Source organism: Actinokineospora iranica, assembly GCF_900101685.1.
Classification (GTDB): domain Bacteria; phylum Actinomycetota; class Actinomycetes; order Mycobacteriales; family Pseudonocardiaceae; genus Actinokineospora; species Actinokineospora iranica.
This window is the reverse complement of the sequence record NZ_FMZZ01000010.1, coordinates 228,714-285,851: the sequence shown is the minus strand read 5'-3', so window position 1 is coordinate 285,851 and position 57,138 is coordinate 228,714. Positions and strand designations below refer to the sequence as shown.

Below are 57,138 nucleotides of genomic sequence, written 5' to 3'. Positions count from 1 at the left end.
GTCCCGGTCGAGGTGACCGAGACCCCGGAGGCGTTCAACAAGTCCTGGCTGAACGGCCCCACGGTGACCGCCGGGGCGTTCGAGGTCGCCGAGGTCGACACCACCGCCAAGGTCGTCACCCTGCGCCGCAGCGACAGGTGGTGGGGCGCCCGCCCGATGCTGGACCGCGTGATCTTCCGGGCGCTCGCCCCAGCCGCCCGGGCCGACGAGCTCGCCAACGGCGGCATCGACCTGTACCCGATCGGCGGCGACATCGACCTGCTCGCCCGGGCGAAGGCCGTCTCCGGGGTGGAGATCCGGCAGGCGACCGAGCGGCGCGCCGGGCAGCTCAGCTTCAACGGCGGCGACGGCGCGCCGCTGTCCGACGAGAAGCTGCGCGTCGCGATCGCGCAGGCGGTCGACCCGCAGGCGGTGACCGACGTCGTCGTGGGGCCGATCGCCCCCGGGAGCAAGGCGGTGGGCAACCACATCCTCCCGCCGGGCTACGCGGGCTACCGGGACAACTCCGGTGTCCTGCCGCACAACCCGGACGCGGCCCGCGCCGCGCTGGACGCCCAGGGCTGGGTCCTCGACGGCGCGGTCCGGGTGAAGAACGGGCAGCGGCTGAGCCTGCGGTTCGTCGTGCAGGCCACGCCCACCGGGCGGACCGTGGCGGGCGTGGTGGCCGAGCAGCTGGCCAAGGTCGGGGTGGAGGCCAAGGTCGAGGCGGTGCCGGTCGAGCGCTTCCAGGACACCTACCTGCAGCCGGGCAATTTCGACATCATCGCCTTCGAGTGGACCAAGTCGCCCTACCCGGTCTCCCATGACCGGCCGGTGTTCCAGGTTCCGGAGGGCGCCAAGGCTGGCAACAACTTCGGCCGCGTCGTGGTGCCCGGCATCCAGGAGCTCTACGACCGCGCCATCGCCGAGTTCGACCCGGCGAAGCGGGACGAGCTGGCCAACGAGATCGATGTGCTGGCCTGGCGGCACGCCCACCACCTGCCGCTCTACCCCGAGTCGGGGGCGTACGCGGTCCGTTCGAAACTGGCCAACTACGGCGCCCGGGGCTTGGGCGCCTATGGATTCGCCGCGGCCGGGTTCATGAAGTGAGGATGCTGGACGGGGAGCGCCACGTGGCGCTCTCCGCGCCTGCCGGGAGAGCCCGGCTCGCCGCCGGGCTGGCGGGGCGGGTGGCAGGGCGGGTGGCCCTGTGCCTGGCGGCCGTGCTGCTGACCTACACCCTGGCGGCGCTGAGCTTCGACCCCCTCGCCGAGCTGCGCTCCACCCAGCCGCCGACACCGCAGGCAGTGCTCGACGCGCGCGCCGCCGAACTGGGCCTGGACCTGCCGGTGCTGCCGCGGTTTCTGCGCTGGCTGTCCGGGGTCCCCGCGGGCGACTTCGGCGTGACCGTCGACGGGCACGCCGTCGCCGACGAGGTGTGGGAACGCGCGGGCACCAGCCTGCGGCTGTTCCTGCCCGGCAGCGTGCTGGCCGTGCTGCTGGGCGTCGCGGTCGGCATCTGGGGCGCGCTGCGCGCGGGCCGCTGGGCGGACAAGATCTCGATGGCCGCCGCTCTGGTCCTGCTGGCCGTCCCGGTGTTCGTGCTCGGCACCCTGCTGAAGATCCTCTGGCTGCCGGTGAACGAGGCCGCGGGCACGGACCTGCTGCCGTTCAGCGGGGAGAAGACGCCGGGCTCGGACCTGGCGGGCTGGGCCGCGGCGGGCGACCGGCTCCGGCACCTGGTCCTGCCAACGGTCGCCATCGCCCTGCCGCAGATCGCGTTCTACAGCCGGTACCAGCGGGCGGCGATGCTGGAGGTCCTGCACAGCGAGTTCCTGCGCGCGGCGCGGGCCCGCGGGCTGACCCGCGCCCGCGCGGTCCGCCGCCACGGCCTGCGGATGGCCCTGATCCCGATGACCGCGCTGGTGGCGTTCAGTTTCGGCCTGCACCTGGCGGGCGGGGTGTTCACCGAGCGGATCTTCGGCTGGCACGGGCTGGGCGACTGGATGATGTCGGCGATCGAGCACCAGGACGCCATGGTGGTGGCCACCTCGACGCTGCTCATGGCGGTCCTCGTGGTCGTGGTCGGCTGGCTGGCCGACCTGGCGCTGGTGCTGCTCGACCCGAGGACGCGGTCGTGACCGCCGCGGGGACGCCGCGGCGGCGGCCGGGCCGCCGCCCCGGTGTCGTGCTGGGCTCTTGCCTGCTGGTGGCGCTGGCCCTGGCCGCGTTCGCGGGCCCGCTGTTCCTGCCGTACACCCACACGCAGCAGGATCTCGCCACCGTGTTGTCCGCGCCGTCGCCCGCGCACCCGCTGGGCACCGCGCGGCTCGGGGAGGACGTCTTGGCCCTGTGCCTGCGCGGGCTGCAGAAGTCGCTGGTGATCGGTCTGCTGGCCGCGGTGCTCACCACCGTCGTCTCGGCCGTCGTCGGCACGGTCGCGGGCTACCTCGGCGGCATGGTCGACCGGGTGCTCATGGCGGTGGTCGACGTCCTGCTGGTGCTGCCGCCGATCCTGGTCGTGGCCGTGGTCTCGCCCGCGCTGCGCGACCAGTCGTGGCTGGTGCTGGTGCTGCTCATCGCCGGGTTCCAGTGGATGCTGACCGCGCGGGTCGTGCGGGCGCGGGCCAGGAGCCTGCGCTCGTCGGGATACGTCGTGGCCGCCGAGAACATGGGCGCGTCCAGCGCCCGCGTCGTGACCCGGCACCTGCTGCCGCAGATGGCGCCGCTCCTGGTCGTCGACTGCACGCTGAACGTGGCCTCGGCCGTGCTGGCCGAGGCCGGGCTGAGCTACTTCGGCTTCGGGGTGCAGGCGCCCGACGTCTCGCTCGGGACGCTGGTGTCCGCTGGCACCGGCTCGGCTCTGACCTTCCCGTGGGTCTTCCTGGCCCCGGTCGGCTTCCTCGCGGCGACCGTGCTCGCGGCGGCGGTGCTCGGCGAGGGGCTCCGCGACGACGAGGGGGCACGATGAGTCCAGTGCTGGAGATCCGCGACCTGACGGTCGCCTTCCGTGGCCGAAGCGGCCCGGTGACAGCGGTGGACGGGTTGTCGCTGACCGTCTCCCCAGGCGAGGCGCTGGCGCTGGTCGGCGAATCCGGCTCGGGCAAGTCCGCGACCGCGCTCGCGGTCATGGGACTGCTGCCGGAGACCGCCCGGGTGCGCGGCTCGGTGCTGCTGGCGGGCCGGGAGCTGCTCGGCCGGTCCGACCGGGAGCTGTCCCGCGTCCGCGGCCGCCAGGTGGCGATGGTCCACCAGGACCCGCTCGGCGCGCTCACCCCGGTGGTCCCGGTGGGCGCCCAGGTCGCCGAGGCGGTCTCGGCGCACCACCCCGGCATCGGCCGCCGGGCCGCGGCCGAGCGCGCCGTCGCGCTGCTCGACGCCGTCGGCATCGCGTCCGCGCGCACCCGGGCGGCGGCGCTGCCGCACGAGTTCTCCGGTGGGATGCGCCAGCGGGTCGCCATCGCCATGGCGATGGCCAACGACCCCGACCTGATCATCGCCGACGAGCCGACCAGCGCGCTGGACGTCACCATCCAGGCGCAGATCCTCGACCTGCTCGACGACGTGCGCGCCCGCACCGGAGCCGCGCTGCTGCTGATCACCCACGACCTCGGCGTGGTGGCCCGCTCGTGCGACCGGGTCGCGGTCCTGCGGAAGGGAAGCCTGGTCGAAGAGGGCGGCGTGGCGCCGCTTTTCCAGCGCCCCGGCAGCGACGACCTGCGCGGCCTGCTCTCCGCGCGGACCACGGCGGCCGGGCCCGAGCGGCCCGCGGGCGAGCCCGTCCTGCGGATCACCGGTCTGCGCAGGCAGTTCAGCCCGCGGCGCGGCGCCGTCGTCCGCGCGGTCGACGGGGTCGACCTCGACGTGCGCGCGGGACAGGCGCTGGCGCTGATCGGCGAGTCCGGCTGCGGCAAGACGACCGTGCTCCGGGAGATCGTCGGTCTCCGCGCGCCGCAGACGGGCACGGTCGAGCTGTTCGACCGCGACGTGTCCGGCCTGCGCCGCCGGGAGCGGACCGCCCTGCGCGAGCGGGTGCAGATGGTGATGCAGGACCCGACGTCGTCGTTGAACCCGACCATGGCGGTCGCCGACATCATCGCCGAACCGTTGCGCGTGCACGGCTGGCCGCGCCCGGAGATCCGGGCGCGCACACGGGAACTGCTCGAACTCGTCGGCCTCTCCCCCGAGCACGCCGAGCGCCGACCCGGACAGCTGTCCGGGGGCCAGCGCCAGCGGGTGGCCATCGCCAGGGCGCTGGCGCCCCGGCCGCGGCTGGTGCTGCTGGACGAGCCGGTGTCCGCGCTGGACACGTCGCTGCGGGCGGAGATCATGGACCTGCTCACCGGCCTGCGCGCGCGGTTCGACCTCGCGTTCCTCATGGTGTCGCACGACATCCCCCTCACCCGGCGCGCCGTGGAGCGGGTGGCGGTGATGTACCTGGGGACGATCGTCGAAGCCGGGACCGCGGCCGACGTCCTCGACCACCCGGCCCACCCGTACACCCGGGCCCTGGTCGCCGCGACGCCGGTGCTCGACGTCCAGGCCGCACGTGCCCGGCGCGCGGCCGTGCTCAGCGGCGAACTGCCCGATCCGACCGGATTTCCGAGTGGTTGCGCGTTCCGGCCCCGGTGTCCGCTCTACGCCGAGCTGTCCGGGGTCGACCGCGCGGTCTGCGCCGAGGAGCCGCCGAAGCCGAGGCAAGTCGGGGCACGACAGGTCGCGTGCCACCACGTGGACCCGCCGTGACCGCGGCGGCGCCCGGTTCGGCACGGGGTGTGCCGGACCGGGCGCCGCCGAGTCAGTCCAGTCGATCCAGTCACTCAAGTCGAACCAGTCGATCCGTCCGAACCGGTCAGTCCAGGGCCACGCCGGTGATCCGGTACTCGGCCGCGATCTTGGACACCGCCGCCGCGACAGCGGCCGTGCTCGCGCCGCGGAAGCGGAAGCGCCCGCCGACGTGCTCGTAGTAGGCGTCGGCCGCGGGCAGGACCTGGCCCGGAGCCAACACCGCCTCCGCGTACAGCTCCGGCACCGTGCCCAGCATCGGGGTGGACCGCTCGACGCGGCAGGGCCGCCGCGCGGGGGCGGGCACGATCAGCCACCCGCCGATCGGCGCGCCCGGCCCCTCGGTCGCGCCCGGCGGGGGCGGCTCCCCCATGGCGACGCGGAACGCGGCCTCGTTCAGGTCGTACCCGTGCACCTCGCGCCACAGGAACGGGACCTCCGCCCCGCCCGCGCGCGCCCCGACCTCCAGGAACCGGAACCGCCCGCCGTCGGCGAACATCTCCAGGTGGAACACCGTCGGCCCGGTGGTGAGAGCGCCCAGCACCCGCCGGGCGAACTCCCCTGCCCGCGCGTGGAAGTCGGGGTCGTCGACCTCGACCGAGCCCAGCGGGACGCCGGAGCGGAACTCCAGGCAGGTACGCAGATAGCGCGACACCTTCCAGCACGCGACGTCCGAGCCGTCGAAGACCCCGTCGACGTGGTGGACGGCGCCCTGGCTGAAGACCTGCGCCAGCGCCTCGGACACCGCCGTGGGGATGTCCTCCCGTCCACGCAGCACGGCCACGCCCGCGCTGGAACTGCCCTCGCGGGGTTTGAGCACGACCGGCCACCCGTGCGCATCGGCGAAGGCCACGACGTCGTCCGGGCTGTCAGCCGGGGCGAACGCGGGGACGTCGACCCCGCCGCCCGCCACGGCCCGGCACATGGCGAGCTTGTCCCGGAACGGGGTCGTCTCGGCGACGGTCGGGCCGGGGCATCCCCACCGCCGCCGCAGCCGGGCCGCGACGCCCAGATCGTCCTCCTTGAGCGCGACGATCCACTGTGGACGACCGTGCCGCGCGGCCAGGCCGCGCACCGCGTGGTCCACCGCGGCGAAGTCGTCGGTGGCGGGCACCACGACGACTTCGCGCGCGGCGGACGGCACGGACTCGGCCCCGACGTCGGTGCTGACATAGGTCACCGCGTGCGCCGCGTGGTCGAGGTAGCGGGCGTAGTCGGCGTACCGGGCCCGCCAGCGGTGCAGCACGACGACGTGCGGGGCCGCGGTCATGCGCGGATCTTGTAGAAGCCCGCGCCGTCGAGGTAGTTGACCGCGCGGAAGTCGTCGGCCACCACCTGGGCCACAGGGTGCGCGAGCCCGATCATCAGCGGCTCGGTCGAGTCGTCCACCGTGCGCGGCAGGCGCTCGCCCGGCCGCACCCCGATGTGCTCCTTGTGGAAGCTGGGCAGCGCCCGCACCTGGTCGAGCAGCGGGTACTCCTCCAGCACCCCTGCCACCGGGGACGTCAGGTACGCGGTGACGACGTGCTGCCTGACCTGGTGCGGCCGCCGGTGCCGCTCGGCGAAGCGCTCGGGCCGCAGATAAGCGTCGACCGTCCACTCCAACTGCGACTCACCGCCCGCCAGTGCGGCGTAGTAGGCCGCGCCGCCGCCGCAGAGCCGCACGCCCGCCTCCACCAGGCAGGGACCGTCCGGAGTGGACATGATCTCCAGGTGCGCCGGGCCGTGCCGCACGCCGAGGGCGTCGAGCACCGCGAATCCGTACTCCACCACGTCGGGGACGTCGTCGACCGGGGTGGAGAACACGCCCGCGTGCCGGTCCACGACCCCGTTGACGGTCATCTTGGCGTACCGCCAGATGTCGGTGGCCCGGTGACGGCCGTGCGAGCTGACCGTGTTGACCGCGTACTCGGTGCCCACCAGGTACTCCTGCGCGACGACGGCCTCGTTGCGCTGGGCGAAGATGTTGGTGCTGCCCAGGATCGACCGGTAGGCGGCGACGGACTCGTCCGGGGTCGCGCAGAACGTCACCCCGTCGTTGCCCGCGCTGCGCACCGGCTTGACCACCACCCGGCCGCCGATCTCGGCGTGCCAGGCCCGCAGCTTCTCCTCGTCGGTCACCATCAGCTGCCGGGTGGCCCGCAGTCCCGCCGCGCGCACGGTCTCGTTCTGCAGGAACTTGTCCCGCCGGGCCGGGCTGAGCGCGGTGCCGTTGGAGGGCAGCCCGAGCGCCTCACTGAGCTGGTCGGCCAGTTCGACGCCGGTCTCGCCGCCGGTGATGACGAGGTCGGGGCCGTAGGCGGCCACCGCGGCGCGGGTGGCGGCGAAGTCTCCGGTGTGCACGACGTTGCCCGCGAACATCCCCAGGTCCGGATGCGCGCGGTACACCGGGGGCGCGGCCACCGTGCTCTGCACCCGGACGACGGTGGCGCCCGCGTCGAGGAACGCCTGTGCCAGCGGCACGGTGGGCGCGTAGACGTCCACCATCACAACCGTCTCGCTCAACTTCCCATCCCTTCGCAACGGCTCACCACGGCGAGCACCCGGTCGATCTCCTCAGGCGTGTTGTAGACATGGACGCTCACCCGGACCGCGCGGTCCCGCGCGTCGCGGCCCGCCTGGCAGTGGCTGTCGGCGCGGACCATGATCCCCTCGTCGGCGAGGACGAACCCCAGGTCGTCGGACCGGACCCGGGTGTGCCGGAAGGTCACGATTCCCTCCCGGCGCTGCACGGGAGAGTCCGCGGCGAGGCTGTCCTGGCAGCCCAGGACCCGCACCCCGGGCATCCGGCTGAGCCCGTCGGTCAGCCGGACGCACAACGCGGTCGTCCACGCCTGGATGTCGGCCAGGCCCGCGCGGTCGAGCCAGTCGAACGCGGCGGCCATGCTGACGACGCCCGCGGTGTTCGGCGTGCCCGCCCAGCCGCCCAGGGTGAACCGGGGGCCGCGGCTGTTGCGCGCCCACACCGCGCCAACGCCGGGCAGGGCCAGCATCTTGTGCCCGGAGAAGACCACGAAGTCGACGTCCAGGTCGGCCACCGACACCGGCCGGTGCCCGACGCTCTGCGCGGCGTCCAGGCAGATCGGCACGTCCGGGCCGACGACCTCGCGCACCCGGTGCACGTTCATGTCCGCGCCGAACACATGGTGCACGTGGGTGACGGCGACGAACCGGGTGCGGCTGGTCACCACGGACGGCAGGGCGCGGTGGTCGTAGTCGCCGGAGGCCGGGTCCACCGGCATCGGCACGACGGCGATCCGCACCCCGCGCGCGGCCAAGCGGTCCCGCAGGTCGAGCCACGGCCGCAGGTTCGCCTGGTGGTCGCCGAACGGCGCGATGATCTCGTCGCCGTCGGCGAGCCGGTCCGCCAGCCACTCCTCGGCGACCGCGCGCAGCCCCTGGCTGGCGCCGCTGACGAACTCCACCGACGAGTCGGTCCCGTCGTCGCCCATGGCGCAGCGCACCCGGTCGCGGGCGGCATCGATCCGCGCGGTGGTGCTCGTCGCCCACGGGTAGGAACCCCGGCCGACGTTGGCGTTGTCGGTGGTGAGGAAGCCGGTCACGGCGTCGAGCACCGCGGCGGGCTTCTGCGTGGTCGCCGCGCTGTCCAGATACGCCAGGCCCGGGTTCTTCGCGATGATGGGGAACTCCGCGCGCAGTCCCCGCTGCCAGTCCGCGAGGCGGTCCAGCACGCTGATGTCGGTCATCGTCGGCACCGCGGTCAGTCCCGGACCAGCGGGGCGCCCGCGTCCCGCCAGGCGACGACGCCGCCGCGCAGGCTGCGCGCGTCCCGGTGCCCCAGCTTGGCCAGCAGCGCCGCGTACCGGGCGGACTTCTCCCCCACCGGGCACACCAGCAGGACCGGTCTGCTCGAACCGAAGGGCAGCCCGCCGCGCACCAGCTCGTCGAAGATCTCGTCCACGATGTTGACCGAGTCGGCGATGTGCAGCGCGGAGTAGGCGAAGGAGCCGCGCAGGTCGACCACCAGCGGCCGGTCCCGCTCGATCCACTCGCGCGCCGCGGCGACGTCGACCGACACGGCGGCGGCGGCCTCGGCGTCGGTCAGCGTGTCCACCGAGTCGGCCCGCGGCGGCTGGCGCAGCAGCTCCGGCCTGCGCTGGCGGACGTAGCTCATGTAGCTCTCCACCCGGTCGCACACGATGAAGACCGCCGTGCGGCGCTCGGTGAGCGTCTCGTCGATCTCCTTGAGGTGGCGCACCGCGCCGAAGTACGCCGCTCCCCCGGTGGGACCGCCGAGCATCCCGCAGCGGCGGTTGAGGGTGAGCATCCCGTCGATGGCCTCCTGCGCGGTGACCGACTCGATGGTGTCGTAGTTGGCCGGGTCGAACAGGCCGACCTCGTTGACCTCATCGATGTTGCGGATACCCGGGATGAAGTCGGACTTGTGCGCCACCAGGCCGACGACCGAGACGGCGGGGTTGTGCTCGCGCAGCACGCCTGCCACCCCGGTGGACGAGCCAGCGGTGCCGACGCAGGCGATGAAGATGTCCGGGCCGCGGCCGCCGAGGTCCTTGACGATCTCCGGGGCCGTGCCGCCGCGGTGGGCGTCGAGGTTGCGCGGGTTGAAGTACTGGTCGGTGTGCAGGTACCCGCTGCCCTCCTCGGTCAGCATCCGGTACATGCGGGTCAGCGGGTCCTCGGTGTCGGTCGGGTCGAGGCACTCGGTCTGGCCGGGCAGTTCCTCGATCTCCGCGCCGAGCAGCAGGAGCAGGTCCTTGATCTCGGGGACCTTCATGCGGTTGGTCACGCTCTTGAACGGGAGCCCGTGCATCGCGGCGATGACGGCCAGCGCCTTGGCGGTGTTCCCGCTGGAAAGCTCCACAATGGAGTCACCGCGCTCGACGGCCTGGGATAAGCCTTCCCTGGCCATGTTCCAGGCCGGGCGGTCCTTGACCGAGCCGAACGGGTTGAGCATCTCCAGCTTGGCGTAGAGGTCGATGTTGCGCAGCCCGTGGACATCCGGGGCCACGCGGACCAGCGGCGTCTCCCCGATGACGTCGAGAATGCTGTCGTACTTCACTAGCGGTCACCTTTCACAGGCCAGTACTGATCGTCGAGACACCACTTCCACGCGCCCCCGGCGCGGAACACGGCGACTTTGCGGGCGATGGGCTGCATCAGGGCGTGGTCGGCCGCGAAGTCCATGAAGTACCCGGCGGTGTTGGCGAACGCCAGCAGGTCGCCGGGAACGGGCACGCGCGGCAGGGCCACCTTCCGGCGGGTGATCAAGTCGTCTTCGAGGCAGAGGTTTCCCGACAGGTACACCCCGACCGGCCCGACCGGCCCGACCGGCGCGGGCCGCGCCGGGAGCAACACCGGGTCGGCCAGCACCGCGTGGTCCTCCATGCTGATGTCGCGCGAGTTCGCCGCCAGCCGGACCAGGGTGTCGCCCGCGTGGGTCGCGCGGACCTCCGCGACCCGCGCCAGGGTCAGGCCGCACTGGTCGACCAGCGCCCGCCCGGGCTCGACATGCAGGTCGTAGAGGCTCTCCAGCAGCAGCGTCGCGAGCGGCCTGCCCAGCGACGGGGCTTCGCGGTCGAGCAGCGCGTCGAGGTAGTCCGCGCCAGCCACCGGCCGGTGGCTGGGGTAGACGCCCAGCGCGCCGCGCAGCGTGCCCGCCTCGGCACGGAGGCCGTAGCCGTGGTTCTGCCAGGTCATCGGCGACCGGGCGCCGAGCACGGCGTTGCTCAACTCGGTGGTGTACCGCTCCCACTCGCCTTGGTCAACCAGGTAGTTCACGCCGAACCCGCCGCCGATGTCGACGGCCGTGGGCGCGAACCCGCGCGCGGCGGCCTCGCGCATGGCGAGAAGACAGCCCTCCAGCGCCGCGGCCTTTTCCGGCAGGCCATTGGTGTCCAGGTGGTACGCCATCCCGTGCAGGTCGAGTTCGTCGCGGTGCGCGTCGAGCAGGTCGAGCACCGCGCCCAGTTCCCGCGCGTGCACCCCGAACCGGCTCAACCTGCTCAGCACCCGCACACCGGGCGAGTCGAACGCGGAGAGCCGCACCATGACCCGCACGGCGGGCAGCCGGTGCCGCGCCACGATCGAGGCCAACTCTGCCAACTCCTCCCGGGAGTCGGCGTTCACCACGGCGCCGACCCGAGCGGCCAACCACAGGAAGTCGGCGTCCTTCGGCCCGGTCGCCATGATCCGGTCACCGGAGAACCCGGCCGCCAGCACATGCCGCAACTCGCCGAGCGAGGCGACGTCGACGCCCGCGTCGCCCGCGGCCAACTCCCGGACCAGCGCACTGGACCGATTGGCCTTGTGCGCGAAGAAAACGCCTCCGCCGAGGTGGTGTTTGCCGAGAACAGCCCGGTATCGCGCCACGTTCTCGGCGATCTGCCGCGGCGCCACCAGGTTCAACGGCGACCCCAGCGCCTCGACCATGCCGAACAGGGTGTCCGGCGCGTCGAGAACCTCCCGCAACAACCCGTCCACCAGCGGTGTCAGGAATAAGTCCGTTTCCACTCAATCCCCATCCAGATCTCGTTCACGCGCGCCCCCAGCGCGCTCCTGCCTCCCGCGGCACGCGCGGACGACCGGCAGCCAAACGGACTAATGAAAATGATTACCATTACGGACATCATGACCGGTCCGCCCGCCAACCGCAAGGCTTGCGGGCAAACGGCCCCACATTGCCGCCACGGCATGGAATACGGACGGACGACAGGTCCTCTGCGCCACACATGCGGACAACGCGATCAATGGAATCGCCGGACAAACCGGCCCGCCTGCCCGAGGCCGCGGACAGGCGATGGGCAATCCATGGTGCGACCGGACGAGTCGACCACCTGGCCGTCGACACCAGTGGCGTCAACACCCTTGCGCGCAGGCCGCCCTCCGCGAAGCGAGCGAAGGCTACCGCGGGCGGGATCCGGTCCAGCAAGATGAGAACATGACAATCGTTCCCAATTTATCCCGTTGATCGCACGTGTATGCCTACCGACCCGCCACCACTGACCGACCACGACACCCACGTCCTGCGCGCCCTGACAGCGACGACCCGTTTCCTGACAGTCGTCCGACTGCACGAGATCCTGCTCACCCAGGGCCACCACATGCCGCTTCGCTCGGTCTACCGGTGCCTCAACCGTCTCATCCGCGCCGACCTGGTCGACCGGATGCCCACCCGAGCCGGGACCGCCGTCTACCGTCGCCGCGCGGACCGTCGCGACCGCCACCACCTGGTGTGCGCGAATTGCGGCCATACCGCCGAGATCGCCGATGACGACATCGCCGCGTGGGTCAGCGACGCCGCGCGGGCGCACGGCTTCACCGACGCCACCACCGGTGTCACCCTCTCGGGCACGTGCGCCTCGTGTGCGGCCACATACCGCGACGACGAGGCGTGAACACGATGACGGCGGCCCCGCGGGACCGCCGTCATCGTCACGAACGGACCCTTCCGCTCAGTGCTCGTCGTAGTGGTCGCCGTGGACGGCGTGGCGGTGGCCGTCGTGGACATAGTCCACATGGTCGCCATGCGGCACGCCGACGTGCCCGCAGTCCGCGCCGTGCCGGTGGTCGTGCCGCTCGTGCGCGGCGTGCTCGGCGGGCTCGCACTCGTCGAAGTGGCCGTCGTGAGCGCGGTGCAGGTGGCCGTCGTGGACGTAGTCCACATGGTCCCCATGCGGCACCGCGACGTGCCCGCACCCTTCTCCGTGCGCGTGGTCATGGCCGGTGTGCTCGGCGTGCGCCAGGGTCATACCCATCTCCTGCGATCGTGTCGAACTGGTCGGAACCCAATATATTAGATTATAGGCATTGGTGCATATCAGCTGTTCAGTGCTGCGCTGACAACTCCGTCAGGCGCGGGTTCCCTAACATCCCCACGAAGACCGCCAAGCGGGCGGCGGCCGCCGACCGCCGTGAACCACCGACCAAGGACTCGTGATCCATGGAAACCGACATCTCCGGCGCGACCGGCTACACCGTCAACGCCCAGTACTACGACCTGATCTTCCCCGCCGAGCACCGGGACGCGCTGCGCGCGGGACTCGGCGTGGTGCTGGCAGGCGCCGCGCGGGTGGTGGAGATCGGCTCCGGAACCGGCTTGTTCACCGAAACCCTGCTCGCGAACCTGCCCGCGGGCGGGGAAGTGTTCGCCGTCGAACCGGCTCCGGTCATGCGCGCCGCGCTCACCACCCGGTTGGCCGCGCTGGGCGACCCGCCGGTGACGGTGCTCCCGGACAGCGGCCTCACCGCCGATGTCGACGGGCCGCTGGACGCGGTGGTCCTGCTGCACGTGCTCACCCACTTCTCTCCCGCCGACCGGCAGACCCTGTGGCGGCACTGGGTTCCCCGACTGCGGCACGGCGGGCTCGTCGTCGTCGACGTCCAGGCTCCGCAGGAACCGGTCGCGGTGCCCGCGACCGTGATTCCCGGTCGCGCGCTGGGCCGCCGCCGCTACGACACGGTCGCCGAGGCGGTGGTCGACGGCGACCGCCTGGTGTGGACGATGACCTACCGGGTGCACGAGGGCGACCGACTGGTCTCCGCGGAGTCGGTGTCCTTTCCCTCGTTCGTCGCCTCGGACGAGCAGTTGCGCGCCGAACTGCGCGAGGCGGGCTGCGAACCGGTGGCGGACGTGCCCGCGGGCATGTCGGCCTGGCGTCGGCGCTAGAGACACCGGCGAAGCCGGGCGGCGAGACGGAAGCGGCCCGCGGACAGGAGTGAGAACATCACGAACCCTACCTTGGCGTCCTCGGAAATTTTCCCCCGTGCGACTGCCCCGAAAACGGCGAATGGAACACGGCCGAATGGTGGTACCCGCACCCGGCGATCCATGCGCTTCGACGCGAAAGTGCGCGAGGATTCATTTCCCGTACACCTCGATCGTCGCGCTACCGAAGCACGACCGCCAAGTAAAACGAATTCATATTCTCCCGCTCACGCGCCGGTAACGAACGATTCATTTTATACCGTGTTTGTCGGCAAGTTCTCACCTCTACAGTTCCCGCCTGCTGCCCCCTGTAGCCGAAGGGACAATCCATGGAACGTCGTAGTTTTCTTCGAGCGGCCGTCGTCAGCGCCGGTTCGGTCGCCCTCGGGTTCAGTGTCACCCGGCAGGCGCTGGCCTATCCCGCCCAGACCGGCACCAGCCCCTACGGAGCCCTGCAGGCCGCCGACGCCAACGGGATCATGTTGCCGCAGGGCTTCACCAGTCGGGTGATCGCCCGGTCCACCCAGGCGGTGGCGAACACCGGCTACACCTGGCACAGCGCCCCGGACGGCGGCGTGTGCTTCGCCGACGGCACCGGCTGGATCTACGTCTCCAACGCCGAGATGGGCTCGGGCGGCGGCGGGGTCAGCGCGATCAAGTTCGACAGCAACTCCAACATCACCTCCGCTTACCGGATTCTGTCCGGCACCAACCGCAATTGCGCGGGCGGGCCGACCCCGTGGAACACCTGGATCTCCTGCGAGGAAGTCGACACCGGCTACTGCTGGGAGACCGACCCGTACGGGGTCAACGCCGCCATGCGTCGGGCCGCGATGGGCCGGTTCAACCACGAGGCCGCCGCGTGCGACCCCGTCCGCAAGGTCGTCTACCTGACCGAGGACAAGTCCGACGGCGGTTTCTACCGGTTCGTCCCCACCACCTGGGGCGACCTGTCCTCGGGCACTCTGCAGGTGCTCAAGACCGACCTGACCTGGGCCACCGTCCCCGACCCGGACGGCTCCCCCACCACCACCCGCAAGCAGGTCTCCGGCATGAAGGTGTTCAACGGCGGCGAAGGCGCCTTCTACCGCAACGACATCTGCTACTTCACCACCAAGGGCGACAACAAGGTGTGGGCCTACAACGCCGCGGCCAACACCCTCGACGTCGTCTACGACGACAACCTCACCAGCAACCCGCCGCTGACCGGGGTCGACAACATCACCGGCGCCTCGGTGGGCGACCTCTACGTCGCCGAGGACGGCGGCAACATGGAGATCTGCGTCATCACCCCAGACGACATCATCGCCCCGTTCCTGCGGGTCACCAACCAGTCGTCCTCGGAACTCTGCGGCGTCGCATTCAACCCCGCCGGGAACCGGATGTACTTCTCATCCCAGCGCGGCACCTCCGGCAGCAGCAGCGGCGGCATCACCTACGAGGTCACCGGCCCGTTCCGCACCAGCCTGTAATCGCCTTTCTCCGGCGGGGAGGCGGGCGCCCGCCTCCCCGCCCTGCCCGCTGGTCGACACCCGCCACAATTCCATCGGTTGGCGTACCTTGACAAATCCTGCCCGCATTTCCCGAAAGCAATTCGCCGCCGTGGGCGTTGTGCTGTCGACCGCCACGATGACGCTGGTCGCGCTCGCGCCCGCCGATGCGGCGGCCGACACCTGCGGCTACACCGGAACCCGGGTCCGCCAGATCCAGGGGGCCGCGCACCGCCAAGGGCGGCGACGACCCGCTGTTCGGCCGCTACCAGCCGCCGGACTCACCGACCACGACCCCCAAGTCGCCCGGCTGAACATCCCGTAGCCCGGGCCGAAAGCGCCGAGCCCGCCGACGGGCTCGGCGCGGCAGGCAGGCCTGGCAGTGGCCTGCCTGCCGCATCGGGTCGTGAGGTGTCAGCGGATTCGTTTGCGGCCGTTGTAGATGCCGGTGGCCAGGCTGACGCCGCCCGCGGCGAGAGCGATCTGGATGACGACCTCGATCCAGTCGATGCCGCGGGTGTCGCCGACGCCCAGGGCGTTGGCGAGGAACGTGCCGAGAACGGCGGCGACCACGCCGATGACGATGGTCAGCCAGATCGGGATGTTCTGCTTGCCGGGCAGCACAAGTCGGCCCAGCGCGCCGATGATCAAACCGACGATCAGGGCGCTGATGATTCCGGAGACGGTCACGGTCACTCCTTGGGTCAGATGAGCCGCAGGCAGCCGGTCGACGCCGGGATCATTCCTCGAAGGCCATGTCCTCGCCGCCGCCGTCGTCCTCGAAGACCTCTCCCATGACCTCGCCGAGGATCATGCCGCCGACCACGCCCGCAGCGGCGCCCGCGACGACCCCGCCCATGCCGGGACCGCGGCGCCCGTGGTGGTGCTGGTCGTATCCCTGGTGGCCGTACCCGGGCTGGCCGTAACCGGGCTGGCCGTAACCAGGCTGGCCATATCCCGGCTGGCCGTACCCGGCCCCGCCGCCGAACGCGGGGTTGGCCTGGCCGCGCTCGGCGACCTGGGTCAGCCACTGGCCGATCAGCCCGGCCCAGTCGGCCTGCTCGGCGTCGACGTGGGACAGGTGGAAGTGCCCGAACGAGTCACCGCCCGCGCGGAACATGCCGCCGCGCTTGTCGGCCTCCAGCACCACGTACAGCTCGTGCGGATTGGCGACGAAGGTCAGCTCGACCTGGTTGATCCGGCCCGCGAACTGGCCGGGCGGGAAGAACTCGATCTCCTGGTAGAAGCCGAGTTCCTGGCGCACGCCTGCCAGGCGGCCGACCTCGACGTCGGCCGCGCGGAACTGGAAGCCGAGCTGCCCGAACGCGTCGAGCACCTTGTCCTGCGAGGGCAGCGGGTGCACCAGGACCGGGTCGAGGTCGCCCTTGTCCGGGGCGCCCGCGATGACCAACTCGGTGCGCACGCCCACGGTCATGCCGGGCAGCGCGGTGTTTCCGACCGCGGTGATCGGGGTCTCCCACGGGATCGGCAGCTGGAACGGCACGGCCACCAGTTGGCCCGCCGGGACGCGCAAGCCCTGCTGAACCACCATGCGGTGGAACTCGCCGACTCCCGCGCTCTCGTGGCCGCCGTGCTCGACCTCGACGCGGGTCACCAGCGACAGCACGACCTGGCCGATCTCGGCGTCCGCGCTGCCGCCTTGGACGCGCACCTGACCGGTGATCACCTGGCCGGGCGTGGCGTGCGGCGAGTCCAGCACGGTGTCGACGGACGGGCCGCCGACGCCGAAGGCGCTGAGCATCCGTTTGAACATGGACCGTGTCCTCCTGTGGTGGGTGGTGTGCTTCGAGGTCAGCTCGCGCCGACCGGGTGGCGTGGGGTGGTGTCGGTCTCGTCCTCGAACTCGCCGATCAGCTCTTCGAGCAGGTCTTCCAGCGCGGCGATGCCGACCACGCGCGCCCCGCCGTCGGTGTCGGGACCGGCGACGAGGGCGAGTTGCGCGCGATCGGCGCGCATCGCGGTGACCGCCGCGGCCACCGGCATGGTGGCGGGCAAGGTCAGCGGGGTGCTCATCAGCTCCCGCGCGGCCGGGTCGGCTCCGGTGGCGGTGGCGCGCATGGCGTCGCGGATGTGCACCAGGCCCACGAACCCGCCCCGCCGGTCGGTGACCGGGAACCTGGACCGTCCACTGTGGAGGCTGTGGCGCTCGATGGCGCGGGCGGTCGTGCGCTCGGTGACGGTGTCGGTGGTGTCGATGGGCACCATCACCTGGGCGACGGTGGTGTTCTGCAGTTGCAGCATCCGGGTCAGCAGCCGCTGCTGGCCTTCGCCGATCAGGCCGTGCTCGCCGGACTGGCGGACCAGCATCCGCAGGTCGTCGGGCCGGTGCGCCTGGGCGAGCTCGTCCTGCGGCCGCACCTTGAACAGGCGCAGAATCCCGTTCGTGACGCCGTTGAGTCCACTGAGGACCCAGCGGACCGCGTGCGCGAACGCGCGGAACGGCAGCGCCAGCAGCAGCGCGGAACGCTCGGGATGGGTGATCGCCCAGGACTTCGGCGCCATCTCGCCGACCACCATGTGCAGGAACACCACCAGCACGAGACTGACCGCGAACGCGAACGCGTACGACACCCCCGAGGGCAGACCGGTCGCGCGCAGCAGCGGATCGATCAGATCGGCCACCGCGGGCTTGGCCAGCGCGCCCAATCCGAGCGTGCACAGCGTGATCCCGAGCTGGGCGCCCGCGAGCATCAGCGACAGCTCGCGGACCCCGGCCACCGCGGCGCGGGCGGCGCGGCTGGTCTCGGCGGCCTGTTCCAGCCGGTGGCGCTTCGCGGCGATCAGCGCGAACTCGGCGGCGACGAAGAACGCGTTGGCAGCCAACAACACCAGGGAGACGAGCAAGGACCAGGTGGTGCTCATCGGGCCGCCTCCCGGTCCGCGGTGCGGGAACTGAGCACGACGCTGCCGGGCACGTTGCGCGCGACCGCGACGACACGGACCGAGACGCCGTCGAGGAAGACCTCGTCGCCCACCCGGGCGATGCGGCCGAGCCTGTGCAGCACCAGACCGGACACGGTGTCGTAGCTGTCGTCCGCGGGCAGCGCCACCCCGGTGGCGGCATCGATCTCGTCCACGCGCATCCGGCCGGGCACCCGCCAGACGCCGTCGACGATCGGTTCGATGGTGTCCTCGACCAGGTCGTCCTCGTCGTGGATCTCCCCGACCAGCTCCTCTGCCAGGTCCTCCAGCGACACCACCCCGGCGAAGCCGCCGAACTCGTCCACCACGCAGGCCAGCTGTCTGCGCTCGGCGCGCAGGCGTTCCAGCACCGCGGGCAGCGGCAGTGTCGCGGGCACCACCAGCGCGGGCGAGGCGATCCGCCCGATCGGCGTGCTCGCGCGCTGCTCGGGCGCCACGGTCAGCACCTCGGCCAACCCGACCACGCCGCGCAGGTCGTCCAGGTCGTCACCGGTCACCGGGAAGCGCGAGTGGCCGGTGCCCAGCAGTTCCACCACGCGGGCGGCGGGCTCGTCCGCGCGCACGCCGCGCACCGCCACGCGCGGGGTCATCGCCTGCTCGGCGACGAGTTCGCGGAACCCCAGCCCACGTTCGAGCAGGCGCGTCAACTCGGCGTCCAGATGCCCCTGGTCGCTCGCGTCAGCGATGATCTGCCGCAGATCATCCGGGGTGGCGCCCTGCGGCAACTCCTCCACCGGCTCGATGTTCATCGCGCGCAGCAGCCGGTTGGCCGCGGCGTCGAACAACCGGATCACCGGACCGGCCACCTTCAGATAGACCAGGGTCGATCCGCTCAGCGCCTTGGCCAGCCGTTCGGCCCTGGCGATGGCCAGGTTCTTGGGCAGCAGCTCACCGAGCACCATCTGCACCACGGTGGCGAACAGCAGCGCCACCGCCATCGACAGCGAGACCGCCACCGTCGTCGGCAAACCTGTCGACCCCAGCAGTTCCGCCAGGCCGGAGCCGAGCAGCGGCTCGGCGACATAGCCGGCCAGCAGGGCGGTCACGGTGATCCCGAACTGGGCGCCCGACAGCATGAACGACAACCGCTGCGTCACCCCGTAGGCCCGGTCGGCGGCCTTGTCGCCCGCCTCGGCCAGCTGCCGCAACCGGCCCCGGTCCACCGCCATGTAGGCGAACTCCTGGGCAACGAAGTACCCGGTGGCGACGGTCAGCAGCACGATCGCCAGCAGGCCGGAAAGAATCAACATGCCGCACCCGCGGCAGTGGGAAGAGTGGTCGGCCGGGCCCCACCCGGCCGACTACTACAGCCGTCTATGTCGGCATCAGCAGGCATACTTCACAGTAGCACGTTGCACTGTAGGGTTCACGGGAAGTCACGAAGGGAGGATCTCGATGAGCGAGGCACTGCTCAAGATCGGCGAACTGGCCGCCCGCGCCGGAGTCAGCGCCCGCACTGTCGACTACTACACCAGTCTCGGCCTGCTCGCCCCCGCGCGGCGCACCGCGGGCAACTACCGTCTCTACCAGCCCACCGACGTCGACCGCATCCACCTCGTCCAACGCCTCGAAGGCCATGGCGTGCCGCTGGAGGAGATCGCCGCCGCGCTCAATACCCGCCAGGCCGACGTCAGCGAGATCCTGGACCGCATCGACACCGACCTGCGGGCCCTGCAGGCCGCGGCCGAAGCAGCGCCCCCGGATGTCCACGGGCTGTTGGCGGCGATCGCCCACCGCGTCCACTCCCTGATCACCATCGCCCTGCAGATCCCGCCCGATCTGCCGATGCTCTGATCCGCTACCACGTCTCGGTTCGGCGCAAGCGCACCGAGGTGATCGCGTGGTGCTCGACCGCGAGCACCTCCAGCGTCCACCCGGACACGCGGACGACGTCACCGGGCCGCTCCGGAATGCGGCCGAGCTTGACCAGCAGCAAGCCCGCGACGGTGGCGTAACTCCCGTCCGGCGCGTCGAGCAGTTCGACCCCGAGATCGACCAGGTCGTGGACCGGGAAGGTGCCGGGCAGCACCAGCGACCCATCCGCGGCCCGCTTCACCCCCAGGACATCCCGATCGGTCTCGTCGTAGATCTCACCGACGATCTCCTCCAGCAGGTCCTCCAGCGTCACGATGCCCGCGACCGCGCCGTGCTCGTCCATCACCAGCGCGAACTGCTCGTGCTCGGCCTTGAACCGCCGCAGCGCGTCGGACACCCGCAGCGAGTCCGGGAACACCACCGCCGGACGGACCACATCGAGCAACCGCGCGCCCTCGTCCAGCAGGTCGCGCAGGTTCACCACCCCGACGACGTCATCGAGATGACCGGAGCGCACCACCGGCGCCCGCGAATGGCCCGACCCCGCCAGCGCGGTCCGCGCCCGCGCCGCATCGAGGTCGGCGGCGAGGATGAACACCGCCCGGCGCGGCACAAGCACCTCCCGCAGCCGCCGCTCGTGGATCTCCAGCGCGCCACTGATGATCATGCGCTGCTCCGGGTTCAACCCCCGCTGACTGGCTACCAGCTCCCGCAATTCCTCCGGTGTGAGCTGCTCGGACTCAGCCTGCGGGTCGCCGCCGAACAGGCGCACCACCAGGTTCGTCGACGCGCTCAACACCCACACCGCGGGCCGGGAAACCGCCGAGAGCACATCCAGCGGCCGAGCGACGAGCAACGCCCACCGCAGCGCGTACTGCATCGCCAACCGCTTGGGCGCCAGCTCACCGAACACCAGCGTGACGAACGTCAGCGCCACCGTCACCAAACCGATGGCCACCGCGTTCGCCGCGCCACCCAGGAACCCCAGCATGGGCACCAGCGGCTCGGCCAGCGACACCGCGGCCGTCGCCGAAGCCAAAAACCCCGCCAGGGTGATACCGATCTGGATCGTGGCCAGGAACCGGTTCGGGTCCCGCGCCAGCCGCGCCAGCGTGCGCGCACCCACCCGGCTGTCGCGCTCCAGCGCCCGCAACTGCCCCTCCCGCAGCGAGATCAGCGCCATCTCACTGCCCGCGAACACCGCGTTCAGCAGCACCAGCACACCGACCAACACGAGGGTGAAACCGTAGCCGCCCACGCCCACTCCAACCACACCGAACGGGCCACACGATAACCGTCCGACCAGCCACCCACACTCGGAGCGACCCCTCACTCCGACGCCCAGCGGCCCAACCAACGACAGAAACGACAAGGGGTGGGGCTTGCGAGCCCCACCCCGTCACCGCTCGCGCGCCCGACGACTCACTTGGCCGACTTGTCGAGCTCCACCAGGGCCGCGGCGAGCAGGAAGTACTTGTTGGTCCCGAGGTCACGCACCGTCGTGACCCCGAACGCGTCCAGCCAACTTCTCCGCGTCGCCATCGCTGACCCCCGCCAGCGCGGCGACCGGCGCGTCGAGAACCTCGCCCACGGTCAAGTCCTCATACGCCTTGTCGAGCTGCTTGGCCAGGTCCACGGAAACAGCCACAGATGACTCCCTACCCGAGTTGTCGATCATGCCGCGGCCAGCTTGGCGACCCCGACACCCGAGCCACCGCACGCAAGCTGAACGGGATGGTCACTGCCCCTCGCGCACGCCGGGTACGGCGTCGTCGATCTCACCTCCGGCGAGTCGGCGAAGGGGATCGCCACCTTCATCGACAAGGTGCTCACGACCCCGCTCCCGGACGCACTCCTCCTCGGTCAGGGCCTCCTTGCGGGCCTTGCGCCAGGCACGGCCGTAGGCGGACCCGGATATCAGGCCAGTCTCCCGGTGCTCGAACCGCCGCGATCGCGGCGGCTTGGCGGACTGCCGCTTCCGGGTTCACTCCCCCAAGAAGTCGTCGCTCCAGCAGCTCTGGTGATCAACTCCGTGACCCGGCTGTAGCGGCGCTCAGCTCGCGGAACGGCAGCGTCGACACTCAGGTCCGGGGTGGGTGCCGCCATGCGCCGGGCACGAAGGTCACCACGTCGCGGTGCGCGCCAACGCGGGGTGCTCCGGGGTTCAGGTCGCGTTCGACGTAGCCGCGGCTCCAGGCGATGCGGCGGGCGGTCTCGGTGTCGAAGGACCAGTACCAGGGCTGGAAGTGCACGATCCGGTGGCCGTCGAAGCGCGCGGCGAAGACCTGCTGCTGGCGCTGGGGCGAGGTGAACCGGTGCCGGTAGGCGAACAGGACAGCCGCGGCGGCGATCGGCAGCACGACGGCCATGACGACGATCGCGATCGTCCCCGCGTTCTCCGACTGCGCCGCCGCCAGCACCGCGATCACCGGTCGTCGCGGCCGTAGCGGAGGCTGCGGGCGATGGCCACGGCCTGCCGGGAGATCTCCGGCCAGCCTGCTTCACTGGTCGTGCTGACGTCGAGGGCGGCTAGGTGGTCTCCGGTGGTCAGCGGGATCAGGAACACCGCGCGGAAGGTCGGGATGACCAGCTCATCCTCGGCGCCGAAGCGCTCCGGCGGGATCCGGAACTCGCCGACCACCAGGGCCGCGACCGCGTGCCCGATGGGCAGCTGGATGGTGCGGGTCTGGGCCTGCGGGTTGCGCCGCTGGAAGAGCTCCTTGACCGCGCCGGTCATGCCGACCAGGTCCCCGGCGGCGGCCGCGGGGTCGGCCGAGCGCAGCCGCTGCACCGAGAGCAGCACGGTCGCGGTGGCCGGGGCGTCGTCGGTGACGACGGCGAACTTGCCGCACAGCTGGATGTCCATCGCCCGGAGCGCGTCGAACACGCCGACCATCTGCTCGGCCGTGGTGACCGCGTCGCCGACGTCCTGGCCCGCGGACTCGGCCTTTCTGACCAGCTCGAACGCGTGGTCGCGCTGGGCGGCGGCGTTCTCGCCGATGGGCAGCGCGGCGAAGCCGGGCGGCAGTTCCAGCCGCAGGCCCTGGATGGCTGAGGTCATGGTTCCCCTAATCCGCGTTCGTCTCGGCGATGCCCTCTTCGATGGCGTTCCAGAACGGGACCGCCAAGCCCGCGCCGGGCACGACAAGGCCGGTGCCGTAGGCGGCCCACTGCGCCGGGTTGCGCGGGGCCCAGTAGGTGCCGAGGTTGTCGTAGAACGTCGACGCGTCGCCACCGGTCAGTCCCTCGCCGAGGGCCTGGCCGCCGAGGTTGCCGAGCGCGATGCCCAGGCCGACCCCGGGCACCGGGGTGACCAGGCTGGCCACGCCCAGCCCGATCGCGGCCGCGTCGAGGAAGTACGTCTCCGGCGGGATGTCCGCGCCGAGCAGGTCGCCGACGATGTGGCCCTGCAGCGCGGTGACCGACAGGCCGAGCGCGACGGCGTCGAGCACGGTGCCGACGACGGTCCCGACGCCGGGGATCAGCTCGGCGATGCCGCTGATCACGCCGAGCATGGTGCTGATGTCGCCGAGCACGTCGGCGATGTTGGCGATGATGTTGCCCGCCAGCTCGCCGATGTAGTCCAGGCTGTCGGCGACGGCGGCCAGCGCGTTGTCCAGCGCTTCGCCGAGGCGCTCGAACATGCCCGGCTTCTCCGGGGCGATGTCCTTGGCTGTGCGCAGGGCGTCGGCGCATCGGCGAGCCAGGTCCTCGTGCTGCGTCTTCAGCCGCTCGGCCTGCTCGCGGATCGCCTCCAGCTCGTCCTGGGCGGCGCGGAGGCGGTTGACCGCGTTGTCGAGGCGCTGCTGGGCGTTGCGCAGGGACTCCTCGTCGGCGAAGGTCTGGTTCGCCAGGCCGAGGTCGGGGTTGGCCTGGGCGGACTCGACCTGGCTGATCGCGGCCCGCGCCTGCTGTTCGAGGTCGGCGGCGGTGCGCTGCATCGGGACCAGGTCGGAGTGCCAGCCGGACAGGGCCTCGGCGGCGGCGTTGAGCGAGCGGTTTGCCTTGTCCAGATAGTCGGGCAGCTCGCCGAGCTTGTCGCGGAAGTTCTCCGCGGCCTCGCCCTGCCACAAGCCGGACTCCGAACCGATGCGCTGGAGGGCTTCGTACGCGTCGGACAGCGCCTTGCCCACGCCTTGGTAGGTCGTGCACAGCGACTCGATCCGGCCCGTGTCGCCGGGGGCGGGGTCGAAGCCGAGCGCGTCGAATCCGGGTCGGTCGACCGTCGGGGCGAAGACGTTCACGCGTCACCGCCCAGGCGCGAGGAGATCTCGCTGTTGCCGGAACCTTCGCCGGACCCGCCGCCGCTGAAGGCGCCCGCCATCGTGCTGAAGACCTCGGTGAGGGCCTTCTCGATTTCCTCGTACGCCTTCTTGGTGACCTGCATACCCTCGGTGACGTTGCCCGCGGCCTCGGCCAGCTTCTTGGTGCCGTGCTCCCAGCGGTCCTGGAAGTCCCCGCCCGCACGGTCCAGCTCAGCGCTGCCCAGATCGGAGGGCGAGGCGTCTTTGAGCCGGTTGTTGGCGTCGGTGATGCTGTCGGCCGCCGTCTCCAGCGTCTGGATCAGACGACCGAGTCCTTCGATCTCGACTTGGTAGCCACTCAAGGCTGCCCCCCACGGTTCGACTCCGGCTTACGGGACGATCCGACGCAGTCGTGGCCGGTCCGGTTCCCACACACCATCTCATACCCTGATGATGATCTTTCCGAAAGTAGTGCCGTCCTCGCCGCGGCGATGCGTGTCGGCTACGCGGTCCAGCGGGAGCGGTCTTGGTGACCACGCGGCGAACACGCCCCCGGTCAGGTGCGCACCTCGACGCTGACGCCTAGTGATTGCTCACGAGTTCGCCGGTGAGGGTCTGGTGGATGGCGGCGCTGTGGTGGTTGAGGCCGGTGATCTCCACGGTCTTGCCGCGGGCGGCGTACTTGGTGGTGATCGCGTCGAGAGCGGCGACCGAGGACGCGTCCCAGATGTGGGCGGCGGCGAGGTCGATGACCACCGTGTCCGGGTCGCCCGCGTAGTCGAACTGGTAGACGAGATCGTTGCTGGAAGCGAAGAACAACTCTCCGGTGACCAGGTAGACGACCCGGTTCCCGTCGGGATCGCGCACGGGTTCGACGGTGACGACCCGGGCGACCCGGCGGGCGAAGATCACCATGGCGGTGAGGGAGCCGACCACGACGCCGATCGCGAGGTTGTCGGTGGCCACGACGACCGCGACGGTCACCACCATGACGGTGATCTCCCCGGTGGGCATCCGCCGCAGCGTCGCCGGGGCCACCGAGTGCCAGTCGAAGGTGCCGAAGGCGACCAGGACCATCACCGCGACGAGGGCGGCCATCGGGATCTGGGACACGATCGGGCCGAAGGACACGCACAGGATCATCAGGAACACCCCGGCCAGGAACGTGGAGAGCCGGGTGCGGGCGCCGTTCTTCACGTTGATCATCGTCTGGCCGATCATGGCGCAGCCGCCCATGCCGCCGAAGAACCCGGTGACGACGTTGGCGACGCCCTGGCCGATGGACTCGCGGGTCTTGTCGGAGTGGGTGTCGGTGAGGTCGTCGACCAGTTTCGCGGTCATCAGCGACTCCATCAGCCCGACCAGGGCCAGCGCGAGCGCGTACGGGGCGACGATCTTCAGGGTGTCGAGGGTGAACGGGACGTCGGGCAGGCCGGGCACCGGCAGCGCCGAGGGCAGGGCTCCCCGGTCACCGACCGTGGGCACCGCGATTCCCGCGCCGACGGTCAACGCGGTCAACGCGATGATCGACACCAGCGGAGCGGGCACGATCGTGGTCAGCCGGGGCAGCAAGACCATCAGCGCCAGCGCGCCCAGCACCAGTGGGTAGACCACCCATGGCACGTCGACCAGCTCGGGAACCTGCGCCAGGAAGATCAGGATCGCCAGGGCGTTGACGAACCCGACCATCACCGACCGCGGGACGAACCGCATCAGCTTCGCCACGCCGAGCCCACCCAGGGCGATCTGGATCGCCCCGCCCAGGATCACCGCCGCGAGCAGGTAACCCAGCCCGTGCTCCCGGGTCAGCGGCGCGACCACCAACGCCACCGCCCCGGTGGCCGCGGAGATCATCGCCGGGCGACCGCCCACGACCGAGATCACCACGGCCATGGTGAACGAGGCGAACAGCCCCACGCTCGGGTCGACCCCGGCGATGATCGAGAACGAGATCGCCTCCGGAATCAGCGCCAACGCCACCACCAGCCCGGCCAGCACCTCGGTGCGCAGCACCTTCGGGCGCAGCCACGCCGGACGAGCGAACACCGGAGCCTTCCGCCCGGAGCCGGACGGCGACATGTTCGGAGAAGAGACGTTCAACAGCGATCCTGTCGTACTCGGGCACGCGTGGAACCGCGCGCGAAGAAGCGGAACGGAAGACGGCAACCCCTTGAGCAAAGGCCCGCGTCGGGGTCAGGCAAACCGGGAACCGCACCGTCGAACCGGGAAAGCCGGTGACAGCGCGAGAAAGACGGCCCGTTACGGCGGACAGGACAGGGACTGGGGCGAGCAAGGGCGCACGCGTCGTCTCCTGTCCTTGAGAGATGGGTGGGCGGGAACACCGTCGTCCCCGCGCCTGGTGGGCTGACCTCACCACCGCGACCGCACTTTACCGACGCGCCCGGGCCGAAGGTGACCTGGGAAAGCCGGAATGTGGCAGAGGACACCGACCTGCCCGCCGACCACGCCGATGTTCGTCCATCTCGGGTGGCGATCCCCGTGTCCCCCGAATCGACTGCGCCTTCCGGCGCGGACCCCGCAGGTTCGCGGATACCGCGTGTCGCCGCGCGGAGGTTGCGCCGATGGCGTCTATACGGGATCTTTGCGCGCGGAGCGCCGGGAAGTCTGGTCGGCACGCCCACCCCCGTCCGGTGGTGGGCCGTGGTCGGCGTGGGCAGGGGTTCTTCCGTGGCGCTGGTGTTGGCGTTCGGTGTGGTGTTGCTGATTTGTGTGTCGCTCTCGGCGCTGGCGGCGCGAACGGTGTTGTCCACCGCGCTGTTGTTCCTGGTCGCGGGGGCGCTGATCGGGCGCGGCGGCCTCGGACTGGTCGACATCCCCTCGGATGGGGCGTTCGTCACGGGGCTGGCCGATCTGGCGCTGTTCACCGTCCTGTTCACCGACGGGCAACGGGCGGGCTTGCCGGATCTGCGCGAGGGCTGGCGGCTGTCCGGGCGGGCGCTGGGGCTGGCGATGCCGTTGACGATGGTGGGCATCGCGCTGCCCGCGCACTACCTGGCCGGACTGGACTGGACGACCTCGTTGCTGGTCGGCGCGGTCCTCTCGCCCACGGACCCGGTGTTCGCCTCGGCCATCGTGGGGCGGGACGACGTGCCGCTGCGGCTGCGGCGGCTGCTCAACGTCGAGTCCGGTCTCAACGACGGGCTCGCGCTGCCGTTCGTGCTGATTTTCCTGGCCACCGCCACCAACTCCGACACCCACCTCGGCGCCGTGGCCGTGGAACTGGTCGCCGGACTCGTGCTGGGCATCGTGATCCCGGCCGCGGTCGCGCTGGCCTGGCGCACGCGCGTGTTCACCGCCGAACCGCGCCTGCAGGCGCTGGGGCCGCTGGCGATCGCGGTCATCCTGTACGCGACCTGCCACCTCACCCACGCCAACCCCTACCTGGCCGCGTTCGCCGCCGGGTCCACCCTGGCCACCCTGGACCGCAGCATGGCGGAGCATTTCGAGCACCTCGGCGACCTGCTCTCGGAGGTCACGAAGTTCGCCGCGCTGCTGGTGTTCGGCGCGCTGATCACGCCCGAGCGGATCTCGCACCTGTCGCTCGGCGACTGGGCGGTGGCGGTGATCGCGATCCTGCTGGTGCGCCCGGCGGCGATGACGCTGTCCCTGCTGCGCACCCCGCTGCCGGCACGGGAACGCTCCGCCGCGGCGTGGTTCGGTCCCAAGGGGTTCGCCTCGGTGGTCTACGGCCTGCTGGTCCTGCAGGCCGCGATCCCCGCGGGAGAGCACGTGTTCGACCTCGTGGCCATCACCATCGCGCTGTCGATCGTGCTGCACTCCTCCACCGACGTGCCGGTGGCCAAAGCGCTCAGCATCGAACCCCCGGCCAACCTCCCCACCGGCAGGCCCGACACCCGCGGGCGACACGAGACGGGGTGAACCCGCGTGTCGTCCCCGAACGCCGAACTCGGACTCCCCCGGGTAAGGCGCGTGGCCGCGACAATGGAGGGGTTCGCCTCGATTCCTCGGCTCCGGGTCGCTGAACGCCGATCCTCGGCCTCCTTCCCGATCGGCCCTGGTTTGTCTGCGGCTGGGCCCATCGGGCAGGGTGTCTCGCGGTGTGCCGGGAAGTCTGGTCGGCCGCTCGTTTCCGTCGGGGCGAGTGTGAAGAGTCAAACCAGCGGGAGAGCGCATGACCAGCACCACAACAGCATGTCCGGCTCTCGATGACCGGTTCCGCTCTCCTGACGCCCCGGCTCGCCGGGGCATCTCCCCGGAGGGTATGCCGTGAGTGGCCTGGCGAGCGGAGAGCGGCTGGCCACCGGCGTCGTCGGTCCGGAAGACGAGGCCAGGCCGCGCCGGTATCGGCCCGAGATCCAGGGGCTGCGAGCCCTCGCCCTGACCCTGGTCGTGGTGTACCACGTGTGGCTGGGCCGGGTGTCCGGTGGCGTCGATGTGTTCTTCGTCGTCGCGGGCTTCCTGCTGACCGGCCAGTTGACCCGAGCCGTCGAGGGGCGGGGGATCGACTTTCGGCCGCTGTGGGGTCGGATGATCACCCGGCTGTTCCCCGCGGCGCTGACGGTTCTGTTCGCGGTGATGGTCGCCACGGTCGTGTGGCTGCCCCAGAACCGGTGGCTGCAGACCATCCGGGAGATCGGCGCCGCGGCGCTGTACGTGGAGAACTGGCAGCTGGCGACCGACTCGATCGACTACTACGCCCAGAACAACGTCGCCAGTGTCGTCCAGCGCTTCTGGTCGCTGTCGATCCAGGGCCAGTTGTACCTGGCCTGGCCGCTGTTGTTCGGCGCGCTCGCGTTCCTCGTCCACCGGGCAGGCCGACGGCTGCGTCCCGCACTGCTGGCTGTCCTGCTGGCGGTGCTGACGGCCTCGTTGGCGTACTCGGTGTGGCTGACCGCGGTCAACCAGCCGCTCGCCTATTTCCACACCCTCACCCGGGTCTGGGAGTTCGCTCTGGGCGGCGTGCTCGCCCTCGTCCCTGTCTCGTTGCCCCGCCGGGTGCGGGTGGCGCTGGGCTGGGCAGGTGTCGTGGCCCTGGTGCTCTGCGGGCTCGTCATCCCGGTGGGCGGCAGCTTTCCCGGCTACCTCGCGCTGTGGCCGACGCTGAGCGCGGTGGCGGTGATCCTGGCCGGGAACACCGGCGACCGGATGGGGGTGGACCGGTTTCTGGTCTCCCGTCCCCTGCGCTACCTGGGGGACCTCAGCTACAGCCTGTACCTGTGGCACTGGCCGGTGCTGGTCTTCTTCCTGGTCGTCCACGACCGGGCCACGGTCGGCCCGCGCGCGGGCGCGGTCATCATCGTCGTGTCCTTGGCCCTGGCCGCGCTGACTCACCACCTGATCGAGGAACCGGTACGGCGTTCCCGGCTCGGCGTCGCCCGCTGGGCCCCTTACCGGCTCGCGGCTCTCACACTGGCTTCCGTCCTGCTGGTCCTGTTCTCCTGGCACACCCTGGTCCTGCGGGCGAACGACTTCTCCGGAATCGCCCAGGGCGACCCCGACCACCCCGGCGCCCTCGCCCGCGCCCCGGGCTTCGAGTACTCCGGCATTCCCGACGCGTCCCTGTTGCCGCCCATGGTGGCGCTGTCCAACGACTGGGCGGGCATCGATGAACGCGACTGCGCCCTCGCTCCCGGCACCCGGGCGCTGCGCGTGTGCACCAGCGAGACCAGGACCACGCCCGCCAAGCGGATCGCGGTTGTCGGCGACTCCCACATCGGGCAGTACGTCGCCGCGCTTGCGCCCATCGCCGAACGCCACGACTGGCAACTGGTGATCATCACCAGGGGCGGCTGCCCCTACTCCACGGCGTCCGAACTCGCCCCCGGCGATCTCGACTGCCTCGAATGGAACGACGACGCCACGGCCGAGATCCTGCGCCTGCGCCCGGACGCGGTGTTCACCCTGGCCACCCGCGATGTCCGGGTCGGGCGCACCGAGTGGACGCCGCCCGGGTTCGTCGAGCGCTGGCGCGAACTCGACCGGGCCGGGATCACGGTGCTCGCTGTGCGGGACAATCCGCGGTTCGGGCACTCTCCCCCCGAATGCGTCCTGCGCGACGGCGCGGAGTCCGATCGCTGCGCCGTGCCACGCGGCGACATCCTCGCCGCCGACCCGCCCTACGACAACATCCCCGACATCCCCTCGAACGTGTCGTTCCTGGACTTCAGCGACTACTTCTGCACATCGTTGACCTGCCCGCCGACGATCGGCAACGTGCTGGTGTACATGGACGACAACCACGTCACGGCCACGTTCATGACCACACTCGCGCCCGTCGTCGAGGACGCCATCCTCGACGCCACCGGCTGGTAAACGGCCCCCGCACCGCGACGCGGACGGGTACGATGATCACATGGGTCTAGTCGCTTTGCTGGTGTTCGGTGCCGCGGCGGGGTGGGCGGCGACGCTGCTCGTCGGTTGGCGCCGATCCCGACGGGGCGGTCTCGCCGCCAACGTGTTCGCGAGCATCGGCCTCGGCCTGCTCGGAGCCGGATTCAGCGGACTGCTCGTCATGGTGGTCACCGGACAGAAGACGGCCTTCGACTTCGACCTTCCCAGCCTCGTGACAGCCACTCTCGGCGCCGTCGCCCTGCTGCTGCTCGCCCGCGTGGTCCACGGCCGCGCCCTGCGTTCCCACCGCTGAGTCACATACCGTCGATCGGTTTGGTCGGTCGCTCTGGCGCTTCTTCGCCCGGATCTGCCTGGCGGCGGCGAGCACAGAGCCGCGAAGGAACACGGCCACCGTCCGTCGGCCCTGTCCGCCCACGTGACGTCCCCGCGACTGGACTCGGGCGGGATCGGCCGCGTTGTCGGCCGGGTGGTGACCAGCGTGGACTGGTCGTCCGCCGGGTCTTCTGGCGGCACCCGGATGGCGCGTCCCCGGCCTCTGGCAGCCTCGGCGTGCCCTCGGCGCCAATCCTGACCTCGCACCGCGCGGACCCGGCGGGTCAGCGGACGAAGCCGATGGCGCCGGAGCAGGCCCGCCAGGGAAGTCAGCCCGCCCCGGCGCCGCAGCCCGCGCGTCGCCAGCGCCGCCACCTCGGTCCGCAGCGAAAGCTCGCTCGCCGTCGTGAGGTCATCGCGCGCTGTCAACGCCACGGTGTGGAAGCGCAGCCCGCGGATGCCGCCGATCCCTGCTTCGGGCGTGGGAGCACTTCAGCACACCGGCCCGACCGCGACCACACCCAGGAGGGACCGTCGCACGGGTCACGGGGTGGCGCAGAGTGGGCAGAAGTGCGGGCCGATGGCGCGGTCGCGGCCGCGCCAGCCCGCGCCGCCCGCCTGCGACCACAGCAACAGCCACGCCTCGGGCCGGGCCCGTTCGCCGCGGCGGGAGCGTCCACATCCGTCACAGATCAGGACGAGTGCCGGTGTGCCGCTGTCGTCGGGGATGGCTGTCATCTGGTGAGTCGGCTCGGCTTTCCCGGCAGGCCGCTACCCGGCCCGCCGCTCATCGCCGTCCGGTTCCCGTCGAGGGGTAGGGCAGCAGCAGCCCGACCAGCATGATCACCGCGACTCCCGTGGCGACGACGGCGAAGCTGCCCGTGGCGACACCGAGCACGACGCAGCAGGCGGCGCAGGACATCAGCACCAGCGGGGCCGCCCGCGGCCGGTCGTCGGAATGCCCGTCGGAATGCCCGTCGCCGAATGGCTCGTCATCGATGAAACAGCAGTCGTCGCACCCGGACAGGTCCTGCCTCGACTGGTGCGCCAGGCGACGCGCGATGTCGTCGAAGGCGTGCCGTTCGTCCTCGCTCAGGCGGGCGTGGTCGTCATCCGGGTCCTGGCGGCGCATCGCGGTCCTCCTTAGTCACTTGTTCCGGGTCGACTGGCTCACGAGTCTTCCCGTCCATCGGCGCGAGGAAAACGTTCCGAGCCGGGGACGGCCCAAGTGTCATCCGACCGCAAAGTAGCCGTCCGGCTGATCGCAATACCCGCGCGGCGGCCAGTCCTCCGACAGCGTGACCACCATCCGTGTTCTCACGGCCGCCGCGGATGGGCCGCGTGTGACCATCCCCCGTGGACACCCGGCACCCGGTCCGGCTCACGAGGCGACCGTGGCGATGTCCGGTGGCCCGGGCCGGGCGGTGTCGCCGCCGCGGGCCAGCACGGCGACCACCGTGCGAACGTGGTCCAGCTCGCCGGTGATGAGGATCGATCGGTCGCGCACCGCTTCGAGCAGCGGCCCGTGGCCCAGCCACACCCGGGCCAGCGCGCCCAGCGTGCAGACGACCCGAACGCTCGCGGGCTCGGCGGGGGGCGTGTCCCGCGCCGACGAACCGCCCGTGGCCAGGGCGAGCCACCACCGTTCCCGCGGTCGCGCGTCGGCGAAGTCGACGCGCACCGACACCGGGCCGGGTAAGTCCGCGGTGTCGGCGACGCGGCAGATGTCGGCCACCAGCAGCGCCGGGTCCAGGTCACGCAGCCGGGGCTCGGGCAGCCACCGCCGCCCCCACGACCGAAGGGCCTCCACCACGGGGCGCAGTTCTTGTCCTGCCTCGGTCAGCCGGTATCTCGGGGAGGCCCGTTCGGCGCAGGCCATCCGTTCGGCGATGCCCGCGGCCACCAGCGTCCTCAGCCGGGTCGCCAGCAGCGAGCGCGAGATCCGGGGAAGGCCGCGGGCGATGTCCTCGACGCGCTGCGCGCCGCGCAGCAGCTCCCGGACGACCAGCAGCGTCCAGGTCTCGCCGAGCAGCTCGGACGCGCGCGCGACGGCGCAGTGTTGGCCATAGTGAACGCTCACCCGTGTCTCCTCGCGCCGATCCGATCGCGTCGGTTCTCCCCGGGCCGTGAACGTGCCCGGTCCCGCGTGGCTTCCGCTCCACCGCTGGAAGCCGTCGAGTCGCCTGCGTGCAGGTGGCCGAGCACGCTCAGGCTCGCGATGGCCACGCCCGCGACGACATCGGCCCCGGTGGCCAGGGTCGACTCGACGCCGAAGCCGTAGTCGACCAGCATCGGCGCGGTCAGCAGCCAGATCCCGAGCACGGCGCCCAGCGTGGTCGCGGCCAGCAGGGTGGTCTTGCGCATGACCCGCACCAAGCCCAGCGCCGCCGCGGCCAAGCCCGCGATCCGGTCGTTCCAGGGCGCGTCGAACCCGGTGGGCGTGCCGTAGTCGCCGTGCAGCGACAACACGACCAGCCCGCAGCCCAAGACGAGGGTGACGCCGCTGACCAGCCCGGGAAGCTGCGGGCCGGGTATCCGGCGCGGCGCCTTCGCCGCCGGTGTGGTCGTTGTCGTCATGAGGCGAGTTCCTCCGCCAAGGCGGCGAGCCTGGGGGCGGGCGCGCTCCTGGCCAGCACCATCGATCGCAGCGCGCGCCGGGTGTCGACCCCGGGGCTCAGGGAACGGGCAACCCGGGCCGTGGTGATGCCGACGGTGGGACCACAGGCCAGTCTGCGCAGTTCGGAGCGCAGCGACCGGGCGGGCAGGACGACGCTCAGCGCGGCCGGGACCGGCGCCGTGGCCTCGATCAGCAGGCCGAGCAGCGGCTCGTCCTCGGCCAGGACCGACCACCGGCACACCCCGTCGAGCAGGACGACCGCGCGGTGATCCCGCTCGACCCAGGAGGTGAACATGCCGCCGCAGGTGGTTCTGGCCAGGTCGTCGTCATCCAGGACGACGGTGAACACCGGCCACAGGTCGGCGTGGCTGTCGCGGTCGCTTTCCCGCGGCCAGAGCAGCAGCGCCTCCCGGGCCAGGACGACCATGCCGGTCGCGGTTGCCTTCGCAAGCATGACCACATGCTTGACCGGCCGTGTTGAGACCGGCGCGGCCGTCACTTTGCGGTTGTGTGACGAGACCGGACCCGCCCGGGATCCCACGCCCGCGTTTGACAGCATCGGTGCGGTGGCGGTGAGACTGGTGATTGTCGAGGACGACGACCGAGTGCGCGCGGCGTTGCGGCTGGCCCTGGAGGACGAGGGCTACGACGTCGTCGAGGCGCCCAGCGGGGAGGACGCGCTGGCGGCGCTGGCCGCGACCGGGCCGCCGGAGGTGATGATCGTCGATCTGATGCTCGGCGGGATGGACGGGTTCAGCTGCATCCGGCAGGTGCGGCAGACCAGCGACGTGCCGATCATCGTGGTCAGCGCCAGGGTGGACACCCACGACGTGGTCGCCGCGCTGGAGGCGGGCGCGGACGACTACGTCACCAAGCCGTTCCAGATCAAGGAGATCACCGCCCGGCTGCGCGCGCTGCGCCGCCGGGCGGCGGGCTCGGGCCAGGTTGGGGCGCCGCACGAGAAGGTGCTTGATTCCGGGCCAGACCCTCTCGTCCTGTCCGCGGAGGGCGGCACTGTCCGCAGAGGACAGGAGCAACTGCACCTGACCCTCACCGAGTTCCGGCTGCTGTGTGAGCTGGCCGAGGAGCCGGGGCGCGTGCTGAGCAGGCAGACACTGCTCTCCCGAGTGTGGGACCGCGGGTTCTTCGGCGACGAGCGCATCGTCGACGTGCACGTCCGGCGGCTGCGGACCAAGATCGAACGCAACCCGTCGGCCCCGAGGACGGTCGTGACCGTGCGCGGCCTGGGCTACCGCCTCGATGTCCGCTGAGTCCCCCGGCCGCCGCCTGGGCCTGCGCGGCCGGGTGATGCTGACCTTCGCCCTCGGCGCGGCGCTGGTGCTGCTCCTGCTCGCCGTGTCAGTGTTCACCATCAGCCGCGGCTACCTGCTCGACCAGCGCGAGCGGTCCGCCCAGCGGTTGGCCTCCGCCGACGCCGATTTCGTCAAGCGCAGGCTCGCCGCGCCGAACGCGGACCCCCGGGCGGCGCTGATGGCGCTCGACCCGGCCGCCGACACCATCCTGCTGCTGCTCCGCCACGGCGAGTGGATCTCGGCGGACGGGAACCCCCCGCCCGCCCCGCCCACACCGAGCCTGCTGGCCGAGGTCGCGGCAGGCGCGACCACGCTGGAGCCGGTGACTGTCGGCGAACTCCCCTACCTGGTCGTCGGCGTCCCGCTCGGCGACGGCGACGCGTTCTTCGAGTTCACCCCGATCATCGAACTCCGGTCCACGATCCAGGTGCTGGGCACGGTCCTGGCCGCCTGCGCGCTCGCGGCCACCGTGGGCGCGGCGCTGCTCGGGCTCTGGGCGAGCAGACGGGTCCTGCACCCGCTGCGGTCGCTGGCGGGCACGGCCGCGAGCATCGCGGGCGGCAACCTCGACAGCAGGCTGCCCGAGGACAACGACCGCGACCTCAACACCATCGTGACCTCGTTCAACTCCATGGTCGACTCCCTGCAGCGGCGGATCGAACGGGAACGCCAGTTCGTCGGCGACGTCACCCACGAGCTGCGCACCCCGCTCACCACCCTGGTCACCAGCGTCGAGGTGATGCACCGGCACGCCGCCGAACTGCCCGACCGCCCCCGCCGCGCGCTGGAACTGGTCGGCAGCGAACTCGACCACCTGCGCCGGATGCTCGACGACCTGCTCACCCTGGCCCGCACCGACGCAGGCCTGCACCACGACGACGAGGAACCGCTGCGCCTGGTCGACCTGCTCGACCACGTCCTCGCAGGCCAGGCCGCCACCCCCGTCGATGCCGACACCGACGGGCCCGTCCTCGGCCGCAAGCTCGCCCTCGTGCGCGCCTTCACCAACCTGGTCGACAACGCCGAGCGCCACGGCCGCGGCCTCGCCCGCGTCGGCCTCCACGCCCACGGCGACCACGTGCTGGTCGAGATCGACGACCACGGCCCCGGCGTCGAGCCCGCCGAGCGGGAGAGGATCTTCGAGCGCTTCGCCACCGGCCGAACCGCCCGCGGCTCCTCCGCGGGCACCGGCCTCGGCCTCGCCCTGGTCGCCGAGACCATCGCCGCGCACGGCGGCACGGTCCACTGCACCGACGCACCCGGCGGCGGCGCGCGGTTCGTCGTGGCCCTCCCCCTGGACAACACCCCGGAAGACACCATCGAGTGAACGAAGCGGCCCGCCCCAGGCCCGCTCGTCACCTGATCGTCAACGAGCGGGTCAGACGATCTCAACACGAGCCCCGGATCGTGGACCCCACCGACGTCCACGACCCCAGGTGACCGCATTGGACTCTTCACCACCACCCGCGCAGGCCCCACTGACCTTCACCGAGTTCCAGACCTGCCTGGAAGACGCCTTCATCACCCCACCCGCGAGCAATGCCGACCTCATCAACACCGCGCTCCGCTGCCACGCCCGGCCCGCGGTGTTCGCCGGGATCAGCCTGCTGCCCGAGCGAACCTTCGACTCCGTGCACGAAGCATGGTCGTGCCTGTCCCACCTCGGCTTCGGAATCCACCGACGGGAGGCCTAAACGCAGGCCGGTCCGTCCACCGCGGCCGGTCCGCCTGGTGTGAACTTCGCCGGACTGCTGGAAAAGGCCCTCCACGGCCTGCGCGTCGGCGACCCGAGCCGCGATCATCAAGCGACTCGCGACCGACCCGGCCTTCGCCACCGGCGGTTGCTTCTCGGTCAAGGACGCCAACCCCCTCCCCTGCCCCGAACCCGGCCGAGGTGAGGTCATCCAACGAGAACTGTGGGAAGCCACCGAGAAACCACTCGCCTGAGGGCCATGCTCGCGGACACGACGGCCAGCCGCGTCGCGCGTGGCCGGTCACGTCGGTTCGCGCAGGTCAACGGGCCGGACATGGATGGCCGGTCGGTGGCCTTGTGATGGCCGCCCCCACGATCCGAGCATCACTGGCGACAGGCTCGGACGAACTCGTGGGGAGCGCTGGGATGATCGACGACCCGTTCGCGGCGATGGCAGGCACGGTCGCCGCCGGGGTGGCGGAGATGACCGACGCCATCACGGCGATGCTGGCGGAGATCGACGTCGCCGGGCAGGCGGTTGTCGACGCGTTGACGGGCGCGTTGGCCGGGACCGGGAACCCGGCCGCTGGCGCGACCGAGGGCGCCTCGTTCGCGCCGATGAACTGGGCGGCCTACAGCCACGAAGAGCTGTACCGGATGCTGCGGGACCAGGCGGATGTCGGGGACGTCAGCGAGATCGCGGCCGAGTGGGGTCGGCACGCCGACGCGCTGGCCAGCCACGCGGAGACGGTGCGCGGGCAACGCGACGCGCTCACCGCGAGCTGGCAGGGGGAAGCCGCCGAGCGGGCTGCCGAGCGGATCGATCAGCTGGCCGAGCTGATTGAAGCCATCGGCGCGCGGGCCGGCCAGGTTCGGCAGGCCGCACAGGATTCGGCGGACGCGCTCGCGCTGGCCAGGAACACCATGCCCGCTCCGTCCGGACCGCAGGCGTTCACCGCGGCGAGCGGCGCGGGCGGGGTCCCGGGCGGGAGCGGCGGCGTGGTGTTCGCGGTCGGGGCGGTGTCCACCGGCGGCGCCAGCATGTTCGACGCCGACTTCCTCGCGGGCTCCGGCAGGTCGCGCGCGGAGGAGGTGATGCGCGGCTACGAGTCGAGCCTGCACGGCAGCGACGCGCTGATCGCGCCGCCTGTCCGGACCGCGGCGGGCGGCGCGGACCTGACGAGCGCGACGAACGCGGCGGGCTTCGTGCCGGGAGGCGCCGGTCCAGCCGTGCCGGGAGGGGGCGGCGGCGTGCCGTGGTCCCGGCTGACCCATGGCGTCGTGCCGGAACCAGGTGGCGGGGCCGTTCGGGGCCCGCTGCCGCCCGACGCGGGCGGGCCCTGGCCGGGCGGCGGGCGGCAGCGGCCCGGTGCGGGCGGGCCCGCGCTGCGCGCCGCGGTGAACCAACTCCTGGCGCCCGGCCGCGGACCACATGGCGCGGGCGGCGCGGGGGTCCCGCCCATTCTGCCGCCGATGTCGGTGTCAGCCGGGGACAAAGAGCACAAGCGGCGACAGCCGAATGTCGACAAGGGCCTGTTCACCGATGAGCGAACGGCCAGCAAACCGATCATCGGGGAATGAGCGGCGGGCGCTTCAGACGAGAACACGGGGAGACGACATGCCAGACCAGGCGTCGGGACGTGGCTACGCGGTCGCGCCCGGGGAACTGAAGGCGTTGGTCAAGACGCTGGGGGATATCGCGGACGCGATGAGCGATCTGGTGGCCTCCGCCGACCGGCTCGGGCAGAGGTCGCCGCTGCTCGGCACCGCGCCACCCGCGCTGGCGCTGGCGGACCGGCTGCGAGCCACAGCGGGCCAGGCCGGGCTGACCGGTGAGCTCGGCGCCGCGGACACCGAACTGCGCGACTATCACCGGTCACTGGTCTCGACATTGGCGGACTACCTCGATCTCGACCGAACTGTGTCGGCCACGATGAACACGGCGGCCGCGGTGCTCGACACGGCGACGGATGTGGTCGGGGGGCTGCTCCGGTGATCGCCACCAGCGACGCGACCGACGAGGCGGCGAGCGGCCCCAGCAGCCAGACCGTCTACTTCGGACTTGCCGAACTCGACCTGTTGACCACGCACGCCGGGGTGCGGATGCCGTATCCGGTGCGGGTGCCGTGCTACGGCCGCACCGCCGCCGAACGCGCCGCGGTGCTGGCCATGGCGGGCGCGACGCTGACCGCGCGCCGCCTCGCCGACCACGCCGGACCGACTGGCCTGGCGGCCGAACTGGTGGCCGCGTTGCGGGACCGGCGGAGCACCGTCGACTTGGTGCTGACCGGGATCGCCCGCGGCCCGGTCGGCGTGCTGGCGCTGCGGTGCGGGTCGGCGGCGCTGGTGTGCAGGCAACCGCTGGCGCGCGGGCACACCAACCAGGTCGCGGTCACCCGGGTCTACCAGGACGGCCTGGCCGACGAGCTGTTCCGGGACGTGCCCAGGCTGGCGGGCGCGACGGTGGCGCCGATCTCGCTGGACGCCGGGGTGGTGAGCGCGGCGACCTCGGCGGCGGGCGAGCGGGAGGAAGTCGCCCGCGACCGGCTGCGCGCGCTGGCCATGGCCGCGGGCGGTGACCCGGACGAGCTGGACCGGCTGGCCGCGCTGTTGCCGACGGTGACCGGTCGGGGCCAGCTCGGCGCGACCAGCGCGGGCAGGCGAACCGATGAGCTGTCCTGGTTGGACGGTCCGGCCGGACGGGTTCGGATCGACCACGGCAAGGACGGCTGGGTGAGCGTGAATCCGTTGCGCCCGAAGGATATCCACCGCTTCATCCGCCGGTTGGCCTGCGGTGTCGCGGAATCGAACACCGGAAAGGAACCAAGGTGAGCGCAGAACAGTGGCTGGCCGACTACCAGCGAGAGTTGGCCGGTGCGGCGGACGGCGCGGTCCGGGCCAACGCCCGGCTGCGCCAGGTCGGCGGGCACGCCATCGCCCCGCGCGGCGAGGTCGAGGCGTGGGTCGGCGTGAGCGGCGCGCTGGAGCGGCTCCGGCTGACCGCGCACGCCCGCGCGCTCGAACCGGACGCGCTGGCCAAGCTGATCGTGGCGACGGCCAAGGCGGCGCAGCGGTCGGCGGCCGGGCAGATCACCGAGATCATGACCGACTTCGTCGGCCCGGGCGCCGCGCTCGATCTGGTCAAGGCGCATCTGCCGGGCGGGGTGGACACCCCGCCCCCGGGCGCCCGCCGTTCCGCCAAGTCCACTGTGGACGAAGACGTCTACTTCGCGAACCCGGAGGTGCGGGAATGAGCGGCTTCGACATCGACGCCGACCAGTTGCGTTGGCACGCCAACACGACCGCCAGCATCGCCGACCAGCTTTCCGGGGTGTCCGATCGGGCGCCGGACCGCGTGGCCGACGGCGCGCTCGGCTCGTTCACCCAGTTCCTCACCACCGGACTGTCCGACGCGGTCGGCCAGTCCGGCGTCTCGATCGCCGACGTGTCCGCAGCGGTGGACACGATGAGCCTCGCCATCCGCCGCTCCGCGGAGGCGTACGAGCGCACCGACGAGCACTCCGCCAGCCACCTCGCCCAGGAGTACCCCCGATGAGCACCGACAAGACCACCAGCCAGTTGCTGGCCGAGATTTCCACCCTGTCCGATTCCGTGCTCAACCGGGAGTGGTCCACCGGCGAGTTGGCGGGCCTGCCGAAACCGAATGACTTCGGCGCGCTCATCTCCTCGGCCAACCCGCTGGCGAACCTCAGCAGCGCGGGCGTCGGAATGCTGACCCCGCACGTGTCGTTCCTGGCGAAACCGCTCGACGAGTTCCGCGGCGACTCGGGCGCGGTGAGCGCGCCCGCGCAGGGCATGGCGACCGCGGCCGAGCACACCCGCGTCCTCGCCGACACCTTCCGGCAGAGCATCACCACCGAGACCAGCGGGTGGACCGGTGAGGCAGCGGACAAGCACCGGATCACCAGCGCCCAGTTCGCCGACGGCATCACCGCGATCTCCGAGGCCGCCAAGACGATCTCCGGCGCGATCGTCGGCGCGGGCGAGGACGTGGTCAAGGCGCTCACCGCGATCACCGGGATAATCGGCAAGGCGGTCGGCATGATGGTTCCGGTGATGGCGAACGGCATCGCCCTCGCCCCAATGACCATGGGCCTGAGCATCGGCGAGGCGATCACCGAGTGCGTCGGCATCGCCACCGAGGCAGGCCAAGAGATCGCGGGCGTCATGGGGAACCTGCTGGCCAATGCCATGAACCTGATGAAGCTGGTCGACATGGTGCTGACCATCGTGCACGCGGTCACCCAGCTGCTGCAGAAGCTGGCGAAACTGGCCGAGGGCGGCGACACCTCGGCGGCCCAGGGCACACCGTCGAAAAACCTTGAGGGCGGCGAGAAGACGGCCACCCAGCACAGCCGGCCGACGAGCACCCCGACGACCACGAACGCCGCCGCGTCAACCGGAGCCAGTCCGGTGGCGGCGGGCGACGCCGACTCGACGGGGACCAAGCCGGTGACACCCGGCGCCACCACTGGCGCCTCCGCAAGCCCGCCCAGCGACACCAACCAGGCCGCCGCACTGCGGACCGGTGCGCGGACCGGTGCCTTGGCGTCCCCGCTGAGCACGCCAAGCCCGACCGTCGCCACCCCGTCGTCGGCAGGCCCGGCGACCAGCGCCGCGGGCGCGGTTCCGTTCGGCGGCGCGGCCCCGATGGCGGGCGCGGCGCCGAACAGCGGCACATCGGGCGTCCGGTCGACCAGTCGGCTGGCGCCGGACGGGTCCCTTTTCACCGCCGGGCCGAACGAGACAACCGCGAGCAGGCAAGTCATCACCTCCGCCGCGGCCGACGCCTCGCGAACCGGTGGGCTCGGCGGGCCGATGGGAATGGGCGCGGGCGCGCGGGGGCAGGGCGCCGAGGACGCCGAGCACGAGTCCCGCTACCCGGTCGACGCCGACGACGCGTTCGCCGCCGACGATCAGGACGGCATCGCCGCCTCCGGGGTCATCGGCGCGACGCCAGAGCACCCGGGAGAACCGGCCCCATGATCACCTATCAGCAACTGAAGGACTTCGATCCGCAATCGTTCGCGGACGCCGCCGACGACTGGCTCAAGCTGGCCAAGGAGGCGGAGGCCTCGGCGGAGCACCTGTACGAACGTGACGGGAAGGCGCTCGCGGAGAACTGGGCCGACGAGGTCGGCGAAAAGGCGCGGCAGACCATCCGCAAGGTCGCCCAGGACTTCCAGGCGGCGGGCATGTCCATGCGCGGCGTGTTGTCCACTTTGGACGGCTATGCCGACGCTATCGCCCTGTGCAAGCGGAATCTCGACTCCGCGGTCGACTTCGCGGTCAGGTCAGGGCTGACGGTCGACGCCGACGGACAGGTCACCGTGCCCGCGGGCGCGGAGGACCAGCAGTTGGCTGAGCGGGCGCAGCAGTCCACGGCGCTCATCGCGGACGCGGTGCGTGACGCCGCCGAGATCGACAAAGAGGCGGCGGCGAGCCTGGCCAGGTTGATCGAACCGGCGAGCATAACCAAGGTGCTCACGCAGGAGGAACTCCGCGACGAAGTGCTCAACAAGTCGGTGCGGGACGCCACCGCAAGCACCCTGGAAATGATCAAAGAGACGATGCCGCTGGACGCGGGCCCGCAGGAGCAGGCGGCCTGGTGGAGTTCGCTGACGAAAGAGCAGCAGGACCAGTACATGAAGGCGGCCCCCGTCGAACTGCACGACATGAAGGGGATTCCCGACAGCGTGCGGAAGGACCTCATCGGGAACGACGGCTTGAACCGGGTCGAAATGCTCCGCTGGGTGGCCGAGCACGGCGACACGACCCACAAGGACGTTCCCGGCATGTCCAACTGCACGAACTTCGTCTCGCACGCCATGCGCGACGGCGGCGGCCTGCCGGAGGAAGGCGACGGCCAGGGCTGGAAGAACCCCGACGACTGGTACACGAACCGGGGAGAGCCCGGCGACCGGCCTTATCTGCCCAACAACAAAGACCACTCCGAGCCGTGGGCCGCGGCGCAGAACCACCATGACTACATGCTCAAGCACGGCGGTGAGACCGTTCCGGTGGAGCAGGCGAAACCGGGTGACATCGTCTACTTCAAGGACAAGGAAAGCATCCACCACGCCGCCGTCGTCACCGCGGTCATGCCCGACGGCGAGGTCGTCTACACCCAGCACACGCCGAGCCTGTCGAGCCTGGGCCTGAACGACCGGGTGCCGCACAACGACATCGCGATCGGGTCGGACGTTCCGATCATCGTTCGCCCACACCCGGACTGGGTCTAGCGAGACAGACAACGAGGATCAGGAGACGAGCGAATGGCGCCACCGCAGAACGACTTCATCACCATGACCCCGGAAGTGGTGCGGCTGATCGCCGACCGGATCAGGACGGACGCGGAAACGTCGAAGAACAACGTCGACAACCTGTTCGCCAGCACCAGGACGGCGGTGGAGCGGCATCCGGGCTGGCTGACCACGGAAGCGCTGAAGAAGTGCGCTGAGACGTGGCAGCAGGAACTGCTCGGCCTGATCGACCAGAGCAGGCAAACCGCGGAAGGCCTGTTGTCAAGCGCGAATCGGGTGGCTGCCACCGACGACGAGGCACGGCAGCGGTTCGGCGCGGTGCTCGCCGAGATGTCCACGAGTTGACTGCCAGGTCCTGTCAGGCGTGTCCGGCCGCGAGATGGGCCTGAAGGCGGGCATGGCGGAACTGGTAGTACGGGCCGGACTGGCGGAGCACGCCGCGCAGGCACGCGTCCTCAAGGAACGCGACCACCGCCCAGGGCAGCCGCCCGGTGAGCGGCAGCCAGATCCGCGCGAACACCAGCCACTGGCCCCACGGGGTCATGCCGAGCACATAACCGGCGCCGCCGCTGATCGCGCTGACCAGGCCCGCCGCGATGACGAGCGGCGGTGTCCAGTCGAGTTCGAGTCCGAACGGCCGACCGGCGTCGAGCGCGGCCAGCACCTCGGCCGTGGCCACGATGAATCCGGCGAACAACGGCACGAGCACGAGCGCCGGGCCGACCAAGACCCTGCGGTTGGCGCGGATCAGGTCGGCGGGCCTGCCCGCAGACGCGAGGTCGACCGGGGCCTCGATCATGCTGATTATCCAGAACACGAGTGCGCCCGCAGGCGCGTAGACGAGCCCGAACATGATCGCGTCGACCGTCCAGACCACGAGCGCGGCCGCGGACGGGGACGTCACCAGCGCGAGAAGGTTGTGCGCGGTGCCAAGGCAGACGCCGAACACGAGCCCGCAGAGGACACCGTGCCGCAGCCGGGTTCTCGTCGTCGCGCTCGGCCGCCAGCCGCCGCCGCGCACGCTGATCCGCAGATACAGCGGCGGCGGCACCCCGCGGCCGACCATCAACCGGTAGCTGACCACCATGAGCACGGCGGCGAGGAAACCGATCAGCAGGCCGGAGACGAACCACGGACTGGTCCCGACCCGCACCCCGAACGCGCTCGCGGCGCCTTCCACCAGCCAGTCGACCAGGGTGGCCGTGACACCCGTGAACAGGGCGATCACCAGGGTTCGCGGCCCGCGGCCCAGCGCGGTGCCGGACTCCCACCAGGCGAAGTCGGTGGTGCGCCGCCTGGTCAGGTGCGTGGCGAGGAACCGAAGCCACCGCGTGGCCTGCTCGACCGACCAGCGTTCGTCAAGGCCCACGGTTCGATCGAGCGGTTGGCGCCGGTAGGCGGTGTGCACGAAACTCGTCAGCAGATGGTCGGAGATGCTTTCCACGGTGGGAAACCGCTCGGTGGCGAGCAGCTCGGCCGGGTCGCGGTCAGCGGTGTCGCTGTAGATGACACGGGCGAGGCCGACCATGAGCGGGGTGGTGAGCGCGGCGGCCAGCGGGCTGTCGGGCTGATCGGCCAGCCCGCGCAGCACCGGGTCCCACTTGGTCACCACGTCGCTGGCGGCCTTGCGCGCGGTGCGCGGCAGGTAGTCGGCGAGGTCGGCGACGGTGAGGTCGGCCAACTCGATGGCCGCCGCGCCGCGCAGCACCCTGGTGGCGTCGACCGCGTCCCGATACTCGTCCGGTCTGCTGGTCAGCACGAGTGGCAGGGTGATCTGGTTGAGGGCGGCCAGCGCGGGCTGGTGCAGCCCGTCGGCGATCTCGTCGAAGCCGTCGAGCACCGGGAGAATCCGGCCGCTCTCGATCAGCCGGGCGGCGAGCGTCGAACCGCTGCGGCTCGGTTTGGCCAGGCCGGGGTAGTGCCGGATCAGCTGAGTGGCCAGCCACTCGTGGAAGGACGTCTTGGCCGGATGCCATGAGCTGATGCCGATGACCACCGGGACCGCGCCCGCGGCGGTCGACGGGTCGAGCAGGTCGAGGACGAGCCGGACGGCGAGCATACTCTTGCCCGCGCCTGCCTGGCCGAGCACGACAAGCCTGCCGGACGGAACGCGCCGGTAGCAGGACACGATCTGGTCGAGCGCTCCCCCGAGATCGGTCGGCGCGTCACCGTCGGTCAGCTCGGCGCCCGCCGAGCGCCACCGCACCGGCAACGGGCCGGGATCGTGAATCCGGCGCCGGACCTCCTCCTGCTGCCACCGGGCCCGCACCACGTCGGCGAGCTCGTTGGCAGCTTCGAGCAGCTCGTGCTCGTTCGCTGTCAGCTGCCGCGCGGGCCTGCCGTCCTGCGGCGAGTCCACTGTGGCTGGATCGTCGGCCCGCTGCCCGAACTTGCCCGCCGTTGCGAGCAGCCTCGCCTGGTCCGACGTGGACAGATCAAGTGCCGCCGCCAGCCGACGCACAGTGCCCACCTGCGGGTTCGTGTGCGCCCCGGTCTCGAACCGCCGGATGGTGCGCACCGCGATCTCCGACCGGGCGGCCAACTCGTCCTGAGTCAACCCGGCCTGCCTACGGAACTCCAGGAGCAGCGCGCCGAACTGCTCTGTCATCTCATGCCCCCAACCGGTCGTCCTAGTCAGGTTCTACCAACCCGCGCGCCCGGGGACGCACCCCGGTACGCCGGACCCTCAGGACGCGGCAGGCGCAGCCCGGAATGGACCTCCCGGGACAGGACCTCCTCGGCCGGAAACAGCAAGCGAGAGATCGCGCCGATCACCGGCCGAACTCTTCCATGGCAAGGCGGACAGGGCTATTCGGCGGTCTCCCTTCGGAATCGGCGCGGCCTCGGTCGAACCCAACCGCGACGCGTGCCCACTCGGCTCGCCGGTCACACTAGTGGATGATCTTGGTCCAGTCGATCGGCCAAGTGGCGATGACGTCTTCTCGCCACTTCCATGCCCAACGAGTTCAGGCACCACTCTGGCCTCGGGCCTTTTGATCGATCTGTTCGCGAAGGATGTCGCCGTGCCCAGCGTGGCGGGCGAATTCCTCGATCATGGCGAGCAGCGTCCAGCGCATACTGACTGTTCCTTCACGCGGGTTGTCCTTGGTGTCGTCCAGGGTGAAGCGGGCGGCGATCTCACGTGATCGTCGGCTGGCGCGGGTGAATTCGGCGATCACGTCGACCACGGTCTCGTCGTCCGCGACGGCGAAGGTGCCCTCGTCCCGGTTCGAGTATCCATCGCATTCCGATTCGTCCAGACCTGCCCAGAATCGCTGGAACCAGATTCGCTCGGCGGCCGCGGCATGTTTGATCAATGAGATCGGTGTCGTCAGCGAGGCGACGAGCCTGCGGCGTGCGTCGGCTTCGGAGAGGCCCCGCACGGTCTCGATCAGGGCCTCGCGGTTGCGGTCGAGCATGTTCTCGATGATCGCCCGTTCGGGGCCGTCGGTAATTCTGTCGGTGCTCATGGATCGCACTCCGTTCTATGGATCGGATGTATGGGCAGTCCGCCTTGGCGGGCACGAGAATCGGCTCGCAGGCGACGATCGCCGTTTTAGGTGACGAGCCCGAAGCCCGGGGCGCGGTCGAGGCCTGAGCGCGCTCACGATATCGGGTGAGGGCCAGTGAGCGACCTGAAGAGGTTCACCGCTCGAAGCTGGGGTGACCGCTGGACCGGCCCGTCTTCATCATGCCTTATCGGTACCGCGATCCGGTGTGCCCCGGCGAGGGGGCGGCGGTCAGGGGCGCAGCAGGTAGCCGATCAGCTTGCGGCGTTCGGCGGCGTTGTCCGGCCGGGACTCGAACACGGCGCCGAGCAGCGGCAGCACCTGGTCACGGGCCTCGCGGGTGCGCATGATTCGCTTCCACAGCATCAGGTTGATGTGGTAGCGCCAGTTCGGGGTGACCGCGAGCTTGAGCACGTTGTCGACGTTGCGGCGAACCTTGGGCGGCAGAGCGCGCACGTCCTCGGGGGCGGTGAGCAGCGACTCGGGCAGAACGTCGAGGCCGTGCGCGGTCATGAACTCGAAGTCGGTGGGCCAGGCCGCCGCCCACAGGTAGTCGACCATCCGGCACCAGCCGCGCAGGAAGGTCATCTCCAGTTCGGGCCAGGGCGCGGCGTCGACGGCCGTGATCGCGTCGACCACGACGTCCAGGCAGGTCTTGTGGGCTTTCCACAGTGCCAGGAGCGCCGGTTCCGGGTCCGTGGGCCCGGGATTGCTCACCAGAGTGAAGTAGGCACGCCAGTCGGTCACCGCGCCCGCGAGTTCCTCCGGCACCGCTCCGCCTGCCACGTAGCGGAACCGGGAACGAGTCGGAGGGTCGGCGACGGGCAGGGCAGGCGCCACCCCGGCGACCACGGCGGCCAACCACGGGATGACGCAGAGCGTGTAGTTGCCGTAGCCCCACGGCGAGTCGGGGTCGATTCGCCCGTCCTGTCGGGTGCTCGCGCCGAGCCTGCCTGTGCGGTATTGCCACTGGTGCTGGAACATCAGGCTCCACAATGGGTTCCGCCGGTTGTCGGCGCCGAAGCGATCGTCCGGGTTGGTGTTGTTGATCATCAGCCGGTAGGCGGCCATCCGCTGCTCGAAACGGAACGGGTCGAACGTCCCGGTCAGCTCCGCCGCCGTCGTCCAGACCCCATGCAGGTCCAGTGCCGCCAGCTCTTCCGGGTGGCCCATGACGACACTCCTCCGCGACATCCGGCCCGCGTCCGACGGCGGCCGGTCGACCAGCCCGCTTGCCGGAAGGCGCACGGTCAACGCTTCAGTCTCACCGGCACGCGTGTGAGCGGCAACAGGGCGGGCATGGTCGCGTAGACCCAGTTGTCGTCCTAGGTCCTTGTCCGGCACCACCACCTCAGGCGGGGAGGGTCGTCATGCCGGGGAGCGAAGCCCCCGAAGCGGGCGCCACGCATCTTGATCATTTCCCGCTGGCGGCAGCCGGATGCGCTTTTGCCGCGTCCCCAGTCATACGCACGGCCGGGTTCCGTGTCTCGTGGGCGGGATGGTCAAGTGGATTCCCTGGCGTAGGCGCCGAAGGACTTCTCGCGGGTGTGCTCCTCGTCCGTTTGGGGGATCTTGCGGAGGGCGTAGCGGAGGGTGGGTGGGGTTATCAGGGAGGTGACGATGGCGACGAGCACGACGATGGTGAACGCGTCCGTGCTCAGCACGCCCAGCCGCAGGCCGGTCATCGCGACGATCAGGCCGATCACGCCGCGGGCGTTGAGGCCCGCGCCGATGGCCAGGGACTGCCAGCGGGACAGGCCGCTGAACCGCGCGCCGAGGTACGCGCCCCCGAACTTGCCGATGACCGCCGCCAGCAGGACACCGGCCGCCGCCAGGAGCACCGGGGGCTTGGCCAGCGCGGTGAGGTCCATGCGCAGTCCGGCGGTGGCGAAGAAGACCGGCGCCAGCACCGCCATCGTGAACGTGCGCAGCGGGGCCAGCTTCTCGTGGTCGAGCAGGCCGGATGAGCCGATGACGATGCCGCACACGAACGCGCCGAGGATGGCCTCCAGTTTCATCGCGTGGGTGGCCGCCGCGGAGAGCAGGAGCAGGATCGACACGACCGCGACGGTAGGGCCGGAGTCCTCGGATCGGTTCGCCGCGCGCAGGGCGCCGCGGACGAGGGGGCGGCCGAGCAGGTAGGCCACCACCACGACCAGCAGCACGCTGCCCACCGCGACGAGGACCTGCCCTGTTCGGACACCGGTGGTGGCCATCGCGGACACCACCGAGAGCAGCAGCCAACCCACCACGTCGTCCACGGCGGCGGCGCTCACCGTGAGCTGGCCGATGTCGCGGTGCAGCAGCCGCATCTCCAGCAGGATCTTCGCGATGACCGGGATGGCGCTCACGCACAGCGCAACGCCGAGGAACAGCGCGAACACCGTGCGGTCGGCCGAGTCCGCGAGCAGCGACCCGGGCAGCAGGTAGCCGATCGCGACGCCGAGGCCGAGCGGGATGAGCAGGCCGCCCGCGCTGGTCCGGACGGCGATCGTCCCCTGCCCGCGGATCACGCCGAGGTTGAGGTGGATGCCGGTGATGCCGACCAGCAGCAGCACCCCGATCTGGCCGACGGCGTCGAGCAGGTGCAGTTGGCCGGGGTCGGCGGGGAAGAGCCAGGCGGACAGGCCCGGCGCCGTCGCGCCCAGCAGCGACGGCCCGAGCAGCACGCCGACGAGCAGTTCGCCGACGACCGCGGGCAGCCGCAGCCGGACGGCGAGCCTGCCCAGGATGGTGGCCAGGCCGAGCACCAGGCCGATCTGCAGGAGGAAGACGAGCAGTTGGTGGTGGGCGATGGACGGCACCGGCACCGCGGCCAGCGTCATGATCATGGACTCCTTCGAGCGCGCGACCGGCGGCGGATAGTCCACAGTGGCCTATCCGCCGCCGGTCGCGGTCACATTGCCTGGCAGTCAGCCGTTCCTGGCGCGGGTCTCGGCCGCGAGCGGCCCGGTCGCGCCTTTCCGGCTGCTATGGACAGCTTCGGTGGCACGCCCGCGGACGGCCGCCTTCCGGCTTGGCCCGCGGTCAGCTGTTCCTGGCGGGGGCGAGTTCGTCCGCCGCCTCGGCCGCGAGCGGGCCGGTGCGGGTGGCCGGGTGCGTTGTGGACAGTTCCGGCAGCACGAACGCGTGCAGCCTGCCCGCCACGATCACCACCCTGGTCCACTCGTCGGAGTGGTCGCGCAGGAGCAGTTCCGTGCGGTGCTTCCTGGTGGCCTCGATGGTCGCGGCCACCCCGGCGCCGCCGTCGGGCAGCGGGCTGAACTCCCGCTCGCTGACCTTGAGCCAGGCCTCGGTGTCCTCCTTGATGCCGTCGGCGAGGGCGCGGACCGCATCCTCGTGCGCGACGCCCGCGTCGCGGGCCTGCCAGTAGCGCAACACCCGGGAGCCGTGCCCGATCATGCCGGTCATCGCGCCGCCGCTGGCGCCGAAGTGGCCGTTGCCGAACGAGTCGCCCGCGACCACCCCGTTGGGCGTGAGCAGCGCGTCCTCACCGATCTTCTCCACCAGGCGGAACAGCTTCGGCCCGTAGGTGAGCTGCACCTTGGCCAGCTCGGCCTTGGAGACCTCGACCAACAGCGAGGTCTGCTCCAGGAAGAAGTCGCGCAGCAGGTGCTGGTGCGCGGCGAAGTACTCCGCGGAGTCGATCGGGGTGCCCACCGGGACCAGGCCCGCCAGCACCGGGTCGAAGGTCTTGAACTCGGGCACCTCCACCAGCGTCCAGCCGATCTCGGCGTCGTCCTCGTGGCCGATGACGACCTGGCGGACCGTGTAGGGCAGGCCCTCCTTGTCGAACTCGGTCGCGACCCGCTGCCGGATTCGGCTGTCGATCAGGACCTCGATCAGGCCGGAGAGGTAGTCCGCCTGCGCGACGACCGGGCCGCGGCCGTCGCCGTGGTCGATCATCACCTCGCGCTGGGTGAAGCCCAGCCGCTCGGCGTCCTCGCTGTGCTGGCCCTGGGCGACGACGAACACCTCCGGGACGCCGAGGTCGATGACTTCGGTGCCGGGCACGATCACCCGCTTGAACCGGCCCTTGTAGTCCAGGTTGCGGATGGCCTCGATGCGCACGCGCACCCGCCCGTCCGGCAGCCGCTCGAACCCGGGCTGGTCGGCGCCGCGCTGGGTGGCGCGGCCGAGGCCCTGCGTCGGGTCGACCACCTGGTGGCTGAGGAACAGCCGCACGCGCGGCGACTCGACGCCCGCTGCCAGGTCCATCGCCTCGATGCCCTCAAGGTAGCGGCGCAGCAGCACCAGCAACTCTTCCGCGCCGGAGAGGAACACCGAGCGCGACTCCAAGACCTCGGACATGTCCCGGCCGAGGACACTCGGGTCGGGCTCGGCGGGCGGGGTCGCCGCGCCCTGGGCGCGGACGACCCGGTTGGGCACGCCGTCGACCCAGCGGTCGTCGATGTGCTCGCTGTGCCGCAGCACGCCGCCGACGTGCGACTCCAGGTCGAAACCGCTGACCACCTCGTCGGCCGCGACGTCGCCGGACTGCGTCTTGGTGCTGTAGAAGCATTCCGAGAGCAGGAACAGGCTGCCGTCGCCGCGCTTGGGGATGCGGTCGGCGCCGTAGCGGGCGAGCATCATCCGGTCGATCTCGGCGAGGTGGTGGTACAGCTCCTCGCGCACCTGCCAGTGCATGACGCCGAAGTTGGGGTCGCCGCGCATCTCGACGCCGACCGACCGCCTGCCCATGGCGACCGACCAGAGCATCGCCATCATGTTGGTCCCGCCCAGGCCCAGGGCCAGGAACTCCGGGTCGCGGACGCCGGTGAGGTTCTCCGCCCGGTCGCCGACCGTGGTGTGGTCGAGCGCTTCCGGCGCGGTCTTGGGCGCCGCGGGCTTGAGCACGGTCACGGTCAGCGCGATCGCGACGAGCACGAAACCCGTGCCGATCAGGAACGCCAGCTGGTAGCCGCTGGTCAGCGCCTCGGCCAGCGGCTCGCCCTCGGCGACGGCGTCGCGGGTGCGGGCGGTCGACAGGGCCGCCAGCACCGCCAGACCGAGCGCGGGGCCGATCTGCTGGGTGGTGCTGACCAGCCCGGAGCGCACACCCGCGTCCTCGCTGGTCGCCTGCGACATGGCCGCGGTGAGCAGGGCCGGGAAGCAGATACCCGCGCCGACGCCGAGCAGCACCATGACCGGGAAGACGTCGACCCAGTAGGTCCCGTCGACCGGCACCCTGGCGAAGAACGCGAGGCCCCCCGCGACGAGCAGCAGACCGGGCACCAGCAGGGTGCGGGCGTCGACCTTCTCGATCAGCTTCGGCGCTGCCTTGAGCGAGAGCACCGCGATGGCCACCGTCAGCGGCAGGTACGCGAAGCCGATCTCGGCGACGCTGTAGCCCAGGACGTTCTGCAGGTACAGCGCGCCGAGGAAGAACATGCCCGCGAAGCCTGCGACCATCAGCGTCTGGATCAGGTTCGCCCAGCCCACGTTCCGCGCGCGGAAGATCCCCAGCGGCACCAGCGGGTTCTTCGCCCGCGCCTGGCGGTAGACGAACCCGAGCACCAGCACGAGCGCGCCAGCGGCGAGCAGCAGGGTGCGCGCAGAGACCCAGCCGTGGTCGGCGGCCTGGACGATGGTGTAGGTCAGCAGCGACAGGCCCGCGGTGATCAGCACGCCGCCGAGCACGTCGGGGCTCTTGCCGGTGTCGCCGTCGCGGTTCTCGTCCAGGAGCCTGGCCGCGAACAGTATCGCCACGACGCCGATGGGCAGGTTGACGAAGAAGATCCAGTGCCAGTTGACGGCCTCGGTGAGCGCCGCGCCCGCGAGCAGGCCGACGGACGCGCCGGACGCGGCGACGAACGCGTAGATGCTGATCGCCCGCGCCTGTTCCCGCCGTCCCGGGAAGATCGTGACGATCATGCCGAGCACCACGGCCGAGGCCATCGCGCCGCCGATGCCCTGCACGAACCGGGCGCCGATCAGCATCTCCTTGGTCTGCGCGAGGCCACACGCCGCCGACGCGGCGGTGAACAGCGCGAGACCGCCGAGGAAGAGCCGTTTGCGGCCGAACAGGTCGCCGAGCCTGCCCGCCAGCAGCAGCAGGCCGCCGAACGGGATCAGGTAGGCGTTGATCACCCAGGCCAACTCGGACTGCGAGAAGCCCAACTCGGCCTGGATGGTGGGCAACGCGACGTTCACCACGGAACTGTCGAGGATGATCATCAGGGTGCCCACGCTGAGCACCACCAGCGCCAACTGGCGCTCTCGCAAGGTGCGCAGCGCCGGGACCGGGCGCGGTTCAGGTGTGGTCGACATCAGGCGCCACCCGCCGTCGCGAACTCGGCGTCGGCCATGACCGGCTCGGCCGCAGCGGGCATCCGGTCGCGCAGCGCCGGGTGCACCTGGCTCAGCGGGGGCAGCGGCTCGGCGTAGGTGCGGCCGCTGCGGATGACCAGCCTGCGCCAGTCGGAGTAGTCCAGCGGCGCGAGCGAGTGCCGGTGCCGCCGGGTCGCGTCGATCGTGGTCGCCCGCTCCATGGTGGACTTTCCGCTGGCCGCGGAGATCTTCTCGATGCGCTCGGCGCCGAAGTTGATCGGCACGGCCTGGCTGAACTCCTGGGCGCTGACGTGCAGCCACCCTTCAGTGTCCTCCTTGATGCCGTCCGCGAGCGTGCGGACGGCGGTCTCGTGCGCGACGCCCGCGGCGCGGGCCTCCCAGTAGCGCAGCACCCGGGCGCCGTGCCCGACCATGCCGGTGATGGCGCCGCCGCTGGTCAGGAAGTGGCCGTTGCCGAACGAGTCGCCCGCGACAACGCCGTTGGCCGCGATGAGCGCGTCGTCGCCGACCTGCTCGATGAGGCTGAACAGCTTGGGGCCATAGGGCATCTGGACCTTCTCCAGGTCTTTCTTGGGGATCTCGACGATGTGCGAGACCTGTTCGAGGTAGTAGTCGCGGAGGAGGAACTGGTAGGCCGCGAAGTACTCCGGGGTGTCCTTGTCCGTGCCTTCCGGGACCAGGCCCGCCAGGATCGGGTCGAAGGTCTTGAAGTCGGGCACCTGGACCAGAATCCAGCCGACCTCGGGGTCGTCCTGGTGGCCGACGGCGATCTGGCGCACCCAGTACTCGTTGCCCTCCTTGTCGAACTCCGAGGCGATGCGCCTGCGCAGGCGGCCGTCGACCAGCACCTCAAGCAGACCGGCGAGGTAGTCGGCCTGGGCCACCACCGGGCCGCGGCCGTCCTGGTGGTCGACCTTGACCGGCTGCTGGCGGAAGCCGAGCCGGGTGGCGTCGCCGCTGTCGAAACCCTGGGCGATCATGAACAGCTCCGGCACGCCGAGATCGATGACCTTGGTGCCGGGCACCCGGACCCGCTTGAACTTGCCCTTGTAGTCCAGTTCGCGGATCTTCTCGATCCGAATCCCCTTGCGACCGTCCGACCGGGGCACGAAGCCCTCGTCGCGACGGAACCAGGCGAGCATCCCGCCGTCGTCGCTCGGGGTCACCACGCGGTGGCTGGTGAACAACCGCACGCGCGGCCGCTCCAGGCCGCGCTCGCGGTCCATCTCCTCGATGGCCTCAAGGTAGCGGCGCTGCAGGATCAGGACTTCCGACGCGCCCGCCTGGAAAGTGGACGGGCCGTCGAGCACGTCGACCATGCTGCGGCCGATCTTGGACGGGTCGTGCTCGGTCGGCGGCAGCGCGGACTGGACCACGGTCACGATGCGCTGCGGCTCGCCGTTGTGCCAGCGGTCATCGATGAACTCGGTGTGGTGGATGATCCCGGAGATGTGCGACTCCTCGCCCAGGTGCGAGTCGAGGAAGCCGGTGACGACCTCGTCCGCGGCGACCGCGCCCGCGGCGGTGTCCGGGTGGTAGAAGCACTCGGCGAGCAGGAACGGCTTGCCGTCCTGTCGCTTCGGGACGCCGTCGGGGCCGTAGCGGTCGAGCATCATCTGGTCGATCAGGCCGAAGTGGTGGTACAGGTCCTCGCGGATGTTCCAGTGCACGCCCAGCGACGGGTCGCCGCGCATCTCGACGCCGACCACGCGCCTGCCCATGGCCACCGACCAGAGCATCGCCATCATGTTGGTGCCGCCGAGGCCGAGGGCGAGGAAGTCCGGGTCGCGGACGCCGGTCAGGTCCTCGTCGTGGGCCTCTTCGCCGTCGCCGAGGGTGGTGCCGTCGAGGTGGCCGGGGACGGGGGCGGCCGCGGTCATGGAGAACACGACGAAGGTCGCGACGGCGGCGAACAGGGCGATTCCCGCCGAGGTCAACAGCGGTGGGCGGGCGCCGCCCCCCAGCACAAGACCCGCGGCCCCGAGCACGACAGCCGTGGCCACCGGGACCATGAGCGCGGTCTGGCGCGCGCGGCCGGACCACGCCCGCTTCCAGAGTCGTGTCGGACTAACGGTCTTGCCCATCGTGCGATTCCTTTACTTGAGTCGCGTTTGGTGAGACAGACAGGGAAAAGGGCGAAGCACAAGAGGTCGTGACTTAGGACCAGGACAACACATGCCCCTGGCTGCCCTTCACGTGAACCGCCGACCCCCGTGTCACCCCCTCAGGTGGCCACTATAGCGGCGAACCGGACATGTGTGAGTGGAATGCCTTAAAGAGTGCTTCTGGACGTAGCCAGATACCGCCAAGCGCGCGCATTGGGCCGTTGCTCACCCGAACGCCCTAAATCGAATACGCCACGGAGGGCCGATCGGCTGCCCAGGTGCGGGCGAATGGCGCATCTCTCTCGAATCCGGTCGGCATCCTCGCCGGTCAAGGGCACAATGCCCCGATCGCCGCTCTTGACACCTTCGTATGATGCTTTTGAGCTTCCGAACTCGTGCGGCACGACGGGGACGGGAGCCTCGACGGGGAGGCGACTCAGCGCCGGAAGAAATCGATCCCAGGACCGCCAAAAGCGCGCCGCCGGTCGGCCGAATGGCCTATCGGTGCGCATTCATGAATAGCCAAAACGGCGTCCCGGCACCCGCGCGGGCACACCACCGACGACAACCGAATGCCGCCTCGCCGAAACTGGGGAAACAATGCCGACGCTCGATAACGGGCACCGCAGGGCCGAGCGCGAACGGCTTGCCGGACACCGGCCCACCCGGGATCATGCCGAAACCGGACACCGGAGAAAGGGCACGTGAAACCCGGATCGGGTCGCGGCTCGTGACGACGCCAGCATACCCGGGCGGAACCGCGCCCCGCACGACATTCGCCAGATCCCCTCGGGACGCACCCGGTCCCGACTGTCCAGCACGGCTACGACAAGGAGCGTTCATGAGCCGACTCGCCGTTCTCGGTGGAACTCCGGTCCGCCACGACCGGGCCTGGCCGCGGTGGCCGCAGCACGACGCCGCGACCGAGCAGGAGGTCGTCGCGGCCATCCGGTCCGGGCGGTGGGCGATCAGCTGGCCGAGCGACGGAGCCAAGGCGCGGGAGCGGCGCTTCGCGGAGGAATGGGCCCGCTACAACGACGTCCCCTACTGCGTGAGCGTCGACCACGGGTCCAGCGCGCTGCTGGTCGCCCTGGAGGCCCTCGACGTCGGCCCCGGCGACGAGGTGGTCGTGCCCGCCATGACCTGGGTCGCGCCGGTCACCGCGGTGCTGCGCTGCGGCGCGCTCCCGGTTCTGGTCGATGTGGACCCGAGGACCGGTTGCGCCACAGCGGAAAGCGTCCGCGCCGGACTGTCCGAGCGGACCAAAGCCGTCATCGTGGTCCATCTGGGCGCGACGGTGGCCGATCTGGACGGCATCCTCGCGGTCACCGAGCAGGCGGGCGTCCCGCTGGTCGAGGACTGCGCGCAGGCGCACGGCGCGCGGTGGCGCGGCCGGGCGGTCGGCGCACTCGGCGCGGTCGGGGTGTTCAGCTTCCAGAACGGCAAGGTGCTCGCCGGGGGCGAGGGCGGGGCGGTGATAACCAAGGACGTCGAGCTCTACCGCCGGGCGCAGCAGCTGCGCGCGGACTCGCGCCGCTACCCAGACGAGGAAGTGCCCGCGGGGGTGATGGAGCTGATCGAGGCGGGCGAGGTGATGGGCGCCAACTACTGCATGTCCGAGCTGTCCGCCGCCGTGCTGCTCGACCAGCTTCCCCGGCTCGACGCGCAGCACCGGCACCGGGAGAAGGTCGCGGCCGAACTGGAGCGCGGGCTGGCCGAGCTGGGCGGCTTCGAGCCGATCCCGGTGCCGCCGCAGGCTGAGCGCCGCTCCATCTACGAGTACGGAATCCTCTTCGAGGAAGGCACTTTCGGCGCGGTCCCCGCCACCAGGGTGGCCGAGGCGGTCAGCGCGGAACTGGGCCTGGCGGTCTACCCGCCGGACGCCCCGCTGAACCGGAGCCTGATGCTCCGGCCGCACACCAAGCGCCGGTTCGCCGAGATCTGGACAGCGGAAGGCCGCGCGCGGGCGGTCGGGCGGGACTACTCCGGGGCGGAGAAGTTCGCCGAGTCGGCGCTGCTGTTCCACCACGGCGCGCTGCTGGGCGACCCGGCCGACGCCGCGGACGTCGTCGCCGCGCTGGCCAAGGTCCGCGATCACCATGCCGAACTCTAAGCCGAACTCTGAGCCGAACTCTGAGCCGGATCTGCACGTCCTGCGGCTGACCCCGTACTACTACCTGGCCGGGCGCGAGCTGACCCACCGGGAGTTGCAGTACGAGCCGATCGGCGGGATGCAGGTGCAGATCATGCAGACCACCGAGCAGATGTCCGCGCTCGGCGCCCGGCAGACCGTGGTGTTCCCGCGCAGGCCGGGGATGGGCAAGACCATGGACGTCGACGCGCGCACGCGCTTCGAGCTGCTGGCCCTGCCGATCGCCCCGATCCCCACCAGGGCCAAGGGCTACATCGGACTGCTGGTGTCCTGGGGGCTGGCGCTGACGGCGTGGTGCGTGCGGCAGCGGCTGCGCGGCGGGCGCCGCCGGTTCTCGCTGATCCACGTCCACTGCAGCGAGCTGCCCTGGACGTTCCTGTTCGCGGTCGTGGCCAAGGCGGTGCTCGGCGTGCCGCTGGTGATCACCACGCACTGCAGCGCGATCGCCACCTTCCACCCGGAGAGCCTGCTCGGCAAGGTGCTCATCGGGCCCGCGCGGCTCTTCGAGCGGTGGGCGGTGCGGCGGGCGGACGCGGCGGTCGTGCTCACCGAGCGGATTCGCAAGGTGTACGTGGACACCGGCCTCA

At 71.1% G+C, this 57,138-nt stretch carries 53 protein-coding genes (2 of these 53 running past the window's edge); 25 read left to right on the top strand and 28 right to left on the bottom strand.

Annotated elements, in window-relative coordinates; genetic code table 11:
• The 4 genes in view from BLS56_RS21100 to BLS56_RS21085 are tightly spaced (at most 2 nt apart) and all read left to right on the top strand, a layout consistent with a single transcriptional unit that may run on beyond the window.
• Positions 1-1,089 carry the 3' portion of an ABC transporter family substrate-binding protein gene (locus BLS56_RS21100; RefSeq protein ID WP_091453674.1) on the top strand. It extends 594 nt beyond the left edge of the window, so the window shows 1,089 of its 1,683 coding nt (coding positions 595-1,683); the start codon falls outside the window, past its left edge; the stop codon is at positions 1,087-1,089.
• A 2-nt stretch (positions 1,090-1,091) separates the two neighbouring features.
• A complete protein-coding gene (locus BLS56_RS21095) occupies positions 1,092-2,120 on the top strand; it encodes an ABC transporter permease (RefSeq protein WP_091453671.1) in 1,029 nt (342 codons plus the stop codon).
• Positions 2,117-2,950, top strand: coding sequence for an ABC transporter permease (locus BLS56_RS21090; protein ID WP_091453668.1), 834 nt, complete (start codon positions 2,117-2,119; stop codon positions 2,948-2,950). Before BLS56_RS21095 ends, BLS56_RS21090 begins: the two co-directional genes overlap by 4 nt.
• Positions 2,947-4,725, top strand: a complete 1,779-nt coding sequence (locus BLS56_RS21085) for a dipeptide ABC transporter ATP-binding protein (RefSeq protein WP_091453665.1) — start codon at positions 2,947-2,949, stop codon at positions 4,723-4,725. The genes BLS56_RS21090 and BLS56_RS21085 overlap by 4 nt, the downstream gene beginning before the upstream one ends.
• 106 nt (positions 4,726-4,831) lie before the next feature.
• On the opposite strand, the gene BLS56_RS21080 is transcribed toward BLS56_RS21085, so the two are convergent.
• Genes BLS56_RS21080 through BLS56_RS21060 form a run of 5 tightly spaced genes read right to left on the bottom strand, consistent with a single transcriptional unit; the run spans position 4,832 to position 11,256 of the window.
• Positions 4,832-6,034, bottom strand: coding sequence for an ATP-grasp domain-containing protein (locus tag BLS56_RS21080; RefSeq protein ID WP_091453663.1), 1,203 nt, complete (start codon positions 6,032-6,034; stop codon positions 4,832-4,834).
• Complete coding sequence (locus tag BLS56_RS21075) at positions 6,031-7,269, bottom strand: ATP-grasp domain-containing protein (protein ID WP_228771809.1); 1,239 nt, start codon at positions 7,267-7,269, stop codon at positions 6,031-6,033. Before BLS56_RS21075 ends, BLS56_RS21080 begins: the two co-directional genes overlap by 4 nt.
• Positions 7,266-8,471 carry an aminotransferase class V-fold PLP-dependent enzyme gene (locus tag BLS56_RS21070; protein WP_091453742.1) on the bottom strand — a complete coding sequence of 402 codons (1,206 nt, stop codon included), beginning with the start codon at positions 8,469-8,471 and terminating at the stop codon, positions 7,266-7,268. The genes BLS56_RS21075 and BLS56_RS21070 overlap by 4 nt, the downstream gene beginning before the upstream one ends.
• A 14-nt stretch (positions 8,472-8,485) precedes the next feature.
• Complete coding sequence (locus tag BLS56_RS21065) at positions 8,486-9,805, bottom strand: pyridoxal-phosphate dependent enzyme (RefSeq protein ID WP_091453657.1); 1,320 nt, start codon at positions 9,803-9,805, stop codon at positions 8,486-8,488.
• A complete protein-coding gene (locus BLS56_RS21060) occupies positions 9,805-11,256 on the bottom strand; it encodes a type III PLP-dependent enzyme domain-containing protein (protein ID WP_228771808.1) in 1,452 nt (483 codons plus the stop codon). Before BLS56_RS21060 ends, BLS56_RS21065 begins: the two co-directional genes overlap by 1 nt.
• Before the next feature lie 467 nt (positions 11,257-11,723).
• Between BLS56_RS21060 and BLS56_RS21055 the strand changes: the two genes are divergently transcribed.
• On the top strand, positions 11,724-12,140 hold the full coding sequence (locus BLS56_RS21055; RefSeq protein ID WP_091453654.1) for a Fur family transcriptional regulator: 417 nt from the start codon (positions 11,724-11,726) through the stop codon (positions 12,138-12,140).
• A gap of 57 nt (positions 12,141-12,197) precedes the next feature.
• Here the strand turns inward: BLS56_RS21055 and BLS56_RS21050 are convergent, their stop codons facing one another.
• Entirely contained in the window at positions 12,198-12,494 is a 297-nt protein-coding gene (locus BLS56_RS21050) for a hypothetical protein (RefSeq protein ID WP_091453652.1), read from the bottom strand.
• Positions 12,495-12,685: 191 nt separating this feature from the next.
• On the opposite strand from BLS56_RS21050, the gene BLS56_RS21045 reads away from it, so the two are divergent.
• From BLS56_RS21045 to BLS56_RS21035, 3 genes are all read left to right on the top strand, one after another.
• A complete protein-coding gene (locus BLS56_RS21045; protein WP_091453649.1) occupies positions 12,686-13,411 on the top strand; it encodes a class I SAM-dependent methyltransferase in 726 nt (241 codons plus the stop codon).
• A gap of 368 nt (positions 13,412-13,779) precedes the next feature.
• Positions 13,780-14,922: an alkaline phosphatase PhoX gene (locus tag BLS56_RS21040; RefSeq protein WP_091453645.1), complete on the top strand. Its 1,143-nt coding sequence runs from the start codon at positions 13,780-13,782 to the stop codon at positions 14,920-14,922.
• Positions 14,923-15,052: 130 nt separating this feature from the next.
• A complete protein-coding gene (locus tag BLS56_RS21035) occupies positions 15,053-15,265 on the top strand; it encodes a hypothetical protein (protein ID WP_139190870.1) in 213 nt (70 codons plus the stop codon).
• 89 nt (positions 15,266-15,354) lie between these two features.
• On the opposite strand, the gene BLS56_RS21030 is transcribed toward BLS56_RS21035, so the two are convergent.
• The 4 genes from BLS56_RS21030 to BLS56_RS21015 are packed head-to-tail and all read right to left on the bottom strand — an operon-like array spanning position 15,355 to position 19,133.
• Positions 15,355-15,630, bottom strand: a complete 276-nt coding sequence (locus BLS56_RS21030; protein WP_091453640.1) for a GlsB/YeaQ/YmgE family stress response membrane protein — start codon at positions 15,628-15,630, stop codon at positions 15,355-15,357.
• Positions 15,631-15,679: 49 nt separating this feature from the next.
• Complete coding sequence (locus BLS56_RS21025; RefSeq protein ID WP_091453637.1) at positions 15,680-16,714, bottom strand: sporulation protein; 1,035 nt, start codon at positions 16,712-16,714, stop codon at positions 15,680-15,682.
• Between the two features lie 38 nt (positions 16,715-16,752).
• Positions 16,753-17,823 carry a hemolysin family protein gene (locus BLS56_RS21020; protein ID WP_091453634.1) on the bottom strand — a complete coding sequence of 357 codons (1,071 nt, stop codon included), beginning with the start codon at positions 17,821-17,823 and terminating at the stop codon, positions 16,753-16,755.
• Complete coding sequence (locus BLS56_RS21015) at positions 17,820-19,133, bottom strand: hemolysin family protein (protein ID WP_091453632.1); 1,314 nt, start codon at positions 19,131-19,133, stop codon at positions 17,820-17,822. The genes BLS56_RS21020 and BLS56_RS21015 overlap by 4 nt, the downstream gene beginning before the upstream one ends.
• Positions 19,134-19,278: 145 nt before the next feature.
• Here BLS56_RS21015 and BLS56_RS21010 point away from each other — a divergent pair, with 145 nt between their 5' ends.
• Positions 19,279-19,677: a MerR family transcriptional regulator gene (locus tag BLS56_RS21010; protein ID WP_091453629.1), complete on the top strand. Its 399-nt coding sequence runs from the start codon at positions 19,279-19,281 to the stop codon at positions 19,675-19,677.
• A gap of 4 nt (positions 19,678-19,681) precedes the next feature.
• Here BLS56_RS21010 and BLS56_RS21005 read toward each other — a convergent pair whose 3' ends face one another.
• The 7 genes from BLS56_RS21005 to BLS56_RS20975 all read right to left on the bottom strand — a co-directional run bounded on the left by BLS56_RS21005 (position 19,682) and on the right by BLS56_RS20975 (position 26,021).
• Positions 19,682-20,956 carry a hemolysin family protein gene (locus BLS56_RS21005; protein WP_091453737.1) on the bottom strand — a complete coding sequence of 425 codons (1,275 nt, stop codon included), beginning with the start codon at positions 20,954-20,956 and terminating at the stop codon, positions 19,682-19,684.
• Positions 20,957-21,187: 231 nt separating this feature from the next.
• Positions 21,188-21,346, bottom strand: coding sequence for a hypothetical protein (locus BLS56_RS21000; protein ID WP_228771807.1), 159 nt, complete (start codon positions 21,344-21,346; stop codon positions 21,188-21,190).
• 433 nt (positions 21,347-21,779) lie between these two features.
• A complete protein-coding gene (locus BLS56_RS20995) occupies positions 21,780-22,127 on the bottom strand; it encodes a hypothetical protein (protein WP_091453627.1) in 348 nt (115 codons plus the stop codon).
• Entirely contained in the window at positions 22,124-22,759 is a 636-nt protein-coding gene (locus BLS56_RS20990; protein ID WP_091453625.1) for a hypothetical protein, read from the bottom strand. Before BLS56_RS20990 ends, BLS56_RS20995 begins: the two co-directional genes overlap by 4 nt.
• A gap of 7 nt (positions 22,760-22,766) precedes the next feature.
• Entirely contained in the window at positions 22,767-23,942 is a 1,176-nt protein-coding gene (locus tag BLS56_RS20985) for a coiled-coil domain-containing protein (protein ID WP_091453622.1), read from the bottom strand.
• Positions 23,939-24,304, bottom strand: a complete 366-nt coding sequence (locus BLS56_RS20980; RefSeq protein ID WP_091453620.1) for a hypothetical protein — start codon at positions 24,302-24,304, stop codon at positions 23,939-23,941. The genes BLS56_RS20985 and BLS56_RS20980 overlap by 4 nt, the downstream gene beginning before the upstream one ends.
• A gap of 220 nt (positions 24,305-24,524) precedes the next feature.
• Positions 24,525-26,021, bottom strand: coding sequence for a SulP family inorganic anion transporter (locus tag BLS56_RS20975; RefSeq protein ID WP_091453617.1), 1,497 nt, complete (start codon positions 26,019-26,021; stop codon positions 24,525-24,527).
• A 609-nt stretch (positions 26,022-26,630) separates the two neighbouring features.
• Between BLS56_RS20975 and BLS56_RS20970 the strand changes: the two genes are divergently transcribed.
• The 3 genes from BLS56_RS20970 to BLS56_RS20960 all read left to right on the top strand — a co-directional run bounded on the left by BLS56_RS20970 (position 26,631) and on the right by BLS56_RS20960 (position 30,567).
• The gene (locus BLS56_RS20970; RefSeq protein ID WP_091453615.1) at positions 26,631-27,842 is read left to right on the top strand and encodes a cation:proton antiporter; all 1,212 of its coding nucleotides are present in this window, start codon (positions 26,631-26,633) and stop codon (positions 27,840-27,842) included.
• 357 nt (positions 27,843-28,199) lie between these two features.
• A complete protein-coding gene (locus tag BLS56_RS20965; protein ID WP_228771812.1) occupies positions 28,200-30,236 on the top strand; it encodes an acyltransferase family protein in 2,037 nt (678 codons plus the stop codon).
• Positions 30,237-30,276: 40 nt separating this feature from the next.
• A complete protein-coding gene (locus tag BLS56_RS20960; protein ID WP_091453613.1) occupies positions 30,277-30,567 on the top strand; it encodes a hypothetical protein in 291 nt (96 codons plus the stop codon).
• Between the two features lie 563 nt (positions 30,568-31,130).
• Here BLS56_RS20960 and BLS56_RS20955 read toward each other — a convergent pair.
• The 5 genes from BLS56_RS20955 to BLS56_RS20940 all read right to left on the bottom strand — a co-directional run bounded on the left by BLS56_RS20955 (position 31,131) and on the right by BLS56_RS20940 (position 33,658).
• The gene (locus BLS56_RS20955; RefSeq protein ID WP_091453610.1) at positions 31,131-31,325 is read right to left on the bottom strand and encodes a hypothetical protein; all 195 of its coding nucleotides are present in this window, start codon (positions 31,323-31,325) and stop codon (positions 31,131-31,133) included.
• Positions 31,326-31,374: 49 nt separating this feature from the next.
• On the bottom strand, positions 31,375-31,719 hold the full coding sequence (locus tag BLS56_RS20950; protein WP_091453608.1) for a hypothetical protein: 345 nt from the start codon (positions 31,717-31,719) through the stop codon (positions 31,375-31,377).
• Between the two features lie 249 nt (positions 31,720-31,968).
• Complete coding sequence (locus BLS56_RS31645) at positions 31,969-32,667, bottom strand: winged helix-turn-helix transcriptional regulator (protein WP_175482963.1); 699 nt, start codon at positions 32,665-32,667, stop codon at positions 31,969-31,971.
• Positions 32,664-33,164 (bottom strand): SPW repeat domain-containing protein, encoded by a 501-nt coding sequence (locus tag BLS56_RS31640; RefSeq protein ID WP_175482962.1) that lies wholly within the window; start codon positions 33,162-33,164, stop codon positions 32,664-32,666. The genes BLS56_RS31645 and BLS56_RS31640 overlap by 4 nt, the downstream gene beginning before the upstream one ends.
• Positions 33,161-33,658 (bottom strand): hypothetical protein, encoded by a 498-nt coding sequence (locus BLS56_RS20940; protein WP_139190868.1) that lies wholly within the window; start codon positions 33,656-33,658, stop codon positions 33,161-33,163. The genes BLS56_RS31640 and BLS56_RS20940 overlap by 4 nt, the downstream gene beginning before the upstream one ends.
• A gap of 112 nt (positions 33,659-33,770) precedes the next feature.
• Between BLS56_RS20940 and BLS56_RS20935 the strand changes: the two genes are divergently transcribed.
• The 11 genes from BLS56_RS20935 to BLS56_RS20880 all read left to right on the top strand — a co-directional run bounded on the left by BLS56_RS20935 (position 33,771) and on the right by BLS56_RS20880 (position 42,839).
• Complete coding sequence (locus BLS56_RS20935; RefSeq protein WP_091453731.1) at positions 33,771-34,475, top strand: response regulator transcription factor; 705 nt, start codon at positions 33,771-33,773, stop codon at positions 34,473-34,475.
• The gene (locus BLS56_RS20930; protein ID WP_091453602.1) at positions 34,465-35,844 is read left to right on the top strand and encodes a sensor histidine kinase; all 1,380 of its coding nucleotides are present in this window, start codon (positions 34,465-34,467) and stop codon (positions 35,842-35,844) included. The genes BLS56_RS20935 and BLS56_RS20930 overlap by 11 nt, the downstream gene beginning before the upstream one ends.
• 109 nt (positions 35,845-35,953) lie before the next feature.
• Positions 35,954-36,211, top strand: a complete 258-nt coding sequence (locus BLS56_RS20925; RefSeq protein ID WP_091453600.1) for a DUF2795 domain-containing protein — start codon at positions 35,954-35,956, stop codon at positions 36,209-36,211.
• 425 nt (positions 36,212-36,636) lie between these two features.
• The gene (locus BLS56_RS20915) at positions 36,637-37,791 is read left to right on the top strand and encodes a WXG100 family type VII secretion target (RefSeq protein WP_091453598.1); all 1,155 of its coding nucleotides are present in this window, start codon (positions 36,637-36,639) and stop codon (positions 37,789-37,791) included.
• Between the two features lie 37 nt (positions 37,792-37,828).
• Positions 37,829-38,206, top strand: a complete 378-nt coding sequence (locus BLS56_RS20910; RefSeq protein WP_175482960.1) for a hypothetical protein — start codon at positions 37,829-37,831, stop codon at positions 38,204-38,206.
• On the top strand, positions 38,203-39,042 hold the full coding sequence (locus BLS56_RS20905; RefSeq protein ID WP_228771806.1) for an ESX secretion-associated protein EspG: 840 nt from the start codon (positions 38,203-38,205) through the stop codon (positions 39,040-39,042). The genes BLS56_RS20910 and BLS56_RS20905 overlap by 4 nt, the downstream gene beginning before the upstream one ends.
• Positions 39,039-39,464, top strand: coding sequence for a YbaB/EbfC family nucleoid-associated protein (locus BLS56_RS20900; RefSeq protein WP_091453595.1), 426 nt, complete (start codon positions 39,039-39,041; stop codon positions 39,462-39,464). The genes BLS56_RS20905 and BLS56_RS20900 overlap by 4 nt, the downstream gene beginning before the upstream one ends.
• A complete protein-coding gene (locus BLS56_RS20895) occupies positions 39,461-39,766 on the top strand; it encodes a type VII secretion target (RefSeq protein ID WP_091453592.1) in 306 nt (101 codons plus the stop codon). Before BLS56_RS20900 ends, BLS56_RS20895 begins: the two co-directional genes overlap by 4 nt.
• Positions 39,763-41,217, top strand: a complete 1,455-nt coding sequence (locus BLS56_RS20890; RefSeq protein ID WP_091453589.1) for a WXG100 family type VII secretion target — start codon at positions 39,763-39,765, stop codon at positions 41,215-41,217. Before BLS56_RS20895 ends, BLS56_RS20890 begins: the two co-directional genes overlap by 4 nt.
• Positions 41,214-42,473 carry an amidase domain-containing protein gene (locus tag BLS56_RS20885; protein WP_091453586.1) on the top strand — a complete coding sequence of 420 codons (1,260 nt, stop codon included), beginning with the start codon at positions 41,214-41,216 and terminating at the stop codon, positions 42,471-42,473. Before BLS56_RS20890 ends, BLS56_RS20885 begins: the two co-directional genes overlap by 4 nt.
• A gap of 33 nt (positions 42,474-42,506) precedes the next feature.
• On the top strand, positions 42,507-42,839 hold the full coding sequence (locus tag BLS56_RS20880) for a hypothetical protein (RefSeq protein WP_091453584.1): 333 nt from the start codon (positions 42,507-42,509) through the stop codon (positions 42,837-42,839).
• A 13-nt stretch (positions 42,840-42,852) separates the two neighbouring features.
• On the opposite strand, the gene BLS56_RS20875 is transcribed toward BLS56_RS20880, so the two are convergent.
• From BLS56_RS20875 to BLS56_RS20850, 6 genes are all read right to left on the bottom strand, one after another.
• Complete coding sequence (locus BLS56_RS20875; RefSeq protein ID WP_091453582.1) at positions 42,853-45,102, bottom strand: NACHT domain-containing protein; 2,250 nt, start codon at positions 45,100-45,102, stop codon at positions 42,853-42,855.
• A gap of 358 nt (positions 45,103-45,460) precedes the next feature.
• A complete protein-coding gene (locus BLS56_RS20870) occupies positions 45,461-45,964 on the bottom strand; it encodes a DinB family protein (protein ID WP_091453579.1) in 504 nt (167 codons plus the stop codon).
• 270 nt (positions 45,965-46,234) lie between these two features.
• Entirely contained in the window at positions 46,235-47,251 is a 1,017-nt protein-coding gene (locus BLS56_RS20865) for a Leg1-related protein (protein WP_228771811.1), read from the bottom strand.
• Positions 47,252-47,505: 254 nt separating this feature from the next.
• Positions 47,506-48,834 carry a cation:proton antiporter gene (locus BLS56_RS20860; RefSeq protein WP_091453725.1) on the bottom strand — a complete coding sequence of 443 codons (1,329 nt, stop codon included), beginning with the start codon at positions 48,832-48,834 and terminating at the stop codon, positions 47,506-47,508.
• 196 nt (positions 48,835-49,030) lie between these two features.
• Positions 49,031-52,273, bottom strand: coding sequence for an MFS transporter (locus tag BLS56_RS32400; protein WP_228771805.1), 3,243 nt, complete (start codon positions 52,271-52,273; stop codon positions 49,031-49,033).
• The gene (locus tag BLS56_RS20850) at positions 52,273-54,378 is read right to left on the bottom strand and encodes an FHA domain-containing protein (protein WP_175482959.1); all 2,106 of its coding nucleotides are present in this window, start codon (positions 54,376-54,378) and stop codon (positions 52,273-52,275) included. The genes BLS56_RS32400 and BLS56_RS20850 overlap by 1 nt, the downstream gene beginning before the upstream one ends.
• Positions 54,379-55,240: 862 nt before the next feature.
• On the opposite strand from BLS56_RS20850, the gene BLS56_RS20845 reads away from it, so the two are divergent.
• The gene (locus BLS56_RS20845) at positions 55,241-56,512 is read left to right on the top strand and encodes a DegT/DnrJ/EryC1/StrS aminotransferase family protein (protein WP_091453576.1); all 1,272 of its coding nucleotides are present in this window, start codon (positions 55,241-55,243) and stop codon (positions 56,510-56,512) included.
• A protein-coding gene (locus tag BLS56_RS20840) for a glycosyltransferase family 4 protein (RefSeq protein ID WP_091453574.1) crosses the window boundary here: on the top strand, positions 56,499-57,138 show its 5' portion. 635 nt of this gene lie beyond the right edge of the window; 640 of the gene's 1,275 nt are visible here — the first part of the coding sequence; it begins with the start codon at positions 56,499-56,501; its stop codon lies off the right edge, out of view. Before BLS56_RS20845 ends, BLS56_RS20840 begins: the two co-directional genes overlap by 14 nt.

What these genes read in the sequence shown, in the direction of transcription:
- BLS56_RS20950 (WP_091453608.1), bottom strand. Translation starts at nt 31,719, where the DNA reads ATGCGCCGCCAGGACCCGGATGACGACCACGCCCGCCTGAGCGAGGAC.
- BLS56_RS21045 (WP_091453649.1), top strand. Translation starts at nt 12,686, where the DNA reads ATGGAAACCGACATCTCCGGCGCGACCGGCTACACCGTCAACGCCCAG.
- BLS56_RS20895 (WP_091453592.1), top strand. Translation starts at nt 39,461, where the DNA reads ATGAGCGGCTTCGACATCGACGCCGACCAGTTGCGTTGGCACGCCAAC.
- BLS56_RS21050 (WP_091453652.1), bottom strand. Translation starts at nt 12,494, where the DNA reads ATGACCCTGGCGCACGCCGAGCACACCGGCCATGACCACGCGCACGGA.
- BLS56_RS21025 (WP_091453637.1), bottom strand. Translation starts at nt 16,714, where the DNA reads ATGTTCAAACGGATGCTCAGCGCCTTCGGCGTCGGCGGCCCGTCCGTC.
- BLS56_RS20870 (WP_091453579.1), bottom strand. Translation starts at nt 45,964, where the DNA reads ATGAGCACCGACAGAATTACCGACGGCCCCGAACGGGCGATCATCGAG.
- BLS56_RS20845 (WP_091453576.1), top strand. Translation starts at nt 55,241, where the DNA reads ATGAGCCGACTCGCCGTTCTCGGTGGAACTCCGGTCCGCCACGACCGG.
- BLS56_RS20890 (WP_091453589.1), top strand. Translation starts at nt 39,763, where the DNA reads ATGAGCACCGACAAGACCACCAGCCAGTTGCTGGCCGAGATTTCCACC.
- BLS56_RS20910 (WP_175482960.1), top strand. Translation starts at nt 37,829, where the DNA reads ATGCCAGACCAGGCGTCGGGACGTGGCTACGCGGTCGCGCCCGGGGAA.
- BLS56_RS21095 (WP_091453671.1), top strand. Translation starts at nt 1,092, where the DNA reads ATGCTGGACGGGGAGCGCCACGTGGCGCTCTCCGCGCCTGCCGGGAGA.
- BLS56_RS20850 (WP_175482959.1), bottom strand. Translation starts at nt 54,378, where the DNA reads ATGGGCAAGACCGTTAGTCCGACACGACTCTGGAAGCGGGCGTGGTCC.
- BLS56_RS20915 (WP_091453598.1), top strand. Translation starts at nt 36,637, where the DNA reads ATGATCGACGACCCGTTCGCGGCGATGGCAGGCACGGTCGCCGCCGGG.
- BLS56_RS20930 (WP_091453602.1), top strand. Translation starts at nt 34,465, where the DNA reads ATGTCCGCTGAGTCCCCCGGCCGCCGCCTGGGCCTGCGCGGCCGGGTG.
- BLS56_RS21070 (WP_091453742.1), bottom strand. Translation starts at nt 8,471, where the DNA reads ATGACCGACATCAGCGTGCTGGACCGCCTCGCGGACTGGCAGCGGGGA.
- BLS56_RS21080 (WP_091453663.1), bottom strand. Translation starts at nt 6,034, where the DNA reads ATGACCGCGGCCCCGCACGTCGTCGTGCTGCACCGCTGGCGGGCCCGG.
- BLS56_RS20880 (WP_091453584.1), top strand. Translation starts at nt 42,507, where the DNA reads ATGGCGCCACCGCAGAACGACTTCATCACCATGACCCCGGAAGTGGTG.
- BLS56_RS20955 (WP_091453610.1), bottom strand. Translation starts at nt 31,325, where the DNA reads ATGACAGCCATCCCCGACGACAGCGGCACACCGGCACTCGTCCTGATC.
- BLS56_RS21015 (WP_091453632.1), bottom strand. Translation starts at nt 19,133, where the DNA reads ATGTTGATTCTTTCCGGCCTGCTGGCGATCGTGCTGCTGACCGTCGCC.
- BLS56_RS32400 (WP_228771805.1), bottom strand. Translation starts at nt 52,273, where the DNA reads ATGTCGACCACACCTGAACCGCGCCCGGTCCCGGCGCTGCGCACCTTG.
- BLS56_RS20885 (WP_091453586.1), top strand. Translation starts at nt 41,214, where the DNA reads ATGATCACCTATCAGCAACTGAAGGACTTCGATCCGCAATCGTTCGCG.
- BLS56_RS21010 (WP_091453629.1), top strand. Translation starts at nt 19,279, where the DNA reads ATGAGCGAGGCACTGCTCAAGATCGGCGAACTGGCCGCCCGCGCCGGA.
- BLS56_RS21085 (WP_091453665.1), top strand. Translation starts at nt 2,947, where the DNA reads ATGAGTCCAGTGCTGGAGATCCGCGACCTGACGGTCGCCTTCCGTGGC.
- BLS56_RS20975 (WP_091453617.1), bottom strand. Translation starts at nt 26,021, where the DNA reads ATGTCGCCGTCCGGCTCCGGGCGGAAGGCTCCGGTGTTCGCTCGTCCG.
- BLS56_RS20940 (WP_139190868.1), bottom strand. Translation starts at nt 33,658, where the DNA reads ATGCTTGCGAAGGCAACCGCGACCGGCATGGTCGTCCTGGCCCGGGAG.
- BLS56_RS31640 (WP_175482962.1), bottom strand. Translation starts at nt 33,164, where the DNA reads ATGACGACAACGACCACACCGGCGGCGAAGGCGCCGCGCCGGATACCC.
- BLS56_RS21040 (WP_091453645.1), top strand. Translation starts at nt 13,780, where the DNA reads ATGGAACGTCGTAGTTTTCTTCGAGCGGCCGTCGTCAGCGCCGGTTCG.
- BLS56_RS20990 (WP_091453625.1), bottom strand. Translation starts at nt 22,759, where the DNA reads ATGACCTCAGCCATCCAGGGCCTGCGGCTGGAACTGCCGCCCGGCTTC.
- BLS56_RS20960 (WP_091453613.1), top strand. Translation starts at nt 30,277, where the DNA reads ATGGGTCTAGTCGCTTTGCTGGTGTTCGGTGCCGCGGCGGGGTGGGCG.
- BLS56_RS20875 (WP_091453582.1), bottom strand. Translation starts at nt 45,102, where the DNA reads ATGACAGAGCAGTTCGGCGCGCTGCTCCTGGAGTTCCGTAGGCAGGCC.
- BLS56_RS21055 (WP_091453654.1), top strand. Translation starts at nt 11,724, where the DNA reads ATGCCTACCGACCCGCCACCACTGACCGACCACGACACCCACGTCCTG.
- BLS56_RS21020 (WP_091453634.1), bottom strand. Translation starts at nt 17,823, where the DNA reads ATGAGCACCACCTGGTCCTTGCTCGTCTCCCTGGTGTTGTTGGCTGCC.
- BLS56_RS20860 (WP_091453725.1), bottom strand. Translation starts at nt 48,834, where the DNA reads ATGATCATGACGCTGGCCGCGGTGCCGGTGCCGTCCATCGCCCACCAC.